Origin of the sequence: Pseudomonas peli, from assembly GCF_050563605.1 — a bacterium.
Taxonomy (GTDB): Bacteria; Pseudomonadota; Gammaproteobacteria; order Pseudomonadales; family Pseudomonadaceae; genus Aquipseudomonas; species Aquipseudomonas peli_A.
The window spans coordinates 56,099-111,132 of the sequence record NZ_JBNXUH010000012.1 but is presented as its reverse complement, the minus strand read 5'-3'; the positions used below and the strand labels follow the sequence as shown (position 1 = coordinate 111,132).

The 55,034-nt window shown below is 61.1% G+C and carries 54 protein-coding genes and 4 tRNA genes (2 of these 58 running past the window's edge); 28 read left to right on the top strand and 30 right to left on the bottom strand.

All coding sequences use genetic code 11. The annotated features are described in order from the left end of the window. The 3 genes in view from atuC to ACQ4LH_RS15765 are tightly spaced (at most 4 nt apart) and all read right to left on the bottom strand, a layout consistent with a single transcriptional unit that may run on beyond the window. Positions 1-1,602, bottom strand: partial view of a geranyl-CoA carboxylase subunit beta gene (gene atuC, locus ACQ4LH_RS15775; RefSeq protein ID WP_430698011.1) — the 5' portion only. The gene continues 15 nt to the left of window position 1, outside the view; the window shows 1,602 of its 1,617 coding nt (coding positions 1-1,602); the start codon lies at positions 1,600-1,602; its stop codon lies off the left edge, out of view. Positions 1,603-1,606: 4 nt separating this feature from the next. Next, complete coding sequence (locus ACQ4LH_RS15770) at positions 1,607-2,485, bottom strand: SDR family oxidoreductase (RefSeq protein ID WP_430698010.1); 879 nt, start codon at positions 2,483-2,485, stop codon at positions 1,607-1,609. A 2-nt stretch (positions 2,486-2,487) separates the two neighbouring features. Further along, a complete protein-coding gene (locus ACQ4LH_RS15765) occupies positions 2,488-4,287 on the bottom strand; it encodes an acyclic terpene utilization AtuA family protein (RefSeq protein WP_430698009.1) in 1,800 nt (599 codons plus the stop codon). A gap of 241 nt (positions 4,288-4,528) precedes the next feature. Between ACQ4LH_RS15765 and ACQ4LH_RS15760 the strand changes: the two genes are divergently transcribed. From ACQ4LH_RS15760 to ACQ4LH_RS15750, 3 genes are all read left to right on the top strand, one after another. Further along, on the top strand, positions 4,529-5,152 hold the full coding sequence (locus ACQ4LH_RS15760) for a TetR/AcrR family transcriptional regulator (RefSeq protein WP_339414247.1): 624 nt from the start codon (positions 4,529-4,531) through the stop codon (positions 5,150-5,152). A 146-nt stretch (positions 5,153-5,298) separates the two neighbouring features. Then, positions 5,299-6,048: a substrate-binding periplasmic protein gene (locus ACQ4LH_RS15755; protein ID WP_430698027.1), complete on the top strand. Its 750-nt coding sequence runs from the start codon at positions 5,299-5,301 to the stop codon at positions 6,046-6,048. A gap of 110 nt (positions 6,049-6,158) precedes the next feature. Then, on the top strand, positions 6,159-6,941 hold the full coding sequence (locus ACQ4LH_RS15750; RefSeq protein WP_275961458.1) for a substrate-binding periplasmic protein: 783 nt from the start codon (positions 6,159-6,161) through the stop codon (positions 6,939-6,941). Here ACQ4LH_RS15750 and ACQ4LH_RS15745 read toward each other — a convergent pair. Both ACQ4LH_RS15745 and ACQ4LH_RS15740 read right to left on the bottom strand, forming a co-directional pair. After that, positions 6,892-7,650 (bottom strand): CPBP family intramembrane glutamic endopeptidase, encoded by a 759-nt coding sequence (locus tag ACQ4LH_RS15745; protein WP_430698008.1) that lies wholly within the window; start codon positions 7,648-7,650, stop codon positions 6,892-6,894. The two genes, ACQ4LH_RS15750 and ACQ4LH_RS15745, sit on opposite strands and share 50 nt — an antisense overlap. 22 nt (positions 7,651-7,672) lie before the next feature. Beyond that, positions 7,673-7,840: a DUF2897 family protein gene (locus ACQ4LH_RS15740; RefSeq protein ID WP_430698007.1), complete on the bottom strand. Its 168-nt coding sequence runs from the start codon at positions 7,838-7,840 to the stop codon at positions 7,673-7,675. A 185-nt stretch (positions 7,841-8,025) separates the two neighbouring features. Between ACQ4LH_RS15740 and ACQ4LH_RS15735 the strand changes: the two genes are divergently transcribed. Beyond that, on the top strand, positions 8,026-9,330 hold the full coding sequence (locus tag ACQ4LH_RS15735) for an ATP-binding protein (RefSeq protein ID WP_430698006.1): 1,305 nt from the start codon (positions 8,026-8,028) through the stop codon (positions 9,328-9,330). 1 nt (position 9,331) lies between these two features. Next, on the top strand, positions 9,332-10,243 hold the full coding sequence (locus ACQ4LH_RS15730) for a response regulator (RefSeq protein WP_430698005.1): 912 nt from the start codon (positions 9,332-9,334) through the stop codon (positions 10,241-10,243). A 99-nt stretch (positions 10,244-10,342) separates the two neighbouring features. On the opposite strand, the gene ACQ4LH_RS15725 is transcribed toward ACQ4LH_RS15730, so the two are convergent. From ACQ4LH_RS15725 to ACQ4LH_RS15695, 7 genes are all read right to left on the bottom strand, one after another. Continuing rightward, a complete protein-coding gene (locus ACQ4LH_RS15725; RefSeq protein WP_424482652.1) occupies positions 10,343-11,689 on the bottom strand; it encodes a class II 3-deoxy-7-phosphoheptulonate synthase in 1,347 nt (448 codons plus the stop codon). 106 nt (positions 11,690-11,795) lie between these two features. Continuing rightward, a complete protein-coding gene (locus ACQ4LH_RS15720) occupies positions 11,796-12,335 on the bottom strand; it encodes a hypothetical protein (protein ID WP_430698004.1) in 540 nt (179 codons plus the stop codon). Then, positions 12,299-13,585, bottom strand: coding sequence for an N-acyl-D-glutamate amidohydrolase (locus ACQ4LH_RS15715; RefSeq protein ID WP_430698003.1), 1,287 nt, complete (start codon positions 13,583-13,585; stop codon positions 12,299-12,301). Before ACQ4LH_RS15715 ends, ACQ4LH_RS15720 begins: the two co-directional genes overlap by 37 nt. Beyond that, positions 13,582-14,322 carry a sulfite exporter TauE/SafE family protein gene (locus ACQ4LH_RS15710; protein ID WP_430698002.1) on the bottom strand — a complete coding sequence of 247 codons (741 nt, stop codon included), beginning with the start codon at positions 14,320-14,322 and terminating at the stop codon, positions 13,582-13,584. Before ACQ4LH_RS15710 ends, ACQ4LH_RS15715 begins: the two co-directional genes overlap by 4 nt. Continuing rightward, positions 14,322-15,104, bottom strand: coding sequence for an SDR family NAD(P)-dependent oxidoreductase (locus ACQ4LH_RS15705; RefSeq protein ID WP_430698001.1), 783 nt, complete (start codon positions 15,102-15,104; stop codon positions 14,322-14,324). Before ACQ4LH_RS15705 ends, ACQ4LH_RS15710 begins: the two co-directional genes overlap by 1 nt. After that, positions 15,104-16,039, bottom strand: a complete 936-nt coding sequence (locus ACQ4LH_RS15700) for a bile acid:sodium symporter family protein (protein ID WP_430698000.1) — start codon at positions 16,037-16,039, stop codon at positions 15,104-15,106. The genes ACQ4LH_RS15705 and ACQ4LH_RS15700 overlap by 1 nt, the downstream gene beginning before the upstream one ends. After that, the gene (locus ACQ4LH_RS15695; protein ID WP_430697999.1) at positions 16,039-17,379 is read right to left on the bottom strand and encodes a flavin-containing monooxygenase; all 1,341 of its coding nucleotides are present in this window, start codon (positions 17,377-17,379) and stop codon (positions 16,039-16,041) included. Before ACQ4LH_RS15695 ends, ACQ4LH_RS15700 begins: the two co-directional genes overlap by 1 nt. Positions 17,380-17,542: 163 nt before the next feature. On the opposite strand from ACQ4LH_RS15695, the gene ACQ4LH_RS15690 reads away from it, so the two are divergent. Then, positions 17,543-18,316 (top strand): spermidine synthase, encoded by a 774-nt coding sequence (locus ACQ4LH_RS15690; protein WP_136665054.1) that lies wholly within the window; start codon positions 17,543-17,545, stop codon positions 18,314-18,316. A 21-nt stretch (positions 18,317-18,337) separates the two neighbouring features. Here ACQ4LH_RS15690 and ACQ4LH_RS15685 read toward each other — a convergent pair whose 3' ends face one another. After that, a complete protein-coding gene (locus ACQ4LH_RS15685; protein ID WP_430697998.1) occupies positions 18,338-19,129 on the bottom strand; it encodes a crotonase/enoyl-CoA hydratase family protein in 792 nt (263 codons plus the stop codon). Between the two features lie 332 nt (positions 19,130-19,461). Here ACQ4LH_RS15685 and ACQ4LH_RS15680 point away from each other — a divergent pair, with 332 nt between their 5' ends. The 3 genes from ACQ4LH_RS15680 to ACQ4LH_RS15670 all read left to right on the top strand — a co-directional run bounded on the left by ACQ4LH_RS15680 (position 19,462) and on the right by ACQ4LH_RS15670 (position 22,973). Further along, entirely contained in the window at positions 19,462-21,177 is a 1,716-nt protein-coding gene (locus tag ACQ4LH_RS15680) for a DEAD/DEAH box helicase (RefSeq protein WP_430697997.1), read from the top strand. 207 nt (positions 21,178-21,384) lie between these two features. Next, complete coding sequence (locus ACQ4LH_RS15675; protein ID WP_430697996.1) at positions 21,385-22,278, top strand: hypothetical protein; 894 nt, start codon at positions 21,385-21,387, stop codon at positions 22,276-22,278. Beyond that, a complete protein-coding gene (locus ACQ4LH_RS15670) occupies positions 22,278-22,973 on the top strand; it encodes a hypothetical protein (protein WP_430697995.1) in 696 nt (231 codons plus the stop codon). The genes ACQ4LH_RS15675 and ACQ4LH_RS15670 overlap by 1 nt, the downstream gene beginning before the upstream one ends. Position 22,974: 1 nt before the next feature. Here the strand turns inward: ACQ4LH_RS15670 and ACQ4LH_RS15665 are convergent, their stop codons facing one another. Beyond that, positions 22,975-23,745 carry a DODA-type extradiol aromatic ring-opening family dioxygenase gene (locus ACQ4LH_RS15665; RefSeq protein WP_430697994.1) on the bottom strand — a complete coding sequence of 257 codons (771 nt, stop codon included), beginning with the start codon at positions 23,743-23,745 and terminating at the stop codon, positions 22,975-22,977. A 171-nt stretch (positions 23,746-23,916) separates the two neighbouring features. On the opposite strand from ACQ4LH_RS15665, the gene ACQ4LH_RS15660 reads away from it, so the two are divergent. Next, positions 23,917-24,573: a thiopurine S-methyltransferase gene (locus ACQ4LH_RS15660; RefSeq protein WP_430697993.1), complete on the top strand. Its 657-nt coding sequence runs from the start codon at positions 23,917-23,919 to the stop codon at positions 24,571-24,573. A gap of 53 nt (positions 24,574-24,626) precedes the next feature. Here ACQ4LH_RS15660 and htpX read toward each other — a convergent pair whose 3' ends face one another. The 4 genes from htpX to ACQ4LH_RS15640 all read right to left on the bottom strand — a co-directional run bounded on the left by htpX (position 24,627) and on the right by ACQ4LH_RS15640 (position 28,064). After that, positions 24,627-25,499, bottom strand: coding sequence for a protease HtpX (gene htpX, locus ACQ4LH_RS15655; protein WP_430697992.1), 873 nt, complete (start codon positions 25,497-25,499; stop codon positions 24,627-24,629). A gap of 145 nt (positions 25,500-25,644) precedes the next feature. Beyond that, positions 25,645-26,097 (bottom strand): hypothetical protein, encoded by a 453-nt coding sequence (locus ACQ4LH_RS15650; protein ID WP_275961474.1) that lies wholly within the window; start codon positions 26,095-26,097, stop codon positions 25,645-25,647. Next, positions 26,097-26,840, bottom strand: a complete 744-nt coding sequence (locus ACQ4LH_RS15645) for an SDR family NAD(P)-dependent oxidoreductase (protein WP_430697991.1) — start codon at positions 26,838-26,840, stop codon at positions 26,097-26,099. The genes ACQ4LH_RS15650 and ACQ4LH_RS15645 overlap by 1 nt, the downstream gene beginning before the upstream one ends. Positions 26,841-26,852: 12 nt before the next feature. Further along, entirely contained in the window at positions 26,853-28,064 is a 1,212-nt protein-coding gene (locus ACQ4LH_RS15640) for a pyridoxal phosphate-dependent aminotransferase (protein WP_305591725.1), read from the bottom strand. Between the two features lie 246 nt (positions 28,065-28,310). Here ACQ4LH_RS15640 and msrB point away from each other — a divergent pair, with 246 nt between their 5' ends. The 3 genes from msrB (at position 28,311) to ACQ4LH_RS15625 (ending at position 29,771) form a co-directional block, all read left to right on the top strand. Beyond that, the gene (msrB, locus tag ACQ4LH_RS15635) at positions 28,311-28,706 is read left to right on the top strand and encodes a peptide-methionine (R)-S-oxide reductase MsrB (RefSeq protein ID WP_430697990.1); all 396 of its coding nucleotides are present in this window, start codon (positions 28,311-28,313) and stop codon (positions 28,704-28,706) included. 109 nt (positions 28,707-28,815) lie between these two features. Continuing rightward, entirely contained in the window at positions 28,816-29,301 is a 486-nt protein-coding gene (locus ACQ4LH_RS15630) for a glutathione peroxidase (RefSeq protein WP_090387165.1), read from the top strand. After that, positions 29,298-29,771 (top strand): MarR family winged helix-turn-helix transcriptional regulator, encoded by a 474-nt coding sequence (locus ACQ4LH_RS15625; protein ID WP_430697989.1) that lies wholly within the window; start codon positions 29,298-29,300, stop codon positions 29,769-29,771. The genes ACQ4LH_RS15630 and ACQ4LH_RS15625 overlap by 4 nt, the downstream gene beginning before the upstream one ends. On the opposite strand, the gene ACQ4LH_RS15620 is transcribed toward ACQ4LH_RS15625, so the two are convergent. Then, a complete protein-coding gene (locus ACQ4LH_RS15620; protein ID WP_430697988.1) occupies positions 29,747-32,059 on the bottom strand; it encodes a response regulator in 2,313 nt (770 codons plus the stop codon). The two genes, ACQ4LH_RS15625 and ACQ4LH_RS15620, sit on opposite strands and share 25 nt — an antisense overlap. A gap of 99 nt (positions 32,060-32,158) precedes the next feature. Here ACQ4LH_RS15620 and ACQ4LH_RS15615 point away from each other — a divergent pair, with 99 nt between their 5' ends. Further along, positions 32,159-33,052: an ATP-binding protein gene (locus ACQ4LH_RS15615; protein ID WP_430697987.1), complete on the top strand. Its 894-nt coding sequence runs from the start codon at positions 32,159-32,161 to the stop codon at positions 33,050-33,052. Next, positions 33,045-33,527, top strand: coding sequence for a GAF domain-containing protein (locus ACQ4LH_RS15610; RefSeq protein ID WP_430697986.1), 483 nt, complete (start codon positions 33,045-33,047; stop codon positions 33,525-33,527). Before ACQ4LH_RS15615 ends, ACQ4LH_RS15610 begins: the two co-directional genes overlap by 8 nt. A gap of 69 nt (positions 33,528-33,596) precedes the next feature. Here the strand turns inward: ACQ4LH_RS15610 and ACQ4LH_RS15605 are convergent, their stop codons facing one another. Continuing rightward, positions 33,597-34,259 carry a glutathione S-transferase family protein gene (locus ACQ4LH_RS15605; RefSeq protein ID WP_430697985.1) on the bottom strand — a complete coding sequence of 221 codons (663 nt, stop codon included), beginning with the start codon at positions 34,257-34,259 and terminating at the stop codon, positions 33,597-33,599. 51 nt (positions 34,260-34,310) lie between these two features. Next, entirely contained in the window at positions 34,311-35,081 is a 771-nt protein-coding gene (locus tag ACQ4LH_RS15600; RefSeq protein ID WP_430697984.1) for a hypothetical protein, read from the bottom strand. 224 nt (positions 35,082-35,305) lie between these two features. Here ACQ4LH_RS15600 and ACQ4LH_RS15595 point away from each other — a divergent pair. The 4 genes from ACQ4LH_RS15595 (at position 35,306) to ACQ4LH_RS15580 (ending at position 35,711) form a co-directional block, all read left to right on the top strand. Next, positions 35,306-35,381, top strand: a tRNA-Glu gene (locus ACQ4LH_RS15595). A gap of 38 nt (positions 35,382-35,419) precedes the next feature. After that, positions 35,420-35,495: transfer RNA gene (locus tag ACQ4LH_RS15590), tRNA-Gly, on the top strand. 43 nt (positions 35,496-35,538) lie between these two features. Beyond that, positions 35,539-35,614, top strand: a tRNA-Glu gene (locus ACQ4LH_RS15585). A 21-nt stretch (positions 35,615-35,635) separates the two neighbouring features. Beyond that, a tRNA-Gly gene (locus tag ACQ4LH_RS15580) sits at positions 35,636-35,711 on the top strand. A 107-nt stretch (positions 35,712-35,818) separates the two neighbouring features. Here the strand turns inward: ACQ4LH_RS15580 and ACQ4LH_RS15575 are convergent. Together ACQ4LH_RS15575 and ACQ4LH_RS15570 are read right to left on the bottom strand one after the other, a co-directional pair. Next, complete coding sequence (locus tag ACQ4LH_RS15575) at positions 35,819-36,229, bottom strand: PA2817 family protein (RefSeq protein ID WP_430697983.1); 411 nt, start codon at positions 36,227-36,229, stop codon at positions 35,819-35,821. 67 nt (positions 36,230-36,296) lie between these two features. Next, positions 36,297-38,744: an acyl-CoA dehydrogenase gene (locus ACQ4LH_RS15570; protein ID WP_430697982.1), complete on the bottom strand. Its 2,448-nt coding sequence runs from the start codon at positions 38,742-38,744 to the stop codon at positions 36,297-36,299. Positions 38,745-38,897: 153 nt separating this feature from the next. Here ACQ4LH_RS15570 and ACQ4LH_RS15565 point away from each other — a divergent pair, with 153 nt between their 5' ends. From ACQ4LH_RS15565 to ACQ4LH_RS15545, 5 genes are all read left to right on the top strand, one after another. Further along, entirely contained in the window at positions 38,898-39,557 is a 660-nt protein-coding gene (locus ACQ4LH_RS15565) for a transglutaminase-like domain-containing protein (protein ID WP_430697981.1), read from the top strand. A 209-nt stretch (positions 39,558-39,766) separates the two neighbouring features. After that, entirely contained in the window at positions 39,767-40,699 is a 933-nt protein-coding gene (locus ACQ4LH_RS15560; RefSeq protein WP_430697980.1) for an ABC transporter ATP-binding protein, read from the top strand. Positions 40,700-40,710: 11 nt separating this feature from the next. After that, positions 40,711-41,490, top strand: a complete 780-nt coding sequence (locus ACQ4LH_RS15555) for an ABC transporter permease (protein ID WP_090251084.1) — start codon at positions 40,711-40,713, stop codon at positions 41,488-41,490. Between the two features lie 90 nt (positions 41,491-41,580). Next, positions 41,581-42,612: an efflux RND transporter periplasmic adaptor subunit gene (locus ACQ4LH_RS15550; RefSeq protein ID WP_430697979.1), complete on the top strand. Its 1,032-nt coding sequence runs from the start codon at positions 41,581-41,583 to the stop codon at positions 42,610-42,612. Then, positions 42,609-45,677, top strand: coding sequence for an efflux RND transporter permease subunit (locus tag ACQ4LH_RS15545; RefSeq protein WP_430697978.1), 3,069 nt, complete (start codon positions 42,609-42,611; stop codon positions 45,675-45,677). Before ACQ4LH_RS15550 ends, ACQ4LH_RS15545 begins: the two co-directional genes overlap by 4 nt. Before the next feature lie 47 nt (positions 45,678-45,724). Here the strand turns inward: ACQ4LH_RS15545 and ACQ4LH_RS15540 are convergent, their stop codons facing one another. After that, the gene (locus ACQ4LH_RS15540; RefSeq protein ID WP_430697977.1) at positions 45,725-46,732 is read right to left on the bottom strand and encodes an NADP-dependent oxidoreductase; all 1,008 of its coding nucleotides are present in this window, start codon (positions 46,730-46,732) and stop codon (positions 45,725-45,727) included. Positions 46,733-46,956: 224 nt separating this feature from the next. On the opposite strand from ACQ4LH_RS15540, the gene ACQ4LH_RS15535 reads away from it, so the two are divergent. Continuing rightward, positions 46,957-47,718 (top strand): SDR family oxidoreductase, encoded by a 762-nt coding sequence (locus ACQ4LH_RS15535; protein ID WP_430697976.1) that lies wholly within the window; start codon positions 46,957-46,959, stop codon positions 47,716-47,718. A gap of 147 nt (positions 47,719-47,865) precedes the next feature. Further along, positions 47,866-48,750 (top strand): bile acid:sodium symporter family protein, encoded by an 885-nt coding sequence (locus ACQ4LH_RS15530; protein ID WP_430697975.1) that lies wholly within the window; start codon positions 47,866-47,868, stop codon positions 48,748-48,750. Between the two features lie 61 nt (positions 48,751-48,811). Here ACQ4LH_RS15530 and cysB read toward each other — a convergent pair whose 3' ends face one another. The 5 genes from cysB to ACQ4LH_RS15505 form a co-directional block, all read right to left on the bottom strand. Further along, positions 48,812-49,786, bottom strand: a complete 975-nt coding sequence (gene cysB, locus ACQ4LH_RS15525) for an HTH-type transcriptional regulator CysB (protein WP_275961493.1) — start codon at positions 49,784-49,786, stop codon at positions 48,812-48,814. Positions 49,787-49,899: 113 nt separating this feature from the next. Next, on the bottom strand, positions 49,900-50,400 hold the full coding sequence (locus ACQ4LH_RS15520; protein WP_160084845.1) for a universal stress protein: 501 nt from the start codon (positions 50,398-50,400) through the stop codon (positions 49,900-49,902). A 150-nt stretch (positions 50,401-50,550) separates the two neighbouring features. Continuing rightward, entirely contained in the window at positions 50,551-51,456 is a 906-nt protein-coding gene (locus tag ACQ4LH_RS15515; RefSeq protein WP_430697974.1) for a 5'-nucleotidase, read from the bottom strand. Between the two features lie 9 nt (positions 51,457-51,465). Then, the gene (locus ACQ4LH_RS15510) at positions 51,466-52,416 is read right to left on the bottom strand and encodes a putative 2-dehydropantoate 2-reductase (protein WP_430697973.1); all 951 of its coding nucleotides are present in this window, start codon (positions 52,414-52,416) and stop codon (positions 51,466-51,468) included. Beyond that, positions 52,413-52,799 carry a thioredoxin gene (locus ACQ4LH_RS15505; protein WP_430698026.1) on the bottom strand — a complete coding sequence of 129 codons (387 nt, stop codon included), beginning with the start codon at positions 52,797-52,799 and terminating at the stop codon, positions 52,413-52,415. Before ACQ4LH_RS15505 ends, ACQ4LH_RS15510 begins: the two co-directional genes overlap by 4 nt. On the opposite strand from ACQ4LH_RS15505, the gene ACQ4LH_RS15500 reads away from it, so the two are divergent. Both ACQ4LH_RS15500 and ACQ4LH_RS15495 read left to right on the top strand, forming a co-directional pair. Further along, entirely contained in the window at positions 52,798-53,217 is a 420-nt protein-coding gene (locus ACQ4LH_RS15500; protein WP_275961496.1) for a PilZ domain-containing protein, read from the top strand. The two genes, ACQ4LH_RS15505 and ACQ4LH_RS15500, sit on opposite strands and share 2 nt — an antisense overlap. A 181-nt stretch (positions 53,218-53,398) precedes the next feature. Next, on the top strand, positions 53,399-54,475 hold the full coding sequence (locus tag ACQ4LH_RS15495) for a 3-deoxy-7-phosphoheptulonate synthase (protein WP_167141038.1): 1,077 nt from the start codon (positions 53,399-53,401) through the stop codon (positions 54,473-54,475). Positions 54,476-54,539: 64 nt separating this feature from the next. Here the strand turns inward: ACQ4LH_RS15495 and ACQ4LH_RS15490 are convergent, their stop codons facing one another. Continuing rightward, positions 54,540-55,034: the end of a benzoate/H(+) symporter BenE family transporter gene (locus tag ACQ4LH_RS15490; protein WP_430697972.1), read on the bottom strand. Its footprint extends 702 nt past the window's final position; 495 of the gene's 1,197 nt are visible here — the last part of the coding sequence; its start codon lies off the right edge, out of view; its stop codon occupies positions 54,540-54,542.

The window sequence follows — 55,034 nt, the reverse complement described above, 5'->3', positions numbered from 1 at the left end:
GCCGAAAGTGGTGGTTTTAAGCGGGCGAACAGCGGCTTCGGCACAGATATCCAGCAGATAGCCGAGCAGATTGCGCGTATCGCGCGGGTCGATCAGGCCGTCGTCCCACAGGCTGGCGGTGCCATAGAGCGCGGTGGACTGACTGTCGAGTTTTTGTGCAGTGACGGTTTCCAGCATGTCGAGCATTTTCGGGTCGGCTTCCTTGCCTTCCTTCAGGTGTTTTTCCTCGGTGACGATACGCAGCACCTTGCCGGCCTGAGCGCCACCCATTACGGCGGTTTTGCTGTTGGGCCAGGCGAAGATAAAGCGCGGGTCCAGACCACGGCCGCACATGGCGTAGTTGCCGGCGCCGTAGGAGCCGCCAACGACGATGGTCAGTTTCGGCACCGTGGCGTTGGCCACTGCCTGGATCATCTTCGAGCCGTGCTTGATCACGCCGAGCTGTTCCGACTCTGTGCCGACCATAAAACCGGTGGTGTTGTGGAAGAACAGGATCGGCGTGTTGCTCTGCTCGCACAGCTGGATAAATTGCGCCGCCTTGGCCGCGCCTTGCGGGGTGATCGGGCCGTTGTTGCCGATAAAGCCGCACGGCTGGCCTTCGATCTGCAAGTGGCCGCAGACGGTCTGGTTGTCGAACTCGTTCTTGAAGTCGAGAAACGCCGAACCGTCGGCGATGCGGGCGATGATTTCGCGTACGTCGTAGGGTTTCTTCGCGTCTGCCGGGACCAGGCCGAGCAGTTCTTCGACCGGATACAGCGGCTCGTTGTAGGCCTTGGTCGGGCGCGCCGGCAGCTGAGCATTCCACGGCAGCATGGCAAGAATTTCCCGGGCGATGCGCACGCCATCGGCGTCGTTCTCGGCCAGGTACTCGGCGGTGCCGGCGACCTGGGCGTGCATCTCGGCGCCGCCCAATTGCTCATCGGTGGCGATCTCGCCGGTGGCGGCTTTCAGCAGCGGCGGGCCGGCGAGGAACATCTTGGCCTTGCCGCGCACCACCACCACATAGTCCGACAATCCCGGCTGGTAAGCCCCGCCTGCGGTGCTTGAACCGTGCACCACGGTGATCTGCGGCAAACCCATGGCCGACATGCGTGCCTGGTTGGCAAAGCCCCGTGCACCTTCGACAAAGATATCGGCGGCGTAATTGAGGTTGGCACCGCCGCTTTCGGTGAGTGCTACAACCGGCAGTTTGTTCTCGAAGGCAATCTGCTGCAGACGCAGGGTTTTCTTCAGTCCTGTGGGGGAGATGGTGCCGCCCTTGATCGCGCTGTTGCTGGCGGTGACCAGGCAGCGCACCCCGGCGATATAGCCGATGCCGGAAATAATCCCGCCACCGGCCTGGGTGCCGTCCTTGTCGTCGTGCAACTTGTAGCCAGCCAGCGACGACAGTTCGAGAAACGGCGCGCCGGGGTCGAGCAACAGATTCAGGCGTTCACGCGGCAGCAGCTGGCCGCGCTTTTCGAATTTCGCTTTGGCCTCGGCGGCCTTGTTCAGGCAGTTATGTTCGATCTGGCGAAAGCTGTCGACGGCTGCGAGCATGGCTTCGCGGTTCTTGGCGAATTCCTCGCCATGCACGTCAATCTCGGAATGGATTACCGGCATCGCATCACTCTCCCTGGTCTTTCAGCACATCGGGCAAATAGGCCCGGTGGAAGCCGTTGTAAGACTGGCTTTGCCCGGCCTTGGCCTTGAACAGCGGGAAGGCGCGGCTGCCCTGGCTGGCGGCGCCGTCAATGCGCACCGTGTTGCCACTGATAAAGGCGGCGCCCGGCGATAGCAGAAAGACGATGGCCGCTGAGACTTCCGATTCTGTGCCGATACGCTTGAGCGGCACGTGCTCGCGTAGGGTCGGGATCACCGCCTTGAACGCGCCCTCGTAGGTGTCCATACCGCTGGAGGCGACCCAGCCCGGTGCCACGGCATTGACCCGCACCCCGGCGTGGCCCCACTCGACGGCGGCGGTCTTGGTAAAGTTCTCCATACCGGCCCTTGCCGCCCCCGAATGGCCCATGCCGGGCATGCCGCCCCACATGTCGGCGAGCATATTGACGATGCTGCCGCCGTTCTTGCTCATGCTCTGGTTGAACACCTCGCGGGCCATCAGAAAGCCGCCGACCAGATTGGTACGCACCACGGTCTCGAAGCCTTTCTGGTTGATCGAGGCGAGCGGCGAGGGGTACTGGCCGCCGGCATTGTTGACCAGGTGGTGGATCGGCCCGCGTTCGTTGACCACTGCCGCGACCATGGCCTTGACCGATTCCTCGTCACGGATGTCGCAGACTTGGAAGCTGACGCTGCCGCCATCCTCACGGATTTCGCCGGCAGTCTTTTCCAGCTTGTCGGCCTTGCGTCCGACCAGCACCACATGAGCGCCGAGGGCGGCCAGCTCATGGGCGGTGCAGCGGCCGATGCCGCTGCCGCCACCGGTGACCATGATGGTCTGGCCGCTAAAGAGGTCGGGTTTAAAGACTGAGTCGTAGCTCATTGTTATTGTCCTTGTTCGAGGCTAGCGGCCAGCGCCTTGGGCACAGGTATCGGGAATTCCAGCAACTGTTGGGCGAAGGCCTTGCCTTGCGGGTCGATGCGCAGGGAGGCGACGCCGCCGCCGCCCAGGGCGTTCTCCAGCAGGAAGTTCAGGCTATGGCTGCCGGGCAGATACCAGCGGCTGACCTTGCTGGTTTGCGGGTCGAGCGTGTGCTGCATCCATTCGGCCACGGCACCCTCACTCAGCGCAGCGGCGATCCAGGCCAAGTACTCGGGCTTTCTGGCCATTACACCAATATTGCTGTGATTGCCCTTGTCGCCAGAGCGCGCCACCGCCAGCTTGATCAGCGATACGCAGGCGTCGGCCTGGCCGCTTGGTAGCGGGGCGGCGATGTCGGCGGCGATCTGTGCGCTATCCAGCACCGCGATCTGCGGCAGTGCGACAGGTGTGCGTTCGCCGTTCAGTTCCACTTCCATGGTGCAGGCGCCTTTGTCAGCGAGAAAGCTGAACAGGCGGATTACCGGGTAAACCGTAGGGCGGCCGCCGACGATGCCGGTCAGGCCCGGCGCCATGCCGGTAGCTGCCTGGGCGATCTCGCGGGAGAAGAGGATCAGCGCTTCTTTCTTGGCATGGCGCACGGCGATCTTGATCACGATCTCGCGGGTATCGGCGCGCTGGCCACGGGGGCCGTAGGTGGCCTCTGAGCCCAGCAATTCAATGCTGACTTCCTTGTAGGGCCCCCAGCCGCGTTCGGCGAACATTTCCTCGGTTTTGTTGATGATTGCCTGGCTGACCCGCTCGGCTTTCTTCACCGCATCGATACCAGCCATCAAGCAGCTGGCGGTGCAGCGGAAGCCGTCCGGGTGGGTGGCGCTGACCTTGTATTGATCAGTTGGCGGCAGGCCGCGTGCGCCTTTCAGTTCAACCCGGTTTTCGCCGACTTGGGTCAGTTGCACCTGGGTGAAATCGCAGAGCACGTCGGGCAGGTAATAGGCCCGTGGGTCGCCAATTTCATAGAGCATCTGCTCGCCCACGGTAAAAGGCGTGACCAAGCCGCCGGAACCATCCGGCTTGGCCACGACAAAACTGCCATCGGCTGCCACTTCTACCACCGGAAAGCCGATATGTTCGTAGTCCGGCACGCTTTCCCAGTCGGTGAAGTTGCCGCCGGTGCACTGCGCGCCGCATTCGATGATATGCCCGGCCAGCGCGGCCTGAGCCAGTTGGTCGTAGTCGCTCCAGCTCCAGCCAAATTCATGTACCAGGGCGGCGCTGACCACAGCGCTGTCGACCACGCGGCCGGTGATCACGATATCCGCGCCGAGCTGCAAGGCTTCGACGATGCCCGGTGCACCGAGGTAGGCGTTGACCGACACGCAGAAGGGCGGCAACGGCGCGCCACTGAACATCTCGACTGTGCCGGCCTTGGCCAGCTCGCCGAGCTTGGGCAGCAGGTTGTCGCCGTGCAGCACGGCAATCTTCAAGTTGACCCCGGCCTGCTCGCAAGCGGCGGCCAGAGCGGCTGCGCAGGCGCTGGGGTTGACCCCGCCGGCGTTGCTGATTACGCGGATGTTCTTGGCGGCGATAGTGCCCAGCAGCGGCGCCAGGGTTTCCACAAAGTCGGTGGCGTAGCCGGCGTCCGGCTTCTTCATCCGCGCGCCAGCCATGATCGACATGGTCACTTCGGCCAGGTAGTCGAATACCAGGTAATCCAGATCGGTGCCCTGTACCAGCTGGGCGGCGGCGGTGCTGGTGTCGCCCCAGAAGGCGGAAGCGCAGCCGATGCGTACGGTTTTAGTCATTGGAATAGGTCCGCAACACATGAATAAGGTGAATTGAAGGCTACCAAGCAAGCGCTTGGTTGAAAAGCCCCGGTGCGAATCTTTCTACCCTAAAGTGTGGCCAAGCGCTTGCTTGGGTGGCTGGCGCAGCATAAATTTCACTAATAACGACAAGCACTTGGGTAAACCAGCTGAGAACCAGCGTGCAATTGCAGGCTGGGCGCTTGGCCCGAGGCATAAAGAGAGTTGGAGAGTACTTAGCGTGGATGATCAACAAGCTCAGGCGGTGATGCAGCAACTGGTGGCCAGCGGGCAGATCACCGACCCGGACAGCGCACGCGGCAAGCTGCTGCAAACCGCCGCGCACCTGTTTCGCAGCAAGGGCTACGAGCGTACTACCGTGCGCGACCTGGCCAGCGCCGTGGGCATTCAGTCCGGCAGCATCTTTCATCACTTCAAGAGCAAGGACGAAATCCTGCGTTCGGTGATGGAGGAGACCATTCGCTACAACACCGCGCTGATGCAGGCCTCCTTGGCCGAAGCTAGCGACCTGCGCGGCCGCGTGCTGGCGCTGATCCGCTGTGAGCTGCAGTCGATCATGGGCGGCACCGGCGAGGCCATGGCGGTGCTGGTGTATGAGTGGCGCTCGCTGTCGGAGCCGGGCCAGGCGTTTATCCTCGAGCTGCGCGACAACTACGAACAGCTCTGGCTGCAGGTGCTGGGTGAGGCCAAGGCTGCCGGTTATTTCAAGGCCGACCCGTTTATTTTGCGCCGTCTGCTGACCGGCGCACTAAGCTGGACCACTACCTGGTTCCGCCCGGAAGGCCCGATGACCCTCGATCAGCTGGCCGAAGAGGCGCTGTCGCTGGTAATCAAGGAAGCTTGAGGAAATTCAGCTACGCTAAGGTGGCACATTGATAGTATTTTGGCGTCAACGGATTGTGAGTGGTTTTGGTCACGGAAGAAGTCCCTGCGTTTTGTTCTGAGGTTCGCCGTTTGGCCACGCTGTTACGAGGTTTGCTGCTCGGGTTGATGCTTTCTGCGGTATGCGTTGCGCAGGCCGCGGAAGAGGTGCGAGTGGGGGCCTACCATTTCCCGCCCTATGTGATTAAACCGGAAAGTGAGCGCCCAGGTGGCCTGCTACCGGAGTTGTTGCAGGCACTCAATCAACTGCAAAGCGACTATCGCTTTACCCTGGTCGCGACCTCGACCATGCGCCGTTATCGCGATCTGCAAAGCGGCCGTTTCGACCTGATTCTGTTCGAATCCCCAGCCTGGGGCTGGCAAGACACCGCGCATACCGCACTGGATCTGCATATCGAAGATGCCGAAGTCTATGTCGCACGCCTGCAGCCAGGCCGTGACGAGCGGTATTTCGACTCGCTCGAAGGCAAGCGCATGGCCCTGTACAGCGGCTATCACTACGGTTTTGCCGGGTTCAACTCGGACAAGCAGTTTCTCACCGATAGATTCAACGCGATGTTGACCTACTCTCACGACAGCAACCTGGTCATGCTGCTGCGCGGCCGGGCCGATGTGGCGGTGGTTACGCGCTCTTACCTGCGCGCTTATCAGCAGCGTTACCCGGAGCAGAGCAGCGCCTTGCTGGTTTCCCAGCGGGTTGACCAGGTGTATCAGCACCAGGCGTTGTTCCGTCCGGAGTCTGCGCTGCAGCCGCAAGCCTTTGCCGAGTTGCTCAAACAGCTCAATCGCGACAAACAGCTGGATAAACTGCTGGGGCGCTACCATTTGCGTGACGCATCAGTGCTGATAAATGACTGAAAATGCTCTGTTCGGTCAGATTTGCCTAGGGTAGGCTGCGGTTATCCGAAAAATAGGGAAGTTGGCGTCAAATGGGATTCATCAGGCGTGGGGTAAGCAGGTTTTTCGGCATGAGTCTGGCGTTGCTGCTGGCCGGGCCGCTTATGGCTGCGCAGGAAGTGCGCGTGGCCGCTGTGTATTTCCCGCCTTATGTGTTCAAGACTGAACAGACCCAGGCCACCGGTTTGCTCGAAGAGCTGGTAACGGCCCTGAACCAGGCCCAGACGGACTATCGCTTTGTTATGGTGCCAACCTCGGTAAAGCGCCGCTTTCGTGATTTCGAGCAGCAGCGCATCGACCTGGCGATTTTCGAGAATCCAGGCTGGGGCTGGCAGGACATTCCGCACGAGGCGCTGGATATGCGTCTGGAAGATTCCGAAGTGTTTGTCACCCGTGCTGAGCCGGGCCGCGATCAGCGTTATTTCGACTCGCTCGAAGGCAAGCGCCTGGCGCTCTGCCATGGTTATCACTATGCCTTTGCCGGCTTCAATTCTTCGCCGGAATACCTGAGCAAGACCTTCAACGCTACCTTGACCCATTCTCACGAAAGCAACCTGCTGATGGTGCTGCATCAGCGTGCGGAAATCGCCTTGGTTACGCGCTCCTATATCGGCGACTTCCTCGAACGCAATCGGCAGTACGCCGGGCAGTTGCTGATATCCGAACGCGCCGATCAGCGCTATCGCCATCATGTGCTGTTTCGCCCGCAGGCGCCGATTACGTCGGAGCAGTTTATGGCGATCTATGAACCGCTACGTGAGAACGGCCAGCTGGAGAAGATTTTTAGCCGCTACCAGGTTGCCGTCATGCCACCCGCAGCGGATAGCTCAATAGCAACAGGTGCAGCAGATTGACCGCACAATGCAAGGCGATGGCCAGGCTAATCCGCCCGCTGAAATGAAAGATCAGTCCATAACCCAGGCCCGCAATACCAGCGACCACAGCGAATAGCGGACTGAAAGGCACATGTACGGCGGCAAACAGCAGCGTCGTCAGGCCAATCCCCACCCAGGCTCCGAGCCAGCTGACCAGGCGGCTTTGCAGCAAACCGCGAAACAGCAGTTCCTCGGCCAGCACGGCCACTCCCAGGTTGACCGCCAACCACAGCCATAGCTGCGCTGGCCATTTCGGTTGCCAGCCGACCAGACCCAGCGCCAATGCCAGCAGCGGTACACCGAGCAGCGTCAGCGCGGCGGTGAGCCAGACGCTTTTTGAGAGTGATTTGCTCGGCGTTTTTTGCCCCAGCCACCAGGCCAGTAGCGTGACGCCGACCAGCAGCTTGTCCCAGGACAAACGCAGAGCGTAAGGCGCGGCATCGGCACTCAGTTGGCGCGGCGGCCACAGGGGTGTGGCGCTAAACCCGGGGACGAGGTGCGCGGCGAAAGCGATGCAGGCCAGCAGGCTCAGGGTTGTCCATAACGCGTTGGGCAGGTGCTTGTCGGCATGCAGCAGTAATGCGCAGAGAGCGGTTCCGGCGGCCAATCCAGATAGTTGGATATAACCCAGGGCAAACCCGGTGGCCAGGCACAGGGCTGGCAGCATCAGGCGCAGATGCAATGGCATGGTACGTCCTTGTCGTTTGCGGTTAAGGCTCGCGGGCGTCCTTGGCTTCTTGCTCAAGCTGGCGTTGGCGGATCCTCTCCAGCTGTTCCTCGCTTAGCGGCAGCGGTTTGGCCGTGCGCAGCAGCACCATCAGGCCACCCACGATGGAGCCCAGCACCAGGAGCATCAGCAACCAGATATACCAGGTCATAAAAGCCGTCCTTGCAGAGTTGAGCCTCCACCATAGCGCGCGGCGGCCAGCAATTAAACGCCAACAACCTTTTGCTGGACATAACGCGCCGCTCTGGCTCGGGGTAGGTGAGTGTGACGACTGTCACACGGCAGCAACTTGGCGCTGGTTGAATGGCGACTTTCCAACGCACAGGGAGTTTGCCCATGACCACTGCCAGCGCGCTCACGCGCTTGCTCAAGCCGGTTACGCCGTTGGCTGCGGACATGAGCATCGCCGATGTCGCGGATCGCCTGCTGACGCCGGAGCACAAGGCCTTTCTCTCGCTGCCGATTGTCGATAGCACCGGCAGGCCGCTGGGTCTGGTCAGCCGTACCACCTTGCAGGACATCTTTATGCAGCGTTTTGGCCGCGACTTGCGCGGCCGCCATGCGGTGCAGGAGGTGATGAACGCGGCGCCGCTGGTGGTCAGCCTGGATACCAGCCTGGAGGATGCGGCCAAGCAGATCACCGGGCAGCTGCAATACCCGATCACCGAAGACTTTATCCTGGTTGACGCCCAGGGCCTGTATCGCGGCCTGGGCACCGTGCTCGATCTGCTCAAGGCCATGGAGGCGCGCATCGCTCAGCGCAACCTGGTGCTGCGCAAGGCCCTGGTGGAGCTCAAGGAGTCACAGACCCAGCTGGTGCAGTCAGAGAAGATGGCTTCGCTCGGGCAGATGGTCGCCGGCGTCGCCCACGAACTGAACACCCCGCTGGGCTATGTGAAGAACAACGTGCAGTTGCTGCGCGAACTCAGTGCGCCGCTGTTCGAACTGGCCGAGGCGCAAGCCGCACTGGGCGACTGCCTGAATGATCCGGCCTGTGATGAGGCGCGCCTGGCCATGGCCCTGGACACTGCTGCCGAGGCCCGCGTCAAGGCCGCGCCGGAACTGCTGGTGGACGACTTTACCCAGCTGTTCAGCGACACCCTCTATGGCCTGGAGCAGATTGCCGAGCTGGTGGTCGGGCTGAAGGATTTCGCTCGCCTGGACCGCGCCATGAGCGAGGAGGTCGACCTCAATGAGTGCATCCGCAGCGCCCTGGTGATTGCCCGCAACGGCATCAAGGACAAGGCCGAAACCATCCTGCAGCTGGGCGAGTTGCCGCGCATTCCCTGCGCGCCTTCGCAGATCAACCAGGTTCTACTCAACCTGCTAAACAACGCCGCCCAGGCCATCGACGGTTTCGGCCAGATCCTGGTGAAAACCTGGGCCGATGACAGCGCCGTGTTTGTTTCCCTGCAGGACTCGGGGCGCGGTATGTCGGCCGAGGTGCTGGCGCGCATCTTTGATCCGTTCTTCACCACCAAGCCGGTGGGCCAGGGCACCGGGCTGGGGTTGTCGATCAGCTACAAGATCATCCAGGACCACGGCGGGCAGATTCGCGCGGCGTCCGAGCCTGGGCGCGGTACGCGCTTTCTGATCCGCCTGCCGCGCCCGCAGGCGCTACCACTACAACGGAGTGCCTGATATGAGCGAGCCGATTCGTATTCTGTTTGTGGACGATGAAGAGCGCATCCTGCGCAGCCTGGCCCTGCAGTTTCGCCGCGAGTACGAGGTACTGACCGAGAGCGACCCACTCCGTGCGTTAGAGCGCCTGAAAAGCGAGCGTGTGCAGATTATCGTCAGTGACCAGCGCATGCCGCAGATGAGTGGCGCCGAACTGCTGGCCCAGGCGCGGCAGATTGCCCCCGATACCCTGCGCATTCTGCTGACCGGTTACAGCGATCTGGATGCCGCTGTAGAAGCACTCAACAGTGGCGGCATCTTCCGTTACCTGACCAAACCCTGGGACCAGCAGGAAATGGCTTTCACCCTGCGCCAGGCGGCGCAGATTGCTGCACGCCAGTTGCAGGCGCCGAAAGTGCTGACGGCCATACCGCAGGCGGCGATCAATGTGCTGCTCTTGGATGAGGATGCGCCGACCCTGGCTGTAGTGGCCGAGTTCTGCGTGGCCGGTGGCCATCGCCTGCTGCGCGCGGCATCGTTGAGCGAGGCCGTGGCGCTGCTTAACAGCCAGCCGATTGATCTGTTGGTCAGTGACCTGCAAGTAGCAGGCGAAGACACCGCGCCGCTGCTGAAAAGTCTGGCTCAAGCCCATCCGCGTTTACTTAGCCTGGTGGTGACGCCGTTCTGCGATACCCAGGCGCTGCTCAAGCTGATCAATGAAGCGCAGATTTTCCGCTACCTGCCCAAACCGATTCGTCGCGGTCTGTTCGACAAGGGTTTGCAGGCCGCCGCCGAGCAGGCGCAACTGTGGCGCGCGCAGCCGGCGCAGGTGGTCACTCGCCTGGCACAGCAGCCGCGTGAAGAGCGGGAGCGGGAGAAGGTTGGCAGTTTGCTCGGCATGCTCGGGCGTTTGCGTGAACGCCTGATTGCCTGATTGGATCAAGAGTTGATCGCGGGCATGGCCCGCTCCTACAAACGAGATAGTGCGTAGGAGCGGCGGGGGTGCCTAACCCATGCCCGCGAAAAACAGCCGTTAGCGGCGGACTTGCTTAAGGGTTTCGGCGATCAGGAAGGCCAGTTCCAGCGACTGGTCGGCGTTCATCCGAGGGTCGCAGTGGGTGTGGTAGCGATCCGACAGGCCGTCTTCGGTGATTGGCCGCGCGCCGCCAATGCACTCGGTAACGTTCTGCCCGGTCATTTCGATATGGATACCACCGGCGTAGCTGCCCTCTGCCTGGTGCACGGCGAAGAACTGCTTCACTTCGGCCAGAATCTGCGCAAAGTCGCGGGTCTTGTAGCCGCTTGAGGCCTTGATGGTGTTGCCGTGCATCGGGTCACTGCTCCACAGCACCTGGCGACCTTCGCGTTGCACGGTCTGGATCAGGCGCGGCAGACCGGCTTCGACCTTGTCGGCGCCCATGCGCACGATCAGGTTGAGGCGGCCGGGATCGTTGTCCGGGTTGAGGATATCGATCAGGCGGATCAGGTCTTCGCTGTCCATGCTCGGGCCGACTTTCACCCCAATCGGGTTGCCGACGCCGCGCAGGAACTCGACATGCGCGCCGTCCAGCTGACGGGTGCGATCGCCGATCCACAGCATATGCGCCGAGCAGTCGTACCAGCCGCCGGTAAGGCTGTCCTTGCGCACAAAGGCCTGTTCGTAATTCAGCAGCAGTGCTTCGTGGGCGGTGAAGAAGCTGGTTTCGCGCACTTGCGCCGCGCCGTCCATACCGCAGGCGCGCATAAAGGCCAGGGTTTCGTCGATCCGGTCGGCCAGTGCGCTGTATTTCTCGCCCAGCGCCGAGTTGGCGATAAAGTCGAGGTTCCACTGATGCACCTGATGCAGGTCGGCAAAGCCGCCCTGGGCAAAGGCGCGCAGCAGGTTCAGCGAGGCGGTGGACTGGTGGTAGGCCTGCAGCAGGCGCTCCGGGTCCGGCACGCGGCTGGCCGAGTCGAAACCGATGCCGTTGACGATATCGCCGCGGTAGGCGGGCAGGGTCACCCCGTCGATGGTCTCGTCATTGGCCGAGCGTGGCTTGGCGAACTGGCCGGCCATGCGCCCGACTTTGACCACCGGGCAACCGGCGGCAAAGGTCATTACGATGGCCATCTGCAGCAGCACCTTGAAGGTGTCGCGGATTTTTGCCGCGCTGAACTCGGCAAAGCTCTCGGCGCAATCGCCACCCTGCAAGAGAAACGCGCGACCCTGGGTGACTTCGGCAAACTGGCGACGCAGTTCACGGGCTTCACCGGCAAACACCAGCGGCGGATAACCGGCCAGGGTCTGCTCGACCTGGGCCAGTTGCGCGGCGTTCGGGTACTGCGGTTGTTGCTGGATCGGCTTGGCTCTCCAGCTTTCAGGGCTCCAGGGTTGCGACATTACGGCTCTCGGCTTAAGTCAATTTAGGCGGACGGGCATGGTAACCGATAAGCCATGACCGGCAAGCCGATAGGCGCGATAGAGCCGCTGCATGGTGACGTACGGCTCAGGCCGTAGCGGGTTTGAAGCCTGCTGCTGGCGCTGTGCGCGGCGTAACGTCACGCCCCGGCAGAAAGCTGCCGAAGCCCTGTTGTTTGCCCAGCTCAACGGGGAACTCGCTGCCGCGGCGGTAGGCGATGCGACCGTTGATCAGCGTCGCCTCCACGGCCGCGTCATTGCGTTTGACCACGCGCTCCAGGCCGAGCACGTCCATCGGCGCTTCATGGATCTCGTCCAGTTCATCGGTCAGCCCAGCCGGGTTGACGATCACCAGATCGGCGCGGTCGCCAACACGGATATAACCGGCGTCGACGCCGATAAAGTCCGCCAATTCGCCACTCAGGCGGTGGATGGCGCGGCCCATGTCCATAAAGGGCGTGCCGGCCAGTTCGGCGTCACGCACATATTTAAGGAAGCGCAGCGGGAAGTTGTACTGGGCGATGGAACGCAGGTGCGCGCCAGAGTCGGCAAAGCCCGGCTGGGTCCAGGGGCTGGAGAGCAGCTTGTGCATCACCGGCAGGCGCTGGTTGCCGTAGCAGGTGGCCACTTCAGCGCTTCGCGGTACTGGCAGGCCAATTCGAAGTAGGCGTCCACCGGGTCGAGGCCACGGGCGGCGCCGAGTTGCTTGAAGTTCTTGCCAACCATACTGGCGTCCGGGCACTCGCTTACCCAGCAATCGGAGAAGTCGCGGTGCCACAGGCCCTTGGTGAGGATGGCCTTGACCTGCTTCTTGAACAACGCGCGGAACTCCGGCTCCAGCACCTTGGCGTACAGCTCGTCCGGGTCCTTGATATTGCGCAGGATCTCGCCGGCGCCGAACTCCTCGAAGGCGTTCACGTTGAGCCCTTCCAGGCGCAGGTTGAAGGGCGCTGGCAGGGTCTGCCAGCGGAAGTGGCCGCGCAGCACACGGTTGGCCAGCCAGCCGGAGAGGCGGGTAAAGCGGTGCAGCAGCGGCTGCGACTTCAAGTCCAGGGCGGTGAGCATCGAGCATTTCAGCGGCTTTCTAAACCAGCCGTGGGCCTGATAGAGGAAGGCGAACACATTGACCTTGGTCACTGCATCCGGCGCGCCCTGGAGCACCGCACCACGCCGGCGTAGCACGGCGAAAAGGCGGGAGAACTCGGTCCAGCTGGCAAAGGTCGATGGCAGCGGGCTGGACCAGGCGCGGTCGCCGTCCATCTTGTCGAGTTTGGTGGTCATCACCGACAGGCCGATGCAGCCGGCGTCCAGCGCTTCTTCCAGCAGTTGTTCCATGCGCGCCAGTTCAGCTTCAGTCGGTTTGATCTTACTGGTGGCGCGCTCCAGACCAAGCACCGCTACGCGCAGCTCGGAGTGGCCGAGGAAGGAACTGACATTCGGCCCCAGCGGCTGCAGATCGTAGAAGGCGCGGTAGCCGGCGGCGTCGCGCCAGGTCTTCTTCTGTTGCAGGATCGGCAGCACGTATTCGCGCGGCACCGCCTCAACGCGGGTGAACAGGTCCGAGCAGTCCTCAGCGTCGGCCAACGCCATGCTGATCGAGCAGGAGCCGATGGTCACGCTGGTCACGCCGTGGCGCACCGACTCCTTCAATGCGGGGGCAGCGATCACTTCGGCGTCGTAGTGCGAGTGGATTTCCAGAAAGCCCGGCGTTACCCACTTGCCATCGGCGTCCAGGACCTCGGGGCAGCCGCTTTCATCCAGTGGGCTGAGGCTCAGCACATCGATGCGTCCGTCTTTGATGCCGATATGCCGCAGTTGCCCGGGTTGGTTGCTGCCGTCGAAGTACAGGCCGTTCTTGATAATGATGTCGTGGCTCATAGCAGACTCCAGGGCGCTAACAGCAGGCCGCCGGTAACCAGCAGCAACAGGTAGATGGCAATACGGAAATGCTGCTCGTTAAAGCGCCGATGCAGGCTCTCACCCAGCCACACGCCGATCAGCAGTAAGGGCGCATAGCTGGCGACTTGCGGCAGGGCGGGGAGTAGGCGGCCGTCGAGCAGAAAGGCCAGGGTCAGCAGGCTGTTGAGGGTGAACCACACCGTGACCAGGGTGGCGCGCAGGCGCGCCTTGTCCAGTTGGGTGCCGGCCAGGGCGAATACCAGCAGCGGGCCGCCGGAGGCGAACAGGCCGTGACTGATGCCCGCACACAGGCTGAGCAGGCGGCTGAGCCACATGGGTCGCACGGGTTGCACGGCCGCATGACGCAGGCGCCATAGCTCGCGGGCGGCAAACCACAGCACCAGCGCGCCAAACAGGCGCTTGGTCAGGGCGGCGTCGAGGAAGGGCAGCAGGGCATAACCGATAACCGTGCCGAACAGCATGCCGGGCAGGATCATGCCCAGCAGCAGGCGGCGGTCGATCATCTGCCGATGCCGCCAGACCAGGTAGCCGGTCATGCAGATATTCAGCGGCACCAGTACCGGCAGCAGCTGATCAATGGGCAGCAGTAGGGCGCCCAGCGAAAGGGCGATCACGATGCTGCCGAAGCCGGTGATTGCCTCCAGTGTGTATGCCAACAGGATAAAACCCGCCAGGGCCAGCCAGATAACCTCCATCAGCCCATCTCCGCGGCGAAGCGTGCGCTCATCTTGCGGTAGTAAAAGTCGGGGGCGATGCGCCAGAGCAGACTGGCCAACCAGCTGCCGCGGTCGGGGAACAGCCGCTCGCGGCCTTGCCTCTGCGCCTGGAGAATCTGCGCGGCCATCCAGTCGGCGCCGCGTACCTGGCCGATGGTTGAGCGGCCGTGCTGCGCCTGCTTGCCATCGCCGCCGAGGGCGTTCTGTTCGATCGGTGTATCGAGAAAGCTCGGGTAGACCAGCAGTATGCGGATGCCGTCGCGGGCGGCCTCGGCGCGCAGTACCTCGAAGAACTGGCCGAGGGCGCTTTTTGCTGCGCAATAGCCAGCACGACCCAGCACCGGCATCCAGCCGGCCATGGAGCCGATGGCGATGATCTGCCCACGGCTCTGGCGCAGCAGCGGTAGGGCGCTCAGGGTCAGCTCTACGGGAGCCTGATAGTCGACGGCCATGACTTTGCGCAGCACCGCTGGGTCTGTCTGCATGGCCGGCGAGCGGTGGGTGATGCCGGCGTTATTGATCAGCACATCGAGGCGGCCGAAGCGCTCGCTGCAGGTTTGCAGCAATTGCTGATGCAGGTGCGGGTCGGTGATATCGCCGGCCAGCCCGATTACCCGCTCGGCACCCAGTTCATTCACCCGCGCGGTCAGGCCGTCTGCATTGATATCGGTGAGCAGCAGATTGCAGCCTTGGCCGTGATAGGCGCGCGCAAGCTGCCAGCCGAGGCCGCTGGCGGCCCCGGTGATCAAGATGGTGGGCATTATTTTTCTCCAGCGTTAGCCAGTGCCGCAGGGGCGGGTGAAGCGGCGATGGGCTCGCGGCGCGACCAGATAAATGCCAGCGTCAGGCCGCTGACCAAGTGCCAGCAGCCCCAGAACGCAGCGATCAGCAGCATGCCGCTGGCCTGCGGGAAGAAGGTGAAGATGATCACCAGGCCCAGGGCCGAGTTCTGGATACCGACCTCCAGAGTGATCGCCCGGCGATCTGCTGCCGGCAGCCCGGAAAGCCGCGCGCACCCGTAACCCACCGCCAACGCCAGGGCGTTGTGCGCCACCACCAGCCAGAAGAACAGATGGAAGTGCGCGATAAACTGGTCGAAGTTGCGGCTAAAGGCCAGGGTGACGAAGGCCAGCATCACCAGCAGGGCAAAGATGCGCAGCGGCTTTTCCACCTTGAGTGACAGGCTGGGAAAGCGCCGGCCGATCCACATGCCGGCGATCAACGGTAGGCCCAGTACCAGCAGTACCAAGAGCAGCAAGCTGATCGGGTCCATGGCGATTTCAGTCAGCAGCGGGCGGGTCAGTGGATTAAGCCAGGCATAAAAGCCGAAGTTCAGCGGCGTCAGCACACTGGCGGCGAGGCTGGATACCGCAGTCATGCTGACCGACACCGCCACATTGCCACGGGCCATCCAGGTCATGATGTTGGAGAAGCTGCCGCCGGGGCAGGCCGCCACCAGCATCATGCCCAGGGCCAGCATCGGCTCGATGCGCAGCGCCCAGCAGGCCAGACAGGTCAGCGCCGGCAGCAGGACAAATTGCGCGAACAGGCCAATCAGCGGCGCCTTGGGCTCGCGGACGATGCGTTTGAAGTCATCCAGGCGCAGCTCCAGCGAGACGCCGAACATCATCACCGCAACGATGACGTTGATCAGCACCAGGCTGCTGGGGTCGAACTGGATATTCACCGGCTCCATCACAGGCTTCCTTCAACAGTGCGGCTGGCGGTAGCGGGCAGCGCGGCCAGGCCGGCGCGCAGACTGTTGCTGTGTTGCGCGATGCTCTGACGATAGCTGTCCTTGTGCACGTAGTAGGCCATGCGCTCCAGTTGCAGGTATTGGTAGCCACCGTCCATGCGCATGCTCGCTCGTTCGCGTTTGAGTGCCTGGAAGTCCTTGGCCGCCTGTCTGCCAGCCTGCAGGCCTTTGATATATAGCGCCACCAGCTCGGCCTGCTCGTCGCGGCCCTGCCAGCCGAGGCCCGAGGCTTCGACCATACCCAGCATAAACAGGTCGTCGTACTCGGGGTGGAACACGTTGAGGTACAGCTGCGGCGCGCCGGCGCTACTCGGCCAGTTGAGGTGCGCGCGGTCGATAAAGGGGTAGTCGAGCTTGTAACCGGTGCCTTGCAGAATCAGGTCGTACTCGGCCTGTTCGCCATCGCTGAAGGTCACCTGCAGGCCGTCGACCTTGGCCACATCGCGGCGCGCCTTGATATCGCCATGGCCGAGGTAATGCAGCACCAGGGAGTTCATCACCGGGTGTGATTCGTAGAGTTTGTAATCCGGGTCGGGCAGGCCGTATTGGGAAGGCTTGCCGACCAGGGCACGAATCAGCAGGCCGTCGAGAAACTGCTTGAGTGGGCGCGGCAGTTTGATTGCGCCGCCGAGGGTGTCGGTGGGCCTGCCCAGGGTGAATTTGGGCAGGAAGTAATAGCCACGACGCACCGAGAGGTCCACCGAGGCGGCGCGGTGCACGGCGTCCACGGCGATATCGCAGGCCGAATTGCCGCAGCCGATCACCAACACGCGCTTGCCGTCGAATACTGCAGGGGAGCGGTAGTCGCTGGAGTGCATCAGCTTGCCGCTGAATTCGCCCGGCAGCGCCGGCTGGTTGGGCGTGTGCAGGGTGCCGTTGGCCATCAGCACGCCGTCGAACAGCCATTCACGTTGCACGCCGTTGTGCTCGCTGATCAGCTTCCAGCCTTTGTCCAAGCGCTGGATTTCCACCACGCGGGTATTGAACTGGTAGTGCGCATACAGCCCGAAGTGCTCGGCGTAGTCGCGGAAATAGCGGCGCATCTCACTGTGATGCGGGTAGGGGGCCACCTCGGCGCGCATCGGAAACTCGCTGAACTGAGTGGTGCCCTTGGAGGAAATCAGGTGCGCCGAGTCGTACATGGTGCTGTGCGGATTATCGATGTCCCACAGGCCGCCGACATCCGCGTGCAGTTCGAAACCGACAAAGTCGATGCCGTGCTTGTGCAGTTGACGTGCTGTACACAGCCCCATGGGGCCGGCACCAATAATGGCGTACATGGCAAACCTCGATAATTGTTTTTATTGTTGTAGCCGCATAACGACGAACTCGGCGCTCCCGACTGCGGCAAATTATCGCGTGACCAGGGGAGGGTGCCTCAATGACAATTAGCGCCTTTCCCCTGGCCGAAATGGTCGGGGATGTCACGGTGGAGAGTGGTGGATGCCAGGTTTACCTCCGGTTGGGCAGATGCCGGACCCGCTGTTGATCGCCGAAGTGCACGATGCCTTCGGGGTGATCCAGGTAGTCGAAATGGGTGCTTACCGCTTTCTCGAGTTCGGCGAAGCGATCGAGCAGAGCTGCGTGTATATGCCGGACCCCAGCTGGCTGGAGTACGACTACACCCGCGCCATGCTGCTCGGCGCCTTGTGCCATGAGCACCCGGAAAGTGCGCTGTTTCTCGGCCTCGGTGCCGGCAACCTGACCCAGGCCTGCCTGCGGTTTCTGCCGTTGGAAGATGTTGAAGTGATCGAGCTGCGCGCCGATGTGCCGCGCTTGGCCATGGAGCATATGGGCCTGGTCGATGACCCGCGCCTGACTATCCGTATCGGCGATGCGCTGGAATTGCTGGAAAGCGCGGAAAAAACCGACCTGCTGTTTGTTGACCTCTATACCGATCACGGGCCGGCGACTGGGCATCTGGCCTGGCGCTTTCTGGAGAACTGCCAGAAGCAGCTCAATCCCGGCGGCTGGCTGATTATCAACCAGTGGGCCGGCAACGACGGCAAGCCGCTCGGCGCGCCGTTGCTGCGCGGGCTCTACCACCGGCATTACTGGGAGTGTCCGGTAAAGGAGGGCAACGTGGTACTGCTGGTGCCGGCGGATCTGGAGCAGGAAATCGACTTTGCCGAGCTGCGCCGCCGTAATGAGCTGCTAGCGCCGCAGTTCGGTTATTCACTGGAGTCGTTGATTAAAGCGGTGCGTCCGGCCACCTGATCGGCAGTCGGATAACCAGGCTTAACGCCCTTTAAAGTCGCCCGGGCGGCGCTCCAGCATAGCTTTGACACCCTCCTTAGCATCTTCACTGGCCATCAGCCTTGTCACGCTCGGGTGCAGGCTGGCGGCTGCGGCAGCTGGGCCTTCGATAACGGCCTGGCGTGCCGAGGCCAGGGTGGCCTGCACGCCTAGCGGCGCCTGGGCGGCAATGCGTTCTGCGAGCCACAGCGCCTTGGGCAGCAACTCTTCGCTGGCCACAACCTCCTGGATAAAGCCCAAGCGATAAGCTTCGTGAGCATCGAACTCATCGCCGGTCAGCAGCCAGCGCATGGCGTTGCCCCAGCCGGCCGTCTGATGCATACGCAGGGTGGCGCCGCCGAAGGGGAAGATCCCGCGTTGCACTTCCATCTGCGCGAAGCGGGTATTGCTGGCGCACAGGTTGATATCCGAAGCCAGCATCAGCTCGATACCGATGGTGTAGCAGTAGCCTTGCGCGGCGACGATCACCGGTTTGCTCACTCGCGGTCCGCCGAATACGCCCCAGGGGTCGCAGCCGCCGTCAGGTATCTTCCAGCCGGCGGCAAACTGCGCCGCTACATTGGCTAGGTCCAATCCGGCGGTAAAGTGTTCGCCATGGGCAAATACCAGCGCCACCCGCGCCTCGCTGTCACGCTCGAACTCACCGTAGGCCAGGCACATGTCGTCGAGCATGGGCATATCGAAGGCGTTGCGTTTGCTCGCTCGGTCCAGGCCGATCAACATGATCTGGCCGCGTTTTTCACGGCTGACGCGGCCGCTGGTGCTTTGGGTCATGGCGGGGAGTCCTTGTGCGCAGGTTAGTAAACTGGGGCGTGAAGCCGTTACAGCATGGCAGCTGCAGGCTATCAGAGGATGACCATCCGGCGTGCTATATGCTCGATTTCAGGAAAAACCAGTACATTTGGCCAGGTTTTCCGGTATAGTGCGCGCCGGTCAATTCATGGCCACGTTCAGGTAGTACAACTCGCCCGAAGGTTAACTTTGGCAGTTAGTCCGTTTTGCGGACTATCCTTGACGATTCATTTATCACACGTTTTCGCAAATCCCCGCCGACATGGCTGCCAGGGTGACTTTCGGGTCTTACACGGCATGCGCAGCTTTGGAACATGGGTCTTTGCGGATGCACTAGAGGCAGACCCATGACCCAGGAAATCGGCGGCTTCGCCGCTCTCGATCTACATCCCAATGTTCTCGCTGCTGTAATTGCCACTGGCTATGAAGAGCCTTCGGCTATTCAGATTCAAGCGATTCCAGTAATCCTCGCCGGCCACGACATGATCGGCCAGGCGCAGACCGGTACCGGTAAAACCGCTGCCTTCGCCCTGCCAATCCTCAGCCGCATCGACCCGGCCAAGCGTCAGCCGCAAGCGCTGATCTTGGCTCCGACTCGTGAGCTGGCGCTGCAGGTTGCCACCGCTTTTGAAACCTACGCCAAGCAAATGCCGGGCGTCAGTGTTATCGCCGTTTACGGCGGCGCGCCGATGGGCCCGCAGCTCAAGGCCATCCGCAATGGCGCACAGATTGTTGTGGCCACTCCAGGTCGTCTGGTTGACCATCTGCGTCGCGACGAGAAAGTGCTGTCCACCATTCAGCACCTGGTCCTCGACGAAGCCGACGAGATGCTTAAGTTGGGCTTTATGGATGACCTCGAAGTGATCTTCAAGGCCATGCCGGAAAGCCGTCAGAGCGTGCTGTTCTCCGCCACTCTGCCGCACTCGATCCGCTCCATTGCCGAAAAACACCTGCGTGACCCAAAGCACGTCAAGATCGAAACCAAGACCCAGACCGTAACTGCCATTGAGCAGGTGCATCTGATGGTTCACGCCGACCAGAAGCACGCTGCCGTATTGCGTCTGCTGGAAGTCGAAGAATTCGACGCGCTGATCGGTTTCGTCCGCACCAAACAAGCCACCCTGGACCTGGCCGCCGCGCTGGAAGCCAAGGGTTACAAGGCTGCTGCACTGAACGGCGACATCGCACAGAACCAGCGTGAGCGCGTAATCGACTCGCTGAAAGATGGCCGTCTGGACATCGTGATCGCCACCGACGTTGCCGCTCGCGGCCTCGACGTGCCGCGCATCACCCACGTGATGAACGTGGACATGCCGTACGACCCGGAATCCTACGTGCACCGTATCGGCCGTACTGGTCGTGCTGGCCGTACCGGTCGCGCCCTGCTGCTGGTGACTCCGCGTGAGCGCCGCATGTTGCAAGTGATCGAGCGTGTAACTGGGCAGAAGGTCGGTGAAGTCAAGCTGCCAGACGCCAAGCAGGTGTTGGACGCGCGCATCAAGAAGCTCACCAACAGCCTGGCTCCGCTGGTTGCTGATGCCGAAGCCAGCCACGGTGATCTGCTTGATCGTTTGACTGCCGACATCGGTTGCAGCCCGCGTGCCCTGGCCGCAGCCCTGCTGCGCAAGGCCACCAACGGCCAAGCGCTGACCCTGGCTGAGGTTGAGCGTGACCAGCCGCTGGTTCCGAACAGCGGTGCTCCGCGTGAACGTAGCGAGCGCAGTGATCGTCCTGAGCGTCCTGATCGCGAAGGCAGCCGTGAGCGTCGTGCTCCTGTGCCATTGGCCGAAGGCCGTGCCCGTTGCCGTACCGCCCTGGGCGCTCGCGACGGTATCGCCGCGAAGAACCTGCTCGGCGCGATCCTCAACGAAGGCGGCCTGGTCCGCGAAGCCATCGGCCGCATCCAGGTGCGCGAGAGCTTCAGCTTGGTCGAGCTGCCGGAAGAAGGCCTCGAGCGTCTGCTGACCAAGCTGAAAGACACCCGCGTCGGTGGCAAGCCGCTGAAGCTGCGTCGTTATCGCGAAGATTGATGCTTCGCAGAATAAAAAAGCCCCGCCTAGTGCGGGGCTTTTTTATTCTGCGGATTTGCTTGTGCTGGCTGCGCATAGGGTTGATGAGTGGGCAAGCAAGGTAAGCTTGTGCTTTGGCAAAGCAGGCTGGAACAAGGTGTTGCAGAAGAAAGTCCGTTAAATTGCGGGCAAGTTTTTATACTGGGATGGAGGCAAAGGATGGCTGGCATGGAATTGCTGCGCTTGCGGGTATTGTTTGGGTTGTTGTGGTTTTCTGTTACCGGAGCCGACGCAAATCAGTTCACTTACACGGGGAGTGTCGGTCAGGATAAGGTCGAGCTGATACTCATCCATGACTATCAGCTCGACGCCTTGAGCGGTTATTTATTCAACCAGAGCGGGCGTCAGCCGGTTACGCTGGAAAAGACACCTTATCTGGATGGTGAGGGTTTGCTGATTAACATCATGGACATTCCGCGCATGGCGAGTGCCGCCCTGTCACTGGAGCCTTTTGTTCTAGGTGCGCAAACCCTGCAAGGCAACTGGGTCGATCTCAAGACGCGTGAACGCAGAAGTGTCGACCTGCGGCGGGCAGTGCATTTCAGTTATGAGAGCCGTGATGCTTATGTCGGTGAGATGCTGCAGGCCAAGGTGGATAAGCGGTTCTACTACCTGGTGCATGCGCAAAAGCAAGTCGGCGAGCCTGCAGGACGGGTTGATCATATAAGTGTGCGCGATCGCGTCAGTGGAGAGCTGGTGCAGAAACTGGACGGGCTGAACCTTTTCTTTCGTGGCGCCGAAACCCTGGAGCTAGTCGATTTCAATGGCGACGGAACCCTAGATTTTCGCGTCACCCCGATGCTGGTGAGAGCCAGTGATGGGGCGATAGTGGCTGGCGACCCCTGGTATTACCTTTATCAGGACGCTGCCGGTTACCAGCGCCACCCATCTCTGGAGGCGCTGGCTAAGCGCGGGCACCTGCGGTTCGATGCTAATGGGCGGGTCAGCCTGCGCCCCGAGGCCGGGGTTGACTATCAGGTGGGCACTATTCAATGGGAGCACTACAGTTTTGCGGGGACTCTCCAGTTGAAACTGCATGCTCGCAGCGAGGAGACCTTCTGATGCGATCACTTAATGCGGTGTTGGGTTGCTTGCTGACTGCAGTGTGTCTGCTGCTCTCGACGGTGGCGCAGGCCTCTTATGCGATTTATGAGGGTCGTCTTGGCACTTATCCGATCAGCTTTGTCATGCATTACGACAATGGAGTGAAGCGTGCACTGTATGCCTACGATCGCTACCGAACGCCCATCACCCTCAAACCGGCAATTACCCATGAGGCCTATCTGGGTATTGATGAGCTCGATGTCGACGGCCTGCCAGTGGCGCGATTTCATTTCACGCATGTCGACTTCTTTCGCAGCAGGCCGCAGATTTCTGGGCAGTGGGTGCGTTATCGAGACGGTAAGTCTCTACCGCTTGAACTGAAGCTCAAGGCGTTCCTGGAAACTGACAGTGCCTGGCCAGATGATGCGGTGAGCTTGCTTCAGGCGCAGTCCAGCGAGCAGTTTTATTTTCAGGTGCCATTGCGCGAAAGCGACGCGCGGGTTCTCTCCATCGATGTGATGGAGAAGTCGACTGGTAAGCGCCTGCAGGTGCTGCCCATTGATGGGGCAGCTTGCTGGAATCAGGGGGTGAACTCGGTGAAGGTCTTTTCGGAGAGCGGCGCTCTACGGATTGGTTTGGTAAAAACGCCTTATTGTGCCGGGCGCTTTTTTGTCTGGAATGATCAAACCACGCGCTTTGATGTGCAGCCCTAGGTCAGGCGAAGCTGTAGATGTCCATCCCCAGCGCGCCCAGGGTAAAGCCTCTGTGCTCGACTTTGAATTGTCCGCCTGCGCCCTGGGCGAAGAATAGCGGCAGCAGGTGTTCGTCGCTGGGGTGGTTGCGCACAGCAAAGGGTGCTTGCTGGCGGTAGTCCTGCAGAGCGGCATGATCCTGCTCGGTTAGTTTCTCCACGATCCAGTCGCGAAAGGCCTGTGCCCAGGGCTCGATGACATCCGGGCCTGCGTGCCAGTCTAGTTCGCCCAAGTTGTGGGTGATGCTGCCGGAGCCGATCAGCAGCACACCTTGCGTGCGCAAGCTGGCCAGGGCTTGGCCGACCTGGCGTTGCAACTCCGGGCCTTGCTGGCTAGGCAGCGAGACCTGCACCACGGGTATATCGGCTTGTGGGTACATCAGGGTCAGGGGCACCCAGGCGCCGTGATCCAGCGGCCGTTCGGCGTCGAGCTGCGCTGGCAGGTTGGCGGCGGCCAGCAGTTGGATTATTTCCGCCGCTAGCGTTGGGTTGCCAGGCGCCGGGTATTGCACTTGATAGAGCTCGGCAGGAAAGCCGCCAAAGTCATGCCAGGTTCGCGGTTGCGCCGCGCCACCGACCCGCAGTTCGCGGCTTTCCCAGTGCGCCGAAACCACCACAATGGCGCGCGGCCTGGGTAGTTGGCTGGCCAGGTGGGCGAGAGCAGGACCACTGGCGCCGGGTTGCAGGGCCAGCATGGGTGAGCCGTGGGAGATAAATAGGCTGGGCAGTGACATGGCAGACTCCTGATGTATTACTTGTATCTTCTATCAGCCAATCTGTGCATAAAAGCGCAAAAGCTAAGGTGTTTTGATCGCTTTAATAGATGGTTTTGTGCGGGCCGAATCCCTTGGCCTTATTGGCTGCGTTGCGGCACGATTCTCAGCTGAATTTTTACAGGAGCTTTTATGCACGCAGAATTCTGGCAGTCGCGTTGGGCGCGCAGTGAAATCGGCTTTCATCTGCCTGAGGTCAATCCGTATCTGCAGCAGTACTGGCCGTCGCTGGGTTTACCGGACGGTGCGCGGGTGCTGGTGCCGCTGTGTGGCAAGAGCCTGGACCTGGCCTGGTTGGCGGGGCAGGGCTATCAGGTGGTCGGTGTTGAGCTGGCGCAGCGTGCGGTGGAGGACTTCTTCGCCGAGCATAAGCTGCAGCCGGAGGTCAGCGAGGTGGGCGCTTTCAGGCTTTATCGGGCTGGCGTTGTGGAGATCTACTGCGGTGATTTCTTCGCCCTGACTGCCCAGCAGCTTGCCGGCTGCACTGCGCTGTATGACCGCGCCGCACTTATTGCCTTGCCACCGGAGATGCGCGCCCGTTATGCGGCGCACCTGACGCAGGTTTTACCCAGTGGCAGCCAGGGCTTACTGGTGAGCCTGGACTATGACCAGACGCAGATGGACGGGCCGCCCTTCGCTGTGGCGGATGACGAGGTGCAGCGACTGTTTACGCCCGATTGGCAGCTAGAGGAGCTGGCATGCGGCGATGTACTGGGCGACAACTGGAAGTTCCTCAAGCGCGGCCTTGAGCGCCTGGATGAGCGGGTTTATCGCTTGCGTAAGGCCTGAAGTCGGAAAAGAAAAAGGCGGCCCGTGGGCCGCCTTTTTCGTCTGCGTTATGCTTAGCCGCGCTGACGCAGGGCTTCGATACGCACTTCCAGTGGCGGGTGAGTCAGCAGCAGGCCAGCCAGGCCGCCCTTCAGGCCGCCGTTGATGCCGAAGGCGGTCAGGCTGTTAGGCATGGTGACCGGCACTTCCTGTTCGGCGCGCAGGCGCTGCAGGGCGGCGATCATTGCACCAGTGCCGGCCAGGCGGGCGCCGGCTTCGTCGGCCTTGAATTCGCGCTTACGCGAGAACCACATAACGATGATGCTGGCCAAGATACCGAGTACAAGCTCGGCGAAGATGGTCGCGACGAAGTAGCCAATGCCTGGGCCGTCTTCGTTTTTCAGGATCACCTTGTCGACAAAGTTGCCGAAGATCCGCGCGAAGAACATTACGAAGGTGTTCACCACGCCCTGGATCAGCGCCAGGGTGACCATGTCGCCGTTGGCCACGTGGCCGATTTCGTGGGCCAGCACAGCGCGTACTTCGTCGGGCGAGAAGCGCTCCAGCAGGCCCTGGCTGACCGCTACCAGGGCGTCGTTCTTGTTCCAGCCGGTAGCGAAGGCGTTGGACTCATACGCTGGGAAGATACCGACTTCCGGCATCTTGATCCCGGCTTCGCGGGACAGTTCTTCCACGGTCTGCAGCAGCCATTGTTCGTGACGGGTGCGTGGCTGGGTGATGATTTCGGTCTTGGTGCTCATCTTCGCCATCCACTTGGACAGGAATAGCGAAATCAGCGAGCCGGCGAAACCGAACACGGCGCAGAAAACCAGCAGGCTGCCATAGTTCTGGCCGGTAAAGCGGTCGACCCCGAGCAACTTCAGGGTGATGCTGGCGATGATCAACACCGCAACGTTGGTGGCCAGGAACAGCATAATGCGCATCATGGTGTATTGAGACTCCTCACGGGAAACATCTATCAGGCCGCTGAAAACCCTGTTCTGGCTGCTTCGCCTGGTTTTTCAACGGCCACTGTTGGTTATGACGGCTATATAAGGGCGCACCCCCCGGCACTTCAACCTGGCGACTATTTCAAACTATGTCGCTTGCGCCGTTCAGGTTGGATTCGAACAGCAGGCGGGTGAGGCGCGCGACGCGTTCGCCATGCCGCTGGCCGAGGGCTTCGCGCAGCTGAAAGGCCAGGGTGGCATGCACGCGACGGACGCTAGGCGGCAAGGCATCACCCTCGCGCAGGGCATGGGGCACGCCGCGAGTCAGGCGCAGAAAGCCTTTTTCGCTGAGTACGGCTTGATCCAGGGCGTCGTAGCCGATAGTGGTGTCGAAGCGGATATAGCCTTCCTCGGCGAGCCATAGCAGGGCGCCTAGGCAGCTTTGATGGCGTGGTGTGGGCAGGCCGAATTCATCCGGCTCTTCACGGCCGATCAGGTCTTCGACATACAGCGCGGCTTTGCTGGGGAACGCCTGGTACAGGGTCAGCATGCCGGCGGCGGCATCCTTGTAGAAGTCGTCGATCTGCAGGTCCATCAGAATTTGCCAATCATTGAGGTTGGAAGGTAAGGCAGCACGCGGCCCAGTAGCGCCCAGGGCCAGCCAGGCACGTAGGCGCTGACACGGCGTTTGTCGATGTGCTTGGCGATCAGCGCCGCGCCGCGTTCTACGTCAATCAGGAAAGGTCGGCTGGCCATGTCGCTGTTCAGTGGCGTGTCGATAAAGCCCGGTAGCAGCAGAGTGGTGTCGATGTTCTTGCCCAGCAGTTCGGCGCGGGTGGCTTCCATATAGCTGATCAGGCCGGCCTTGCTCGCCGAATAAGCGGCCGTGTGCGGCAGGCCGCGTTTGCCGGCGACTGAAGCGACGGCGACCAGATGACCGTGACCTTGTTGGCGAAACAATGCGCAGGCGGCATCTAGACAGGCAATCGCACCGATCAGATTGGTTTCCACGGTCAGTCGAGCGCGCTTGAAGTGGCCACCGCCGGCTTTGCCGGTCAGGGCGATACCAGCGTTGGCAATAATCCCATCCAGCCCGCCAAGGGCATTGGCAGCCAGGCCCACAGCGTCTTGGCAGGCTTCGTAGTCGGTTACATCCAGCGGTAGCACCACCACCTTGCGCTTGAAACGCGCCTGCAGCTCGGCAGCCAGCAGATGCAGACTGTCTTCGCGGCGTGCGGCCAGCGCCAGGTCGTAACCCTTGGCCGCCAACTCGCGGGCCAGGGCGGCACCGATGCCAGAACTGGCACCGGTCAGCAGATAGCGTTTGCCCTGGCTCATGGCTTGCTCCGATTACTGTTGGTAGGTCTTGAGGAAGCTGCCGATACGGCCGATGGCCATTTCCAGCTCATCCACGCGCGGCAAGGTGACGACGCGGAAGTGATCCGGCCACGGCCAGTTGAAGGCGGTGCCCTGAACGATCAGCAGCTTTTCCGAGAGCAGCAGATCGAGGACGAATTTCTCATCGTTATGGATCGGGCAGACCTTGGGGTCGATCTTCGGGAAGGCATACAGCGCGCCCATCGGCTTGACGCAGCTGACCCCGGGGATGTCGTTGAGCAGTTCCCAGGTGCGGTTGCGCTGCTCCAGCAGACGGCCTTGCGGCAACACCAGGTCATTGATGCTTTGGTAGCCGCCCAGTGCGGTCTGGATTGCATGCTGGCTCGGCACGTTGGCGCACAGGCGCATGTTGGCGAGGATGTCGATGCCTTCGATATAGCTCTGCGCACGGTGCTTGGGCCCGGAAATCGCTACCCAGCCGGAGCGGAAACCCGCCACGCGATAGGATTTGGACAGACCGTTGAAGGTCAGGCAGAGCACGTCCGGGGCCAGCGAGGCGGTGCAGATATGCACGGCATCGTCGTAGAGGATTTTGTCGTAGATTTCGTCGGAGAACAGCACCAGGTTGTGCTGGCGCGCCAATTCGACGATATCCAGCAGCACTTCCTTGGAATACACCGCGCCGGTGGGGTTGTTCGGGTTGATTAGCACCAGGGCCTTGGTGTTCGGGGTGATTTTGGCGCGCATGTCGGCGATATCAGGGAACCAGCCGGCCTGCTCATCGCACAGATAATGCACCGGCTTGCCGCCGGCCAGGGCTACGGAAGCGGTCCACAGCGGGTAATCGGGTGCTGGGATCAGCACTTCATCGCCGTTATTCAGCAGCGCCTGCATGGCCATCACGATCAGCTCAGACACGCCGTTGCCGAGGTAGATATCCTCGATGCCAACGCCTTCCACCTGCTTCTGCTGGTAGTACTGCATCACCGCCTTGCGCGCGCTGAACAAGCCCTTGGAGTCGCTGTAGCCCTGGGCTGTGGGCAGGTTGCGGATTACGTCCTGCAAGATTTCCTCAGGCGCTTCGAAACCGAACGGTGCCGGGTTGCCGATATTCAGCTTGAGGATGCGATGACCTTCCTCCTCCAGGCGCTTGGCGTGCTTGAGCACCGGCCCGCGGATGTCGTAGCAGACGTTGGCGAGCTTGTTCGATTTGCTGAACTGCATGTAAATGATCCCGAATGGTGGAACGCCGCTGAATTACCCTGCAAAAAGCCCCGATCTGACGAGCCTTGGCAGGTTGTAACGCCGGTGACAGACTGGGGTCGAATGATACGTGGCAGCCCGACCTTGGCAAAGGTACTGGTCGGGCTTTTTTATGGCACGCCATCCATGGCCGCCACCCTTTGGGCCGTCGCTGCGCGACGTTAAAAATCGCTCCCGGCGATTTTTTCATGTAGAGGAGACTTGCCTGTGAACAAGCTGGAAAAACCCCTGGAAGCCTGGCGCGAAGAGCTTTCCGAGGAACAGTTTCACGTCTGTCGCCTGGGCGGCACCGAGCGCGCCTTTACCGGCCAGTATCACGACAGCAAGGTGCCGGGTATTTACCACTGCGCCTGCTGCCAGGCCGAGCTGTTCGACTCGGATGCCAAGTACGACTCCGGTAGCGGCTGGCCGAGTTACTTCCAGCCGGTCAGCAGCGAGGCCATCGCCAGTCTGGATGACTTCAATCACGGCATGCACCGTATCGAAGTCAAATGCGCCAAGTGCGATGCTCACCTGGGCCATGTATTTCCCGACGGGCCGGCGCCAACGGGGCTGCGTTATTGCATCAACTCGGCTTCGCTCAAGCTGGTGCCGAAGGCTTAAGGCCATCGCATAGGCCTGCATTAGCGGGCCTTATCTTGCTTTAATTAAATTGCATGCAATTTAATTGCTCGCTATCTTGCGTCCATTCCCACTCCTCAGGATGACCAGCATGAGCAACGCACTCTTCGATATTCCGGTTACCACCATCAAGGGCGAGCAGAAGACCCTGGCTGATTTCGGCGGCAAGGCCGTGCTGGTAGTCAACACCGCCAGCAAGTGCGGCTTCACCCCACAGTACAAGGGCCTGGAGAACGTCTGGCAGCAGTACAAGGACCAAGGTCTGGTGGTGCTGGGCTTCCCCTGCAACCAGTTCGGCAAGCAGGAACCAGGTGATGAGGGCGCGATCAGCGAGTTCTGCGAGCTGAACTTCGGTGTGAGCTTCCCGCTGTTCAAGAAGGTCGATGTAAATGGCAGCGATGCCCACCCGTTGTTCGTCAATCTGAAGAAAAGCGCGCCAGGCCTGCTCGGCAGCCAGGGCATCAAGTGGAACTTCACCAAGTTTCTGCTGAGTGCCGACGGCACGGTGATCAAGCGTTTCGCCCCGACTACCAAGCCTGAAGACCTGACTGCCGAGATCGAAGCGCTGCTGAAATGATCCCGACCAGTCTGCACGCGGATGAGGGGCTGCAGCTGGACAACCAGCTGTGCTTCAAGCTCTACGCCGCTTCACGGGCGGTAATCCGCGCCTACAAGCCGATGCTCGATCAGCTCGGCCTGACCTACCCGCAGTACCTGGCCATGCTGGTGCTGTGGGAGTGGCAGCAGCAACCGCCTGCGTTGCCGACGGTCAAGGCGCTGGGCGAGCGGCTGTTGCTCGACTCCGGCACGCTGACACCGCTGCTCAAGCGTTTGGAGCTGCAAGGTTTGTTGCAGCGCAAGCGTTCGGCCAGTGATGAGCGTGAGGTGCATCTGGCGCTGACCCCAACCGGCTGCGCCTTGCGTGAGCAGGTGTTGCCGCTGAAAAGCCAGCTGCTGTGCGAGCGCGGGATTGATCTCGATCAGGTTGCCGCGTTGCGCAGCCAGGTCGGTGTGCTGCTTGATCAGTTTATGGTGCTTAACCACTGATCGAGCAGGGCCGCCAGCTCATCTTTGCGGAAGGGCTTGGCCAGGTAGTCGTCCATTCCCGCAGCGCGGCAGCGCTCGCGCTCATCGGATAGCGCGTTGGCCGTCAGGGCGATAATCGGCAGCTCGGCGAATTCGGTTTTCTGGCGAATCCGCCGGGTGGTTTCATAGCCGTCCATGACCGGCATATTGCAGTCCATCAGAATCAGATCGACGGCTTGGGTCTCCAGCAGGGTCAGTGCTTCGCCGCCGTGATTGGCCAGCAGTACCTCGCAGCCGAGTTTGCCCAGCATGCCCTTGGCCACCAGTTGGTTGACTGGGTTGTCCTCCACCAGCAGTACACGCGCCTGGCGGTTTCGCTGCGGCTCGCTGTGCTGCTCGGCGGCATGCGCTTCGCCTTGGCCGAGGGTGCGGCGCAAGGCCTGCAGCAGCGCCTGGCGTGACAGCGGCCGGGCCAGTTGTTCGATAGGCGAAAGTTTTTCCACCTGCTCGCTGCTGAGAAAGTTGCCATAGGCGCTGACCAGCAGAATCGGCAGGCTGGAAAGCGTGCGCAGCTCATTCAAACGCTGCGGGCAATCGCTGATCAGCAGGTCGGCATCGAGCGTGCCCAGCGCGGCATCGGCGTCCAGGTGCTGATACTGCAGGCCCCAGCTTGGCAGTAGGCTTGCCAGCTGTTCACTCAACCCGGAGCTGGCGGGGCTGAGCCCGATAATGCGCCCGTGCAACAGGGGAAGCTGCTTAGCGTTGGTCTGGCCGGGTAGCGGTAGATCGACGCAGAAGGTGCTGCCGAAACCTTCCCGTGTCTCCAGGCTCAGCTGGCCGTGCATGGCTTCGCAGAGACGGCGCGTCAGGGCCAGGCCTAGGCCGGTGCCACCAAACTGCCGGGTGATGCCAACCCCGGCCTGGGCAAATGGATGGAAGATCCGCGCCTGGGCGTCTTCGGCAATGCCGATGCCGGTGTCGCGGACAATGATCCTGACGCCGCCGGCCTGGGCACTGACGCTGATATCGACGCGGCCAAAGCGGGTGAATTTCAAGGCGTTGGACAGCAGGTTGCTGACAATCTGCCTGACCCGCGTCGGGTCGCCGAGCAGCTGGTTGGGCAGTTGTGGGTCAATCAGGCTGGTCAGCTCCACACCAGGCGCGGCGTTCTGCGACAGCAGGTTGGCGGTTTCTTCCACCATGCTGCCGAGGTCGAAGGGAATCTGTTCCAGTTCCAGCTGCCCGGCCTCGAATTTCGACAGGTCGAGAATGTCGTTAAGTAGCTCCACCAACACCTTGCCTGAGTCGTGGGCAATCGACAGCTGCTGGCGCTGTTCGTTGTTCAGTGGCCCGTCCAGGGACAGTGCGAGCATGCCGAGCAGACCGTTGAGCGGGGTGCGAATCTCGTGGCTCATATTGGCGAGGAAGGCCGAGCGCGCCTGGGCCATGTCCAGAGCTGTGCGTTTGGCTTGCTCCAGCTCGCGGTTGGAGTCGAGCAGGCGACTGTTGGCGGCTTCCAGCTGCTCGGTGCGCGCCGAGACCATGTCTTCCAGTTCAGCCAGGTAGCGGGTCAGACGGGCTTCGGCTTGCTGGCGCTGCTCGATTTCGCTGGCGATGCTGCTCAGTTGGCGGTTGGTCACATCGACCAGTACGCCGATCTCGTCGCGTTCATGGTTGGGTGGGTAGGGCAGCTTGGCGTTATTGGGGCTGCGCAGGTCGCGCTCGCTGAGGGCGCGGATAAACCCAGTCAGCGGCTTGGTCAGCATGAAATAGAACATCACCAGCAGAATCAGCGACAGCAGCAGGCTGCGGGCGAAGCCGGTCAGCAGGGTCAGCAGCGAGCGATTGAGAAAGTGGCTGCCAAAGGCATATGTGTCGACTTCCAGGCTCAGCTTGCCGAGGGCTTCGCTGGGCGAATGGCTGACGAACAGCGCGGTCTCGAAGTGCCGGCGTTCGCCGAACATAAAGTCGCTAATTATCCGATAGCGGCTTTCCATGGCCGGGCGGCTGACGCTGGCCAGGGTCAGCTGGTTGTTGTCGATGATCTGCGCGCTGATCACCGCCGGGGAGCGCAGCAGACCCAGCACCAGTTCCTGGGCCAGTTCGGCGTCGATGTTGTAGGCGATGCGCGCAGCCGGGTTGTGGCTGATTTCCATCAGCGCGTTAATCTCGCGGTTGATGGAGGCATCTTCGCTGGCATAATCGATGCCCACTTGCATCAAGCTGAGCGCCGTGCCGAGGATAAAGGCTACCAATACGGTCAAGCCGGCCTGTTTGAATGACAGGCGTTGGGTTAGCGCTATATCCATATGGGCCGGTTGTTCTCATGTTGAATCGCCTGCCAAGCATAGCCCATCTGTTTTGCCGGACGGCAGTGGCAGAACGGCTCAAAAAACCTGGAGTGTGTTGTGGATTCGCGTTTGAGTGATTTTTTGTTGCGTGCCGAGGCTGTACTGGCACGTTTAGAGCCATTGCTGCCGGCACAGCGCCCGGTTATCGACTGGCAGCAGAGCCTGGCGGCACGTTGGCAGCGCGATGGCCGCAGCGGCTTTCTCGCAGCGCTCAAGGTCAGTCTGGATGTGGGGCTGGCTGATCTGATCGGGGTGGATCGCCAGCGTGCTCAGTTGGCGCGCAATACCCAGCAGTTTATCCAGGGCCTGCCGGCCAACCATGCGTTGCTCTGGGGCGCGCGTGGTACGGGTAAGTCATCGCTGGTGCGGGCGCTACTGGCCGAGCATGCGGCAGCGGGGCTGCGTCTGATTGAGATTGAACGTGATCATCTGACCGATCTACCGCACATCGTCGAGCAGCTGAGCGAGCTACCGCAGCGTTTTGTGTTGTTCTGCGATGACCTATCGTTCGAGGCCGGCGAGGGCGATTACCGCATGCTGAAAACCGTGCTCGACGGCTCCCTGGAGCGTGCGCCGGACAATGTGTTGCTGTATGCCACCTCCAACCGTCGCCATCTGTTGCCGGAAAAACAAAGTGACAACGAAAGCTGGCAGCGGGTGGATGGCGAGCTGCATCCCAACGAGGCGGTGGAAGACAAGATCGCGCTGTCCGACCGTTTCGGCCTGTGGCTGTCGTTCTACCCATTCACCCAGGAACACTTCCTCGACGTGGTCCGCCACTGGGTCGAGGTGCATGCCGCGCAGGCCGGTTTGGCTTGGCAATGGCATGACGAGCTGGAAAAGGCGGCCATACGCTGGGCCCTGGGCCGCGGTAACCGTAATGGCCGCTGCGCCTATCAATTCGCCCGTGACTGGGTGGGCCTGCAATTACTGAGTAAGCACGATGATTGATCTACAACAAAGCGGGCAGGGGCTCGATGGCTACCCCTTGCTGGTGGCGCAACTGCAGGCGCTGCTGGCGGGTGAGCGCGACTTTATTGCCAATGCGGCGCAGTTTTCGGCATTTCTGTTTCAGGAGCTGAGCGACCTGAACTGGGCGGGTTTCTACCTGGCTCGTGGCGAGGAGCTGGTGCTTGGGCCGTTCCAAGGCAAGGTGGCGTGCGTGCGGATTCCCTTCGGTCGCGGCGTGTGCGGCGCCGCAGCGGCCACTGGGCAGACTCAGCGCGTTGAAGATGTACATGCATTTGCCGGGCATATCGCCTGCGACAGCGCTTCAAATAGCGAGCTGGTGGTGCCGCTGTTCAAGGACGGCCGTTTGCTTGGCGTGCTGGATCTCGACAGCCCGTCATTGGCACGTTTTAGTGCAGCGGATCAGGCTGGTATCGAGCGGTTAGTCGCGGTATTTATCGAACTGACCGATTGCTGAGTCAGCGCTAAAGGTAAGGCAAAAAAAGCCCGGCAATCACCGGGCTTTTTGTTGGACGGCAGCGATTATTCAGGCCTTGGCGGCCATCTTGGCGAGCATCTTCAGTTCGCCCGGCAATACAGCCTGCACCGAGGTGCGTGCGGTGATTCGCGCATAGTGCGCACTCAGGTTGGGCCAGCGTTGCGCATCCAGTTGCTCGCCGCCGTGCTGCATATTGATCAGCTGACAGGCCAGGGCCAGGTCGGCCAGGGTCAGGCTATCGCCGACTAGGTATTCAGCTGAACCGAGGGTCTGTTCCAAATAGTCGAAATGCGCAGGCAGCTTTTCGTGCAGGGCTTTCTGTACGGCAGCTTCGTCGCAGCTCTGGCCCATACTGGGTTTCAGTGTGCGGTTGCGAAATACGCTGAAAGTGCAGAGCGGGGCCAGTTCATAGTCGGCGTATTTCTCCAGCCAACGTACCTGCGCGCGTTGTTCGGCACTCTGCCCGAGCAGGGTGGGGTGTTCTGGGTGTTTGTCGTCCAGGTATTGGCAGATCACGCTCGAGTCGGCGAGGGTGAAGTCGCCATCCCTCAGGGCCGGAATACGCCCCAGCGGGCTCAGCTCGCGATACCAGGCCGGTTGGCCGAACGGCAGGATGATTTCCAGCTGGTAGTCCAGATTCTTTTCAGCCAGAAACAGGCGGACTTTACGGACGAAGGGCGACAGCGGGGCACCGTAAACGGTCAGGCTCATGCGCGGCACTCGTGGGCAGGGCGGTAGCGCGCAAACTGCGCGCTGGAGGGGTTAGTCGTAGATGTTCTTCTTCTTCCATTCGTCGTCACCGCCGAGAGATTCAAGGCCGGCGTCCAGTTCGCTGGGCTGGTCGGGGGCGGGCTTGCTGCTTTCCAGAACCATGGCGTTGGCGCGCGCTAGCTGCTCTTCGAATTTCTTCAGGGCGTTCTGGTAAGGGGTGGGGTCGGGTTGTTTGCGCAGGTATTGCACGCCGCGCTCGAACGCCAGACGCGCTTGGCCTGGCTGGTTCTGCTGCAAGGCCTGTTGGCCAAGGTTGCCGAAAAATTCGATATGCACCTGGGTCAGCATATGGCGCACTTCTTTCAGCCAGTGTTTGGCCTCGTTGGCCGGGATAATCCCGTCTTTGGCGCAGCGGGTCAGTTGGCCGTGGAGGTTTTCCAGCTGGAAACGCACTTCCTTGGCCTTGGCTTCATTGGCAATGGGTTGCGGCGGGTTGCTTACGGCAATCGACTCGCCTTGGGCAATTAGTTTGCGCAGCTCTTCAATGCGCGCCTTGAGGGCGTTGTTGCCTTTGTCCAACGGCAGCATGCGTTCACTGAAGTGCAACTGCAGGCGACTGAGCATCAGCTTCAAGGCTGGAGACATCAGTTGACCGGGGAGGGCTTCGGCGAGGTCCGTGCAGCGGCGCAGGCGATCATTGAGGTCGGCCTTGATGCGTGCCTTCTCCAGCTTGTTGTTCTCGACCATATGATTGATATAGGCAATGGCGATCAATACGACGATGCCAGAAACAATCAATATGGTAATCACGAGTGGGGACATGGGTGGAGCCTCTCGATCACCGGTTTTTCTTCCGAGTGTAGTGCGTTAGCCGGGAGGCTGATAGGGCTGCCTCACATTCGGCGCTGAAGTCTTTGATTTATAAAAATTTTTACACAGAGGTTGACGGGCCTTGCAAGGCTCCATAGAATGCGCGCCACTTCGTAGCGCAATGCCTCACGGCAAAACGTGTAGAAGCCGGATAGAAGTTGTAGTTTCCGGGCTGCGTCCCCTTCGTCTAGTGGCCTAGGACACCGCCCTTTCACGGCGGTAACAGGGGTTCGAGTCCCCTAGGGGACGCCACTTCTTTATGAAGTGTGCTGCTAAAAACCAAGTTGTATGCGGGAATAGCTCAGTTGGTAGAGCACGACCTTGCCAAGGTCGGGGTCGCGAGTTCGAGTCTCGTTTCCCGCTCCAAATTCAGGTCATCTGCTCAGGCAGGTAGCCGAAAAGTTCCAAGGTCCCCTTCGTCTAGTGGCCTAGGACACCGCCCTTTCACGGCGGTAACAGGGGTTCGAGTCCCCTAGGGGACGCCATTTTTAGTACCAAGCTGTATTGCGGGAATAGCTCAGTTGGTAGAGCACGACCTTGCCAAGGTCGGGGTCGCGAGTTCGAGTCTCGTTTCCCGCTCCAAATAAACGAAAACGCCGCTCACTGAGCGGCGTTTTTGTTTCTGTTATGAAGCATATAAAAAAGCCCGCCGGTTATGCCGTGCGGGCTTTTTTGTTTCTGGCTGAGGTTTAGTGCTTGCTGCCCTGCGCGGGCATGGCCAGCAGCTGTTTTTCCTGGTTCCAGTCGAAGGGTTCGTCGTTTTCTTCGGCGTAGAAGCGGCGTTCTTCGAGGGTTTGGTACATTTCGATTTCTTCGTCCGGCATGAAATGCAGGCAGTCACCGCCGAAGAACCACAGCAGGTCGCGCGGTACCAGATGGGCGATCTGCGGGTAGCGCTGAAAGATCTGGCTGATCAGGTCCTGACCCAGGTAGAGGCTGGCTTCCGGGTCGCTCGGCAGGTCGCTGAGCAATTCGTCGTAGCGCTCCAGGTACATGGCGTGGCTGTCATCGAGAATCTGCTCGGCTTCGCCCAGGGCGACCAGGATGGTGCGCAGGTGCTGCAGCAGGGCGAGGTGATGGTCGATGTGGGTGCTGGCCATGGGGGCAATCCTGTAGGTAAAACGGGCGCGCAAGTATAAGGCTCGCGTCGCCCGCTGTCCTGTCTGCTTAACGCACCTTGCCGGAGCCTAGAGTCAGTTCTTCCTTGGCGAAGTCATCGACATCAATGACTACCCGGCGCGCCGCTTCGGCCTGATGCAGGCTGTGGGCCTCTTCCGTGTTGAGAACGCCTGCAGCCAGCGCGGCATCGATCAGGCTTTGCCCTGGCAGTTCCTGTACCTGGCCGGCTTTGACGGCCTTGTGCAGTTTCTTCTGCATGCCCTGTACGTCCTGCAGCAAGTTCATTGCATATTGCAGGGCACCCACGGGGTCCTGTTCGGCTTGTGGGCGGTAGCAGCCTTCGAGCAGCTCCTCCAGCGCCGGGTCACCGCTGTTGCGACCGATAATACCGGCCACTTCGGCGTCCAGTTCATCGCTTGGGCCTTTGTGTCGGCGGCCCAATGGCAATACCAGCAAGCGCAGGGCGCAGCCGAGCAGTTTGCTGGGGAAGTTGCTGAGCAGCTCTTCCAGCGCCTGCTCGGCCTTGCCCAGGCTTTCTTCCACGGCCCAGCGCAACATGGGCTGCGAATGGTCCGGGTAACCGAGGTCGTGGTAGCGCTTGAGCGCCGCCGAGGCCAGGTACAGGTGGCTGAGTACATCACCGAGGCGCGCCGACAGGCGTTCGCGGCGTTTAAGCTCACCGCCAAGCAGCATCATGCTGGTGTCGGCGAGCAGGGCGAAGGACGCTGCCAGGCGGTTGAGCGCGCGGAAATAAGGGCGGCTGATGCGGTCGCCCGGCACCTGGCTGAAGACGCCAAAACCGAGGCTGAGCAGGAGGCTGCTGGCGGCATTGCTGACGGCAAAACCGATATGTTGCAGCAGCAGTTTGTCGAATTCCTGCAGCGACTGATCCTGGTCTTCACGGCTGGCCAGGGCCATTTCCTTGAGCACGTAGGGGTGGCAGCGAATCGCGCCCTGACCAAAGATCATCAGGTTGCGCGAGAGGATATTGGCCCCCTCCACGGTGATAAAGATCGGTGCGCCTTGCCATGAGCGCGCCAGGTAGTTGTTCGGGCCCATGACGATGCCCTTACCGCCATGCACGTCCATGGCGTGGCTGATGCATTCGCGGCCGCGTTCGGTCAGGTGGTATTTGAGGATGGCCGAGAGCACCGAGGGCTTCTCGCCCAGATCCACCGCATTGGCAGTGAGGATGCGTGCGCTGTCCATCAGCCAGGCGTTACCGCCGATACGAGCGAGGGCTTCCTGAATGCCTTCGAAGGCGGACAGCGGCACGTTGAACTGTTCGCGGACCTGGCTGTACTGGCCGGTGGTCAGGCTGGTGAACTTGGCCGCGCCGGTGCCGACTGCGGGCAGGGAGATCGAGCGGCCCACCGACAGGCAGTTCATCAACATCATCCAGCCCTTGCCGAGCATTTCTTCACCGCCGATCAGGTAGTCCAGCGGGATAAACACATCCTTGCCGGAATTGGGGCCGTTCATAAAGGCGGCGCCGAGCGGTAGGTGGCGACGGCCGATTTCGACGCCGGGTGTTTCGGTGGGTACCAGGGCCAGGCTGATGCCGAGGTCTTCCTCTTCGCCCAGCAGATGCTCGGGATCGTAGGCCTTGAAGGCCAGGCCGAGCAGGGTGGCGACCGGACCAAGGGTGATATAGCGTTTTTCCCAGTTCAGACGCAGGCCGATGACTTCTTCGCCTTGCCACTGGCCTTTGCAGATGATTCCGGTATCCGGCATGGCGCCGGCGTCGGAGCCGGCCAGGGGGCCAGTGAGGGCGAAGCAGGGGATGTCTTCACCGCGCGCCAGGCGCGGCAGGTAATGGTCACGCTGGGCGTCGGTGCCGTAGTGCAGCAGCAGTTCGGCAGGGCCGAGAGAGTTGGGCACCATCACGGTGGATGCCAGGTCGCCGGAGCGGGTGGCCAGCTTCATTGCCACCTGGGAGTGGGCGTAGGCGGAAAAGCCCTTGCCGCCGTATTGTTTGGGGATGATCAGGGCGAAGAAGCCATGGCTCTTGATATGTGCCCAGGCTTCGGCTGGCAGGTCCATCTGCTGGCCGATCTGCCAGTCACTGACCATGGCGCACAGCGCTTCGGTCGGACCATCGATAAACGCCTGCTCTTCCTCGGTAAGTTGCGCCTTGGGGTAGGCGAGCAGGGTGTCCCAGTCCGGGCGGCCGCTGAACAGCTCGCCATCCCACCACACCGTGCCGGCTTCAATGGCGTCGCGTTCGGTGGCCGACATCGGCGGCAGCACGCGCTTGAACCAGGCAAACAACGGTGCAGTGAACAGGCTGCGGCGTTGTTGCGGCAACAGCAGTGGCAAGGCCACGGCCAGCAGGAGTAGCCAGAACAGGCCCATCAGCCAGACAGGTGCATGGCTGAACACGCCCATCAAAATCAAAAAGCCGGCCACTATGCCCAGGGCGGGCAGGGGAGCCGTGCGCCGATGGGCGAGAAAGGCCGTGCCGAACAGCAGGGCGAGTAACCAGAGAGCGAGCATGCAGAATCCTCCATGATGACAATGCGCTTTTTACGCACCATCACGAGCGTAGTCGTCATTGATGGCGACAAGAGCGGTGAGCTTGGCTGAATCGTCGTGACATTGGCTGGACTCGCGTCGCTAGACTGGTTTCTCAGCCATGGAGAAACCTTGATGCGTGAATACCTCGAGCCCGGCCGCTTCATCGATAGTGACCACCCAGCGCTGGTGGAGTTCGCAGAAAAGTTTCGCGGGGCCAGCCGCGACCCGCGTCAGCAGGCCATCAATCTGTACTACGCGGTGCGCGATGAAATTCGCTACAACCCCTATGTATTCAGCCGCGACGCCGACACCTTGAAAGCCAGTCACGCATTGCAGGCAGGGGAGAGTTACTGCGTGCCCAAGGCCACTTTGCTCGCCGCCTGCGCCCGCCATTGCGGCATCCCGGCGCGCATCGGCCTGGCCGATGTACGCAACCATCTGGCCACTCCACGGCTGCTGGAAATGCTGCGCAGTGAAGTGTTCGCCATGCATGGCTACACCGAGTTGTTTCTCGACGGCCGTTGGGTCAAGGCTACGCCGGCGTTCAACCTGGCGCTGTGCCGGGTATTCAAAGTGGCGCCGTTGGAGTTCGATGGCCTGAGTGATAGCGTATTTCACCCGTTCAACCAGCAGGGCGAGCGTTATATGGAATACCTGCATGACCACGGCCAGTTTGCCGATGTGCCGGAGCAGCTGTTCTTCGGTCATCTGGCCGCTTGCTACCCGCATCTGTTTACCGAGGATGCGATATCGATCAGTGGCGACTTCGCGGCCGAGGCCGTGCCCGGCTGATGTATCGACAGGGCTGATAAGCACCATCGGAAACTGCCGGGTTTAATCTGCGCCTGGCGCTGGTAGGCTGCTGCCCAGCCGTGGGGGCGGCAGTTGTGCGCAAAGATACTGTGGTGGCGATGTTCCAGGCGCTAGACTTGGGCCACTTCGCGCTGCGTGGCGCAGCCCCTCTCGAATTTCTTTTTCTCTGATCAGGTGTGCGCATTTTTATGAGTACTGCTCTGTCCATTCGCCAGTTGACCAAGACCTATGGCAACGGCTTCCAGGCGCTGCATGGCATCGACCTGGACGTGGCTGAAGGCGATTTCTTCGCCTTGCTCGGCCCCAACGGTGCCGGCAAATCCACCACCATCGGCATTCTTTCCACCCTGGTGACTAAAAGCAGCGGCACGGTGAACGTGTTCGGTCACGACCTGGACAAACAGTCCTCGGCGCTCAAGCGCTGCCTGGGTGTGGTGCCGCAGGAGTTCAACTTCAACCAGTTCGAGAAGGCCTTCGACATCGTCGTGACCCAGGCCGGTTACTACGGTATCCCGGCGAAAATCGCCAAGGAGCGCGCCGAGCAGTACCTCAACCAGCTCGGCCTGTGGGGCAAGCACAACGTGCCGTCGCGCGAGCTGTCTGGCGGGATGAAGCGTCGCCTGATGATCGCCCGCGCCCTGGTGCATCAGCCGCGTTTGTTGATTCTCGATGAGCCGACTGCCGGGGTTGATATCGAACTGCGTCGCTCGATGTGGAGCTTTCTCACCGAGCTGAACGAGCAGGGCATCACCATTATCCTGACCACCCACTACCTGGAAGAGGCCGAACAGCTGTGCCGCAATATCGGCATCATCGACCACGGGCGGATTGTCGAGAACACCAGCATGAAGGACCTGCTGAAGAAGCTGCATGTGGAGACCTTCCTGCTCGACCTCAAGGAATCGCTGCTGGTTGCGCCGCAACTAATTGGCTACCCGGCGCAGTTGCTCGATGGGCACACCCTGGAAGTGCAGGTGGACAAGGCTCAGGGCATTACCGAGCTGTTCCGTCAGCTGGCTCTGCAGAATGTCGAGGTGCTCAGCTTGCGCAATAAAACCAACCGCCTGGAGGAGCTGTTCGTCTCCCTGGTCGAGAAGAATCTGGCGAAGGTGGCGGTATGAGCACGGCTTATCTGAACTCCGAATTCACCGCCAACATGGTGGCGCTGCGCACCATCGTCTACCGCGAGATCCGCCGCTTTACCCGCATCTGGCCGCAGACCCTGCTGCCGCCGGCGATCACCATGGTTCTGTACTTCGTGATCTTCGGCAACCTGATCGGTAGTCAGATCGGCGACATGGGTGGCTTCACTTATATGGAGTACATCGTGCCGGGGCTGATCATGATGTCGGTGATTACCAACTCCTACGGCAACGTGGTGTCGAGTTTCTTCGGCAGCAAGTTCCAGCGCTCCATCGAGGAACTGATGGTTTCGCCGGTGTCGCCGCATATCATCCTCACCGGCTATGTGGTCGGCGGCGTGCTGCGCGGCCTGGCGGTGGGTTTTATCGTCACTCTGCTGTCGCTGTTCTTCACCAAGCTGCAGGTGCATCACCTCGGCGTGACCGTGCTGGTGGTGCTGCTGACCGCGACCATCTTCTCCCTAGGCGGCTTTATCAACGCCGTGTTCGCGCGCAACTTCGATGATATTTCGATCATTCCGACCTTTGTGCTGACGCCTTTGACCTACCTGGGCGGGGTGTTCTACTCGATCACCTTGCTGCCGCAGTTCTGGCAAACGGTGTCCCTGGCCAACCCGGTGCTGCATATGGTCAACGCCTTCCGCTACGGCATTCTCGGGGTGTCCGATATCCGTATCGGCGTGGCCATCGGTTTTATGCTGGTCGCCACTGCCGTGCTGTATGGCGTGTGTATCCGTCTGCTGGTCAGCGGCCGCGGCATGCGTCAGTAGCAATTGCCTAATATCGGGAAACATTTTTAACGGCTGATCTGCGCGGCTCGGCCGTTAGACTCAGCCTCTACAAAGAATTAGGGGTTGTATATGTTTGCCCGCGCACCTGCTCTTCTCGGTACAGTTTTCTGGCTGTGTTCGCTTGCCAGTGTGCACGCGCAGGCCAATGAAGGGCCGCTGGTCGAGGTGGTCAAGGCCGAGCGAAGCCTGGTGCGCGACGAGCTGGTGACCTTTGGTTCACTGCGCCCCGACGAGTCGGTGATGATCCGCCCGGAAATCGCCGGCCGGGTGGCGCAGCTGCATTTTCGCGAAGGCCAGCGCGTCGAAGCCGGTGCACTGCTGGTAAGCCTGGATGATTCGATTACCCGCGCCGAATTTGCCCAGGCGCAGGCCAACCTGAACCTGGCGGAAAAGAACTTTCAGCGCGCACAGATGCTGTTCAAGCGCGGTGCCAGTAACGCTCAGGCGCTGGATGAAGCCAGCGCCGTGCAGCTGGCCTCGCGTGCCAACCTGGCGTTGTCCCAGGCACGCCTGGACAAGACCCGCATCCTCGCGCCCTACGATGGCGTGCTGGGCTTGCGAGCAGTCAGCCCTGGCGATTACCTCAGCGAGGGCCAGGACATCGTCAACCTGGAAGTGCTCGATCCGCTCAAGGTGGATTTCCGCATTCCGCAAAAAGCTGTCAGCCAGATTCGTCTCAAGCAGGTGATCGAAATCAGCCTGGATGCCTATGCGGGTGAGCGCTTCACCGGCGAGATTTTCGCCATCAACCCGCGTCTCGACGAAGCCGGGCGCAGCCAGGCGATTCGCGCGCATATCAGCAACAGCGATGGCCGCCTGAGCCCAGGGCAGTTCGTGCGGGTTTCGGTAATTCTCGCCGAACGGCCGAATGCCCTGGTGATTCCGGAAGAAGCCATCATGCCGGTGGGCGACAAGCTGCTGGTTAACCTAGTGGTCGATGGCAAGGTCGAGTTGCGTGAGGTCAAACTGGGTAAACGCCTGGCTGGCAAAGTTGAAGTGCTGGAAGGCCTGCAGGGTGATGAAACCCTGATCAGCGCCGGTTGGCAGAAGGTCCGGGCCGGCGCGTCGGTGCGCACCAAGGTGGTGGAGCAAGCGCCATGACCCTGTCGGATATCTGCATCCGCCGGCCGGTATTTGCCACCGTACTGTCGCTGATTGTGGTGCTGCTTGGTTTGATGGCCTATGACCGTCTGGCCGTGCGCGAGTACCCGAATATCGACGTGCCGATTGTCACGGTCAACGTCACTTACCCGGGAGCCAGCCCGGAGATCATGGAATCCCAGGTCGCCCAGCCGATCGAGGATGTGCTGTCGGGCATCGACGGCCTGGATTTCGTCAGCTCCATCAGCCGCTCGGAAAACACCCAGATCACTGCGCAGTTCCGCCTGGGCAGCAACTCCGATGAAGCTGCCAACGATGTGCGTGACCGTCTGGGTCGGGTGCGCGGCCTGCTGCCGGATGAAATCGCCGAGCCCATCGTGCAGAAGGTCGAGGCCGACGCCCAGCCGGTGATCTGGATCGCCTTCTACAGCGAACGCTATAGCGCCATGGAGATCACCGACGTGCTAGAACGGGTGATCAAGGATCGCCTGCAGACCATCCCCGGCGTCTCCGAAGTGCAGATTCGCGGCGCGCGCACCTTTGCCATGCGCATCTGGCTGGACCCGGAAAAGCTCGCCGCGCACAACCTTACCGTGCAGGACGTGGAAGACGCCCTGCGCCGGCAGAACGTCGAGATTCCGGCCGGGCGAATCGAATCGCAGCAGCGCGAATTCACCGTGCTCTCGGAAACCGACATGAACACCCCGGAGCAGTTTAATCAGCTGATCCTCGATGATTCGCGCGGTTACTTGCTGCGCCTGGCGGATGTCGGCTATGCCGAAATCGGCGCTCAGGATGAGCGCAGTATCGTCCGCTACAAGGGCCAGCCGGCCGTGTCGATGGGCATGATCAAGCAGGCCACCGCCAACCCACTGGATATCTCCGATGGCCTGGCCGAGGCCTTGCCGGATGTACGCGCGCTGTTGCCGGAAGGTATGGAGATGGCAGTGGCCAACGACAACTCGCTGTTTATTCGCGAGTCGATCGACAACGTGTTTATCACCATCTGGGAAGCGGTGGGGCTTGTCATCCTGATCATCTTTATCTTCCTGCGCTCGCTGCGCGCCACCATCATTCCGCTGGTGACCATCCCGGTGTCGCTGATCGGCGCGTTTGCCCTAATGAGCCTGATGGGCTTCACCATCAACACCCTGACGCTGCTGGCGATGGTGCTGGCCATCGGTCTGGTGGTGGACGATGCCATCGTTATGCTGGAGAACATCCACCGGCATATCGAGGAGGGCATGCAGCCGCTGCAGGCGGCGCTCAAGGGCAGCCGCGAGATCGCCTTTGCGGTGATCGCCATGACCATGACTCTGGCCGCCGTATTTGCCCCCATCGGCTTTATGCAGGGCACCACGGGCAAGCTGTTTACCGAGTTCGCCTGGACCCTGGCCGGCGCGGTGCTGGTGTCGGGTTTTGTTGCCCTGACCCTGACGCCGATGATGTGCGCGCTACTGCTCAAGCCGCATCAGGCCGGCGAGCGGCACAACCGGCTGTACAACCTGATCGAAGATTTTCTCAACGGCCTGACCTACAGCTACAAGCACCTGCTGGCCAAGGCACTCAGCGCCTGGGTGCTGGTGGTGGGCGTGCTGTTGCTCACCGTGGTGGCCTGCGTGCTGCTGTTCTCGGGGCTTAAATCCGAGCTGGCACCGACCGAAGACACCGGCACCATTATCGGCGTGTTCAACGGCCCGGATGGCGCCACCATCAATTACACCGGGCGTTATGCTCGCGAGATTGAAGCCGCTTACGCCAGCATCCCCGAGACCAACCGCTATATGGTGATTGCCGGCTTCCCGACTGTGGCCCAGGGCATTTCCTTTATGAAGCTGGAAGACTGGGCCGACCGTTCGCGCAGTCAGTTCGAGATTCGCAACGAGTTACTGCCCAAGCTGCAGGATATCGCCGGGGTGCGTGCCTTCCCGGTCAACCGGCCGCCGCTGGGGCAGAGCGCGCGTAACCAGCCGGTGAACTTCGTGATTCGCTCGTCGATGGAGTACAGCGAGCTGCAGGGTTATGTCGATGAATTGCTCAACTCGCTGCGCGATTATCCGGGGCTGGAAAGTCTGGACAGCGACCTCAAGCTCAACGCGCCGCAGCTGAAAGTCGCGGTCAACCGTGAGCAGGCCGTGGCGGTGGGCACCGATGTGGCGACTATTGGCCGCAGCCTGGAAAGCCTTTTCGGCAGTCGCCAGGTGACGCGCTTCAAGCAGAACGGCGAGCAGTACGATGTGCTGGTTCAGTTGCAGGGCGTGGACCGCAGCAACCCGCAGGATCTCGATCGCGTCTATGTGCGCGGCCGCGATGAGAGCATGGTGCAGCTGTCCAACTTGATCGAGGTGCGCGAGACCGTGGCGCCGCGCGAGCTCAACCACTTCAACCAGCTGCGTGCGGTGACGGTAAGTGCCAACGTCGGCTCCGGTTACACCCTGGGCGAAGCCCTGGCGCATCTGGAAGCCGCAGCGCGCACGGTATTCCCGGCCGAGACCCAATACGACTACACCGGCACTTCGCGGGACTTCAAGGAATCCAGTGCCGGTATTGCGCTGATCTTTGCCCTGGCCCTGGCGTTTATCTTCCTGGTGCTGGCGGCGCAGTTCGAGAGCTTTACCGACCCGCTGATCATCCTGTTCAGCGTGCCGCTGTCGATGGCCGGGGCCTTGCTGGCGCTGACGTTATTCGGCGGCACGTTGAATATCTATTCGCAGATCGGCCTGGTGACGCTGATCGGCCTGATTACCAAGCACGGCATTCTGATCGTCGAGTTCGCCAACGTGTTGTTGCGTCAGGGCCATGAACTGCGTGGTGCGGTGATCGAGGCGTCGGTGCAGCGTCTGCGGCCGATTCTGATGACCACCGGTGCGATGGTGCTGGGCTCACTGCCATTGGCGATTGCCACGGGTGCGGGTGCGGAAAGCCGTCAGCAGATCGGCATGGTGATTGTCGGTGGCCTGTTGGTCGGCACCTTCTTCACCCTGTTTGTGATCCCGACCCTGTATATGCTGCTGCGCCGCTGGCGGCCGATAAAGCAGGACAGTGAGGAAATGGCGGTTGTCTAACGCCTGATCTTCGTAGGAGCGGCCCATGCCGCTCCTACGAAATCGTGTTAGTCGACCTTCAGCACCAGCTTGCCGAAGTTCTCGCCGCTAAACAGTTTCAGCAGAGTTTCCGGGAAGGTGGTCAGGCCGCTGACGATATCTTCCTTGGATTTCAGCTTGCCGCTGGCCATCCAGCCGCCCATCTCCGCAGCCGCTTCGGCAAAGCGTGGGGCGTAGGTCATCACCACCATGCCTTCCATACGTGCGCTGTTGACCAGCAGGTTGAGGTAGTTGGCCGGGCCTTTTACGGCTTGCTTGTTGTTGTACTGGCTGATCGCGCCGCAAATGATCACTCGCGCCTTGAAGGCCAGGCGGGTGAGCACGGCATCGAGAATGTCGCCGCCGACGTTATCGAAATACACGTCCACACCTTTAGGGCATTCGCGCTTGAGACCGGCGATCACGTCTTCGCTCTTGTAGTCGATGGCGCCGTCGAAGCCCAGCTCATCAATCAGGAACTTGCACTTGTCCGCGCCGCCAGCGATGCCGACCACACGGCAGCCCTTGAGCTTGGCGATCTGCCCGGCAATGCTGCCGACTGCGCCGGCCGCGCCGGAAATCACCACAGTTTCACCGGCTTTCGGTGCGCCGACATCGAGCAGGGCGAAGTAGGCGGTCATGCCGGTCATGCCCAGCGCCGACAGATACAGCGGCAGCGGCGCGCGCTTGGGGTCGACCTTGTAGAAGCCCTTGGGCTCACCGAGGAAATAGTCCTGCACGCCGAGGGCGCCGTTTACATGGTCGCCCACGGCAAAGTCCGGGTGCTGCGAGGCCACCACTTCACCCACACCGAGTGCGCGCATCACTTCGCCAATGCCGACTGGCGGAATATACGACTTGGCATCGTTCATCCAGCCACGCATGGCCGGGTCCAGCGACAGGTAGGCGTTCTTCACCAGAATCTGCCCGGGGCCGGGTTCACCGACGCTGTTTTCTACATAGCTGAAGGTCTCGCGGCTGGGCAGGCCGACCGGGCGTTGGGCAAGCAGGAACTGACGATTGAGTGGGGCATTCATGGCAGGTACTCACTGAACGGAAAGACTGTTGATAGCCCTTAGCTGCGTGATGGGCAAGATTTGCCCGTGGGACGAATGGTGGTTAATCCATTCGAATGATAGGTGGACAGGGGTGTTAATCACTCATTTCAATGAGGTCATCACCAGCAGTTTGATAGTGCTGCCTTGGAATCATCGAGCTGATTAGACTCAATGCAGTTTTTAATCCTTGCGAGGACACGCAGATGAGCTTTAGCTTTTCCGGCCGGGTTGCCCTGGTCACCGGTGGTGCTGCTGGTATTGGTCGTGCCACGGCACTGGCATTCGCCAACGAAGGCCTGCAGGTGGTGGTGTCTGACGTCGATGTGGCAGGCGGCGAGGCGACAGTCGCGCTGATCCGTGAAGCCGGCGGTGACGCGCTGTTTGTGCGCTGCGACGTAACCCGCGATGCAGAGGTCAAGGTACTGATGGAGCGCACACTGGGTGCCTATGGCCGTCTGGACTATGCCTTCAACAACGCTGGCATCGAGATCGAGAAAGGCAAGCTGGCTGAGGGCACTGAGGCCGAGTACGACGCCATCATGGGCGTTAACGTCAAAGGCGTGTGGCTGTGCATGAAGCACCAGATCCCGCTGCTCCTGGCGCAAGGTGGCGGCGCCATCGTCAACACCGCGTCGGTCGCCGGCCTTGGTGCGGCGCCGAAGATGAGCATCTATGCCGCCTCCAAGCATGCGGTGATCGGCCTGACCAAATCGGCAGCGGTCGAGTATGCGAAGAAGAAAGTGCGGGTCAACGCGGTATGCCCGGCGGTGATCGACACCGACATGTTCCGCCGCGCCTATGAATCCGACCCGAAGAAGGGCGAATTCGCCGCCGCCATGCACCCGGTCGGGCGTATCGGTAAGGTCGAGGAAATCGCCACCGCAGTGCTGTACCTATGCTGCGATAACGCGGCCTTCACCACCGGCCAGGCGCTGGCGGTAGATGGCGGCGCCACAGCCATCTGATTTCCTTCAGTAATAAAAAAAGCGCCCATCTGGGCGCTTTTTTTATACCTCGCCATTTCTTTCGCACGATTGGCCACTAAAGTCACTGCAGTGTTCTACGCCGCTGTTCAAGATCGCCCAGCGCTTTGATCAAGGAGTAAGAAAGCCGTGACTGCTGATCCGTTATTGACCCTGTTCCTGCCTATCGCCCTGGGCATCATCATGCTCGGCCTGGGCTTGTCGCTGACCCTGGCGGATTTTGCCCGGGTGGTGAAGTTTCCCAAGCCGGTGCTGATCGGCTTGAGCTGCCAGCTGTTGCTGCTGCCCGTGGTGTGTTTCTTTCTGGCCAAGGCCTTTGGTCTGGCCCCGGCGCTTGCTGTTGGCCTGATGCTCTTGGCCGCCTCGCCGGGCGGCACCACGGCCAATCTCTACAGCCATCTGGCCCACGGTGATGTGGCGCTGAATATCACCCTGACGGCGGTCAATTCGGTGATCGCGGTGCTGACCATGCCGCTGATCGTCAACCTGTCGCTGGCCTACTTTATGGAAGGTGATCAGGCCCTGCCGTTGCAGTTCACCAAGGTGGTGCAGGTGTTTGTCATCGTGCTCGGCCCGGTGGCGATTGGCATCTGGATACGCAGCCGCTTCCCAGGTTTTGCCGCGCGCATGGAGAAGCCGGTGAAGATCATCTCCGCGCTGTTTCTGTTGATCATCATCATCCTGGCGGTGGTCAAGGATTGGCAGACCTTTGTCGACTACGCACCGCTGGTGGGCGGAGCGGCGCTGGCATTCAACCTAATTAGCCTGGCGGTGGGCTACTGGGTGCCGCGCATGTGCAAGCTGAGCCTGCGCCAGTCGATTGCCATCGGCATGGAAATCGGCATTCACAACGGCACTCTGGCGATTGCCCTGGCACTGAGCCCGATGCTGCTGAATAACGCGACCATGTCCATCCCAGCGGCGATCTACAGCATCATCATGTTCTTTACCGCAGCGGCCTTCGGCTGGTGGGTGAACTTCGCTCATGGCAAAGAATTGAAAGCCACTGAGTAGGAATTGCCGCGTATACAAAAGCCCGTCGCATGGACGGGCTTTTTTATGCCTGCAGGTTGGATCAGTGCAACGGCAGTTCAACGCCTTCAAACAGCTCTTCCAGCTCGACCTTGCTGTGGCATTGCACGGCTTTGGCCATCATGTCGCGGGTCAGGTGCGGGGCAAATTTCTCGATAAAGTCGCACATAAAACCGCGCAGGAAGGTGCCGCGACGGAAGCCGATCTTGGTCACGCTGGCTTCGAACAGCTCGCCGGCATCCAGCACCACCAGGTCCGGATCGAGTTTGGGATCGACAGCCATCTTGGCTACGATGCCCACGCCCAGACCCAGGCGTACGTAGGTTTTGATCACGTCGGCGTCGGCGGCGGTAAACACCACCTTTGGCGTCAGGCCACGATGACTGAAGGCTTCGTCGAGTTTGGAGCGGCCGGTAAAACCGAACACGTAGGTGACGATGGAGTATTCGGCCAGGGCTTCCAGGGTCAGCTTTGGCAGCTTGGTCAGCGGATGGCCCTGAGGCACCACCACGCAGCGGTTCCAGCGGTAGCAGGGCATCATGATCAGGTCGTTGAACAGCTCCAGACCTTCGGTGGCGATGGCGAAGTCTACGGTGCCATCGGCAGCCATTTCAGCGATCTGCATCGGCGTGCCCTGGTGCATATGCAGGGCTACGTCCGGGTATTGCTTGATAAACGCACTGATCACCGGCGGCAGGGCATAGCGCGCCTGGGTGTGAGTGGTAGCGATGGACAGGGTGCCTTTCTTCTCGTTGGAGAATTCCTGGGCGATCTGCTTGATGCTTTCGACCTTGCGCAGGATTTCCCCGGCGGTGTTGATGATGCGCTCACCGGCCGGGGTGATGCGGGTCAGGTGCTTGCCGCTGCGGGCGAATACTTCAACCCCCAGTTCGTCTTCGAGTAGGCGGATCTGTTTGCTGATGCCGGGCTGCGAGGTGTAGAGGCTTTGTGCCGTGGCAGAAACGTTGAGGTCGTGATGCGCGACTTCCCAGATGTAGCGCAGTTGCTGAAGCTTCATAAAAATCCCTCAAAGCAAAAAGACAGCCGTTCAGGTTACCGGCGTTTTATATAACCATAATGATGATTGAAGCATTAAATCTAGACCAAAAATAAGAAAGTGCTGCGCTTCTTTTAAAGATCACCGCGGCTGCGATGCTGCAGCATCGGCACCAGGTACACCGGTACTTCGGACAACTGCACCAGGCGCGACGCGGTACGCCCCAGCGGAATATCCATATCCGTGCCGTGGCTGTGGCTACCTAGGACCAGTAAATCCACGCCGAGTTGCTGCGCTTCATCGAGTATCACCAGCGGTGGATCGCCCTGTACCACGCGCACCGCCTTGATCAGGTCGAGATCATGCAGGGCTTCGCCGATCTCATCGCGAAAGCCCTCCAGCACCCGCTGCTCGATACTCGCCATCACCGTGCTCAGGCCGTTGGTGCGCAGGTCCTTGAGGCGTTCTTCATCCAGATAGGTTTGCAGCACCGATTCGGCAAACAGGCCCATGGGCTCCACCGCGTGCACCACATACAGGCTGGCATTGAAGGAACGGGTTAGCGCCAGAGCGTGTTGCAGGATGTAGGGGGCGTACAGGCCGAGGTCAGTGGCATAGAGAATCGAGCGAATCATGCGGCCTCCTTGACTGCCTGACTGGCGGGCCTGATCTGAGCTTAGCAGCGCCATCGATAAGTCAAAGAAAGCCGAGGTTTTGAGGACGAATGGTTATATACGTAGGTAGGGGGTAAGCGGCGAGGGCGGCTGATCGCCCTTGCGCGGGGGCTAGAGTTGCGGCTCGTTACTAATGCCATGCGGGACGTGACCGGTGGCGACCACTTCGCGGGCTTTTTCGCAGTGTCCGGCTTGGTCGTCGAAGAACACGTCGGCGCCGAAGGTTTCCAGAATCGCGGCTTTTTCCAGGCCGCCGAGGAAGTACGACTCATCCAGACGGATATTCCACTCACGCAGGGTGCGAATCACCCGTTCATGGGCCGGGGCCGAGCGCGCGGTAACCAGCGCCGTGCGAATCGGGCACTGCTCTTCGGGAAACTCCTGTTGCAGACGGTGCAGGGCGGCGAGGAACGGTTTGAACGGGCCGCCGCCGAGCAGCTCACGGGCCGACTGGCGTTCGTGACTCTGGAAGGCTTCCAGGCCAGCCTGCTGATAGACCCGCTCGGATTCATCGGAAAACAGCACGGCATCGCCGTCGAAGGCAATGCGCAGCTCATTGCTGGCCGCCCGCCGAGCGCCGCCGGAGAGGATGGTCGCTGCACCAAAGCCGGCACGTAGTGCACTGCGCACATCTTCGGCGTGGGTGGAGAGAAACAAGTGGCAGCCGAATGCAGCCAGATAAGGGTCAGGGCTGCGTCCGCCGACAAAGGCCGCACGGGAGATGCCCAGGCCGTAGTGCTGAATCGAATTGAACGCGCGCAGGCCGGTGTCGGCGCTATTACGCGAGACCAGAATCACCTCGACCCGCTGCTGTTCGAGGGCTGTGTTCAGCGCCAGCAGCTTCTCGACCAGGGGAAAGGCATCACCGGGGGCGAGTATCTCGTCCTCATGCTCGATCTGGTACTGGCGGTAGGCCGCGACGCCCTGGCTTTCATAGATGCGGTGGCTTTCGCTGAGGTCGAACAGCGCCCGCGAGGAGATCGCCAGCACCAATTTGTCGCCTAATCCCTTGCTCATGGCTGTGTCCTATTGCGTGCGTTGTTCGAGGAATCGCAGGGTCTGATACAGCATCTCGGTGCGCGGCATGGCGCAGCCGGCCTGGGCCGCAGCGGCCAACGGCGCGGCGTAGATGGCATGCAGCTCCAGCGGGCGCTGCAGGGCAAAGTCGTGGTACATGCTCGGCAGGTAATCCGGCATGCGGTCGGTGGCCGCCAGTAGCTTGCCGGCAAAGCCTGCGGGCAACTGATAGCCACAGGCGCCGGCGGCATCCACTACTTCCTGCATGATCGCTTCGATCAGCGCGCGGCTGTCGGCGTTGGCCATCAGCGCCGTGGTGGCGCTGTCCAGCAGCACGGCCAGGCCGTTATAGGGCACGTTCCACACCAGCTTTTGCCATCGCGCCTGGTTCAGTTCGGCCATGGCGGTGGAGTCAAGGCCAGCAGCCTGGAACAGCGCGCTGCCTTGTTCGAGTATCTGCTGACGGCTCTCGGCATCGTTCGCCGGGCCTGAGTGATAGCCCAGGTTGACGCTGCCCAGAGCCTGATGCTCGACCACCCCCGGTGCACTGCGATGGGCGCAGATATAGCAAAGGCCGCCCAGCAGGTGCAGCGAGTCCGGCAGCAGCGGGCGCAGCTCGTCTTCTACGGCCAGGCCGTTCTGCATCAGCACCACCTTGGCGCCGGGCGCGGCGGCCTGGCTGATCAGCGGTGCGAGTTCGGCGTTGCTGGTGGTTTTGGCGCCGATCAGCAGCCAGTCGCACGGCGGCATATCGGCAACCGACTGGTACGCCTGCACCGGTTGCAGGTGCAGGTTGCCGTGCAGCGCACTGTTGACCTGCAGGCCCTGGCTGGCGACTGCAGCGAATTCGCTGCGCAGCAGAAAGTGCACATCAAAACCGGCGCGGGCCAGCATCAGGCCATAAAAGCCGCCAATCGCGCCGGAACCGATAATGCCGATACGGGGTGCTGCATTCATCATGGTAATTCCTCTGCGGGGCGCGACAGGGCAGTGTCCAGCGCCTGAATAAGTGCGGCGGGCTGCAGGCTGCTCTGCAGTGCGCCATAAAATTGGCCATCCTGAACCACGAATAACGCGGGTAGATGAAATACCTCATAACGCGCCACTAAACCGCCACTGTTGGCCGCGTCGACCCAAGCCAGGCGCTGTATCGGCAGCGACAAATTAGGCAGCTCACGCCGCGCCCAACGGCAACTGGCACAACCTATGCTGGTAAATATCAGCAGTGAAGTGCCAGGCAAGTCGAGTAGATGGCGATCTGCATCTAAATCGGTCAGTTCCAGTTCAGTCACTATACTGGCCAATGTGGTATCAAATTGATGGCATCCGAGGTAGTCATAGATGCGTCACTTTCTGCGTCATCCCAGTGATATGCCGGTTGAATTAGTGCTGCGCAAACAGGCATTTGTACCCAAAGAGCGGCTCAACAATATCAGCCTCGGCGGTGTGGCTTGCAACTCCAACCGCGCTTTTCGCCGTGGTACGGCCATCGAACTGCGTATTCCGCTGTTCGGCGAGCATGCGCGCTATCCGGGCCTGGTGGCCTGGTGCCGCAAGCAGGAGGGCAAATACCTGGTGGGTATCGCCTTTGTCGATGAGGACACGCTGTTTCGCGCGCGCATGGTCGAGCAGGTCTGCCAGATCGAACATTATCGCCATCAACGCGAGCAGGAACTGGGCTGCAGCCTGCCGGTCGAGGTGGTGGCGCAGGAATGGATCAGCCAGCATGCCGCCGAGTTCTCCCGCGCCAGCCTGAATTAGCGCCCTAATCCTGCGAATCCTCCCATCGGCGCGGCTTAAGCCGCCAAGCCCATTGTCGAGCCAGGCCTTTACGCGCTAAGGTTCGGCTTCCCCGCTGTGCTCATATTGCTGTGCTCCGCCACACGGGGATCGCTGGCGGCCGGCACCCGTGACCTGATGACTCTGACTGATGAATAGCACGATGGCTGATTTACCGATTGATGACCTGAACGTTGCCTCCAACGAAACCCTGATAACCCCCGCACAGCTCAAGCGTGAAATTCCGCTGACCGATGCTGCCTTGCGCACGGTTGCCAGTGGTCGCGAGGTAATCCGCAATATTCTCGATGGCAAGGATCATCGCCTGTTCGTGGTGGTCGGGCCGTGCTCGATCCACGATATCAAGGCCGCCCACGAGTATGCCGAGCGCCTCAAGGCGCTGGCTGCCGAGGTCTCGGACAGTCTGTATCTGGTTATGCGCGTGTATTTCGAGAAGCCGCGTACCACCGTCGGCTGGAAAGGCCTAATCAACGATCCGTTTATGGATGACTCGTTCAAGATTCAGGATGGTCTGCATATCGGTCGCCAGTTGCTCCGTGACCTGGCTGAAATGGGCCTGCCGACCGCTACCGAAGCCCTCGACCCGATTTCCCCGCAGTACCTGCAGGACCTGATCAGCTGGTCGGCCATCGGCGCGCGCACCACCGAATCGCAGACCCACCGCGAAATGGCCTCCGGCCTGTCTTCGTCTGTGGGCTTCAAGAACGGCACCGACGGCGGCCTGACTGTGGCGATCAACGCCCTGCAGTCGGTCTCCAGCCCGCACCGTTTCCTCGGCATCAACCAGGAAGGTGGCGTTTCCATCGTCACCACCAAGGGCAATGCCTACGGTCACGTGGTGCTGCGCGGTGGCAATGGTAAGCCGAACTACGACTCGGTGAGTGTTGCCGTTTGTGAGCAGGAACTGACCAAAGCCGGCATACGCCCAAACATCATGGTCGATTGCAGCCACGCCAACTCCAACAAAGACCCGGCTCTGCAACCGCTGGTAATGGACAACGTGGCCAACCAGATTCTCGAAGGCAACCAGTCGATCGTCGGCCTGATGGTGGAAAGCCACCTAGGCTGGGGCAACCAGTCGATTCCCAAGGACCTCAGCCAGCTAAAGTACGGCGTGTCCATCACCGATGCCTGCATCGACTGGGAAAGCACCGAGAAAACCCTGCGCGGTATGCACGCCAAGCTCAAGGATGTGCTGCCTAAGCGTCAGCGCGGCTAAGTACAGCGGCTGTAACAAAAACGGGCTTATGCGTTATGCATAAGCCCGTTTTTTATTGGGATCATCAAGCGTCCCGCTTGCCCCAGTTAAGAATCGCCAGGGTCAGCAGCCCTGCGACAATCCCCCAGAACGCCGAACCCACCGAGAACAGGGTCATGCCCGAGGCGGTGACCAGAAAGGTGATCAGCGCCGCTTCACGCTCTTTCGGCTCGCTCATGGCCTGGGTCAGGCCGCCGATGATCGAGGCGAATAGCGCAAGCGCCGCGATGGACAGGATCAGGGCTTTCGGTAGAGCAGCAAACAGCGCGGCCAGGGTTGCGCCGAAGATGCCGGCGATGCCGTAGAACACCCCGCACCAGATGGCAGCGGTGTAGCGTTTTTTCGGGTCTTCATGAGCTTCCGGGCCGGCGCAGATCGCCGCGCTGATGGCGGCCATATGAATACCGTGGCTGCCGAACGGCGCGAGCAGCATCGAAGTCAGTCCGGTCGTAGTCAGCAGTGGGCTGGCCGGCACGTCATAGCCATTGGCGCGCAACACGGCCATGCCGGGCAGATTCTG

Coding starts and splice junctions, on each gene's coding strand:
- ACQ4LH_RS15770 (WP_430698010.1), bottom strand. CDS start 2,485: ATGAGCTACGACTCAGTCTTTAAACCCGACCTCTTTAGCGGCCAGACC.
- ACQ4LH_RS15765 (WP_430698009.1), bottom strand. CDS start 4,287: ATGACTAAAACCGTACGCATCGGCTGCGCTTCCGCCTTCTGGGGCGAC.
- ACQ4LH_RS15755 (WP_430698027.1), top strand. CDS start 5,299: ATGCTTTCTGCGGTATGCGTTGCGCAGGCCGCGGAAGAGGTGCGAGTG.
- ACQ4LH_RS15750 (WP_275961458.1), top strand. CDS start 6,159: ATGAGTCTGGCGTTGCTGCTGGCCGGGCCGCTTATGGCTGCGCAGGAA.
- ACQ4LH_RS15745 (WP_430698008.1), bottom strand. CDS start 7,650: ATGCCATTGCATCTGCGCCTGATGCTGCCAGCCCTGTGCCTGGCCACC.
- ACQ4LH_RS15740 (WP_430698007.1), bottom strand. CDS start 7,840: ATGACCTGGTATATCTGGTTGCTGATGCTCCTGGTGCTGGGCTCCATC.
- ACQ4LH_RS15735 (WP_430698006.1), top strand. CDS start 8,026: ATGACCACTGCCAGCGCGCTCACGCGCTTGCTCAAGCCGGTTACGCCG.
- ACQ4LH_RS15730 (WP_430698005.1), top strand. CDS start 9,332: ATGAGCGAGCCGATTCGTATTCTGTTTGTGGACGATGAAGAGCGCATC.
- ACQ4LH_RS15725 (WP_424482652.1), bottom strand. CDS start 11,689: ATGTCGCAACCCTGGAGCCCTGAAAGCTGGAGAGCCAAGCCGATCCAG.
- ACQ4LH_RS15715 (WP_430698003.1), bottom strand. CDS start 13,585: ATGAGCCACGACATCATTATCAAGAACGGCCTGTACTTCGACGGCAGC.
- ACQ4LH_RS15710 (WP_430698002.1), bottom strand. CDS start 14,322: ATGGAGGTTATCTGGCTGGCCCTGGCGGGTTTTATCCTGTTGGCATAC.
- ACQ4LH_RS15705 (WP_430698001.1), bottom strand. CDS start 15,104: ATGCCCACCATCTTGATCACCGGGGCCGCCAGCGGCCTCGGCTGGCAG.
- ACQ4LH_RS15700 (WP_430698000.1), bottom strand. CDS start 16,039: ATGGAGCCGGTGAATATCCAGTTCGACCCCAGCAGCCTGGTGCTGATC.
- ACQ4LH_RS15695 (WP_430697999.1), bottom strand. CDS start 17,379: ATGTACGCCATTATTGGTGCCGGCCCCATGGGGCTGTGTACAGCACGT.
- ACQ4LH_RS15690 (WP_136665054.1), top strand. CDS start 17,543: ATGCCAGGTTTACCTCCGGTTGGGCAGATGCCGGACCCGCTGTTGATC.
- ACQ4LH_RS15685 (WP_430697998.1), bottom strand. CDS start 19,129: ATGACCCAAAGCACCAGCGGCCGCGTCAGCCGTGAAAAACGCGGCCAG.
- ACQ4LH_RS15680 (WP_430697997.1), top strand. CDS start 19,462: ATGGGTCTTTGCGGATGCACTAGAGGCAGACCCATGACCCAGGAAATC.
- ACQ4LH_RS15675 (WP_430697996.1), top strand. CDS start 21,385: ATGGAATTGCTGCGCTTGCGGGTATTGTTTGGGTTGTTGTGGTTTTCT.
- ACQ4LH_RS15670 (WP_430697995.1), top strand. CDS start 22,278: ATGCGATCACTTAATGCGGTGTTGGGTTGCTTGCTGACTGCAGTGTGT.
- ACQ4LH_RS15665 (WP_430697994.1), bottom strand. CDS start 23,745: ATGTCACTGCCCAGCCTATTTATCTCCCACGGCTCACCCATGCTGGCC.
- ACQ4LH_RS15660 (WP_430697993.1), top strand. CDS start 23,917: ATGCACGCAGAATTCTGGCAGTCGCGTTGGGCGCGCAGTGAAATCGGC.
- htpX (WP_430697992.1), bottom strand. CDS start 25,499: ATGATGCGCATTATGCTGTTCCTGGCCACCAACGTTGCGGTGTTGATC.
- ACQ4LH_RS15650 (WP_275961474.1), bottom strand. CDS start 26,097: ATGGACCTGCAGATCGACGACTTCTACAAGGATGCCGCCGCCGGCATG.
- ACQ4LH_RS15645 (WP_430697991.1), bottom strand. CDS start 26,840: ATGAGCCAGGGCAAACGCTATCTGCTGACCGGTGCCAGTTCTGGCATC.
- ACQ4LH_RS15640 (WP_305591725.1), bottom strand. CDS start 28,064: ATGCAGTTCAGCAAATCGAACAAGCTCGCCAACGTCTGCTACGACATC.
- ACQ4LH_RS15630 (WP_090387165.1), top strand. CDS start 28,816: ATGAGCAACGCACTCTTCGATATTCCGGTTACCACCATCAAGGGCGAG.
- ACQ4LH_RS15625 (WP_430697989.1), top strand. CDS start 29,298: ATGATCCCGACCAGTCTGCACGCGGATGAGGGGCTGCAGCTGGACAAC.
- ACQ4LH_RS15620 (WP_430697988.1), bottom strand. CDS start 32,059: ATGGATATAGCGCTAACCCAACGCCTGTCATTCAAACAGGCCGGCTTG.
- ACQ4LH_RS15610 (WP_430697986.1), top strand. CDS start 33,045: ATGATTGATCTACAACAAAGCGGGCAGGGGCTCGATGGCTACCCCTTG.
- ACQ4LH_RS15605 (WP_430697985.1), bottom strand. CDS start 34,259: ATGAGCCTGACCGTTTACGGTGCCCCGCTGTCGCCCTTCGTCCGTAAA.
- ACQ4LH_RS15600 (WP_430697984.1), bottom strand. CDS start 35,081: ATGTCCCCACTCGTGATTACCATATTGATTGTTTCTGGCATCGTCGTA.
- ACQ4LH_RS15575 (WP_430697983.1), bottom strand. CDS start 36,229: ATGGCCAGCACCCACATCGACCATCACCTCGCCCTGCTGCAGCACCTG.
- ACQ4LH_RS15570 (WP_430697982.1), bottom strand. CDS start 38,744: ATGCTCGCTCTCTGGTTACTCGCCCTGCTGTTCGGCACGGCCTTTCTC.
- ACQ4LH_RS15565 (WP_430697981.1), top strand. CDS start 38,898: ATGCGTGAATACCTCGAGCCCGGCCGCTTCATCGATAGTGACCACCCA.
- ACQ4LH_RS15560 (WP_430697980.1), top strand. CDS start 39,767: ATGAGTACTGCTCTGTCCATTCGCCAGTTGACCAAGACCTATGGCAAC.
- ACQ4LH_RS15550 (WP_430697979.1), top strand. CDS start 41,581: ATGTTTGCCCGCGCACCTGCTCTTCTCGGTACAGTTTTCTGGCTGTGT.
- ACQ4LH_RS15545 (WP_430697978.1), top strand. CDS start 42,609: ATGACCCTGTCGGATATCTGCATCCGCCGGCCGGTATTTGCCACCGTA.
- ACQ4LH_RS15540 (WP_430697977.1), bottom strand. CDS start 46,732: ATGAATGCCCCACTCAATCGTCAGTTCCTGCTTGCCCAACGCCCGGTC.
- ACQ4LH_RS15535 (WP_430697976.1), top strand. CDS start 46,957: ATGAGCTTTAGCTTTTCCGGCCGGGTTGCCCTGGTCACCGGTGGTGCT.
- cysB (WP_275961493.1), bottom strand. CDS start 49,786: ATGAAGCTTCAGCAACTGCGCTACATCTGGGAAGTCGCGCATCACGAC.
- ACQ4LH_RS15520 (WP_160084845.1), bottom strand. CDS start 50,400: ATGATTCGCTCGATTCTCTATGCCACTGACCTCGGCCTGTACGCCCCC.
- ACQ4LH_RS15515 (WP_430697974.1), bottom strand. CDS start 51,456: ATGAGCAAGGGATTAGGCGACAAATTGGTGCTGGCGATCTCCTCGCGG.
- ACQ4LH_RS15510 (WP_430697973.1), bottom strand. CDS start 52,416: ATGATGAATGCAGCACCCCGTATCGGCATTATCGGTTCCGGCGCGATT.
- ACQ4LH_RS15500 (WP_275961496.1), top strand. CDS start 52,798: ATGCGTCACTTTCTGCGTCATCCCAGTGATATGCCGGTTGAATTAGTG.
- ACQ4LH_RS15495 (WP_167141038.1), top strand. CDS start 53,399: ATGGCTGATTTACCGATTGATGACCTGAACGTTGCCTCCAACGAAACC.